We start from the raw sequence: 54,998 nt of genomic DNA, 5'->3' as shown, positions 1-54,998 counted from the left end.
GTACCTGGACGGCGAGCTCGTCAAGGACGAGTCGGACTTCTGGCGGTACAAGCCGGACGACGCCGTGAGCTGCACGGCGCCGAAGGACGACAAGGAGGACGACTGATGCTCGGCCGCACCACCCGCGAGTCGTCGGCCCACGCCGCGCTCGCCGCCCACGAGGCCGGCTGGTCGGGCGTCGCCGTCGGCTCCACCGTGACGTCCGTCGTCCGGGACGAGTCCGGCGAGCTGCTGGACCTGGGCACGACGACCCAGGCTCTCGACACGGTCGCGAGCATCGACGACCTCGCGGCCGTCGTCCACCTGGGACACCCCGAGCAGCCCTCGCCGGAGCTCGAGCAGGCGCTCCTCGCGGGCGACCCGGCCCTGCTGGTCACGGCCGCCACCACGGTCCGCCCGCAGTGGGTCTGGGTGGCCCCGCCCGGCGGCGTGGGCGGGCAGGTCGTGGTCGACGAGTCGGGCATGCGGGACTGCGCCGATGCGCTGCGGGCGATGGGCGTGAGCCCGCGGCTCGTCCCGACGGCCACGCCCGTGGCCGAGCGCGCCGCCCTGGCCGGTGAGCACGGGTCGCTGGTCGTCGAGCGGCCCCGCGTCCCGGCGGGCTGGGTGGAGGTGCCCGGCAGCGAGCGGGTCGCCGCCCAGGGACCGGTCTGGTACGGGCTGCTGCAGGCCTCCCCGACCCGGCCCCGGTTCGACGGCGCCGCCCAGGTGTGGCTCGCGTTCGGGCCGTCGGACGACCACCGCGGCTCCCTGCGCCAGACGCTGGGTGTCCTGGCCGAGGCGGGCGTGGACCTGCAGCACCTGCGCAGCCGTCCCTCCGCCGACGGTCCGCACGTCTTCCTCACCTCGTTCCGCTGCCCGGAGACGGCCGTGCTGGACGCCCTGGTGGCCGAGCTCGACGCCCGGTCGGTCGCGCACCGCACCCTGGCGGTGCTCCCTGGCGAACGGTTCGAGCCGGGACCACGCAGCCTGCGTCCCCGGTGGGCGGGCGAGTGAGGGTCGCCTACCTGGGGCCCGAGGGCACCTTCACGCACCAGGCGGTCCGCACGTGGGCGGGTCGTCTGGGCGTCGAGGCGCTCGACAGCCTGCCGTTGACGACGGTCGGCGACGTGCACGACGCGGTGTCGTCCGGCGCGGCAGAGGTGGGCGTCGTCGCGATCGAGAGCTCCGTCGAGGGCCACGTCATGCCGTCGCTGGACGTGCTGCTCGCCAGCGCGGACGTCGTCGCCGTCGACGAGGTCGTGCTCGACGTGTCGTTCGACGCGTTCGTCCGCCCGGGGCACGGCGAGCTCCGCGAGGCGACCGCGCACCCGCACGGCCTGGCCCAGTGCCGCCGCTTCGTGGCCCGGCACGGGCTGGTCGAGGTGCCGGCCGCGTCCAACGGGGCGGCCTGCCGCGACGTCGGCGAGCACCAGGTGGCGTTCGGCCCGCGGCTCTGCGGCGAGCTGTACGGGCTGGAGACGTTCGCCGAGGCCGTCGAGGACCACCCCGGCGCGCGGACGCGGTTCGCCGTCCTGGACCGCCGCGAGCGAGCCGGCGGACGGTTCGCGTCGGGTCGCGCGCACGACGACGGCACGTGGCGGACCATGGTCGCGATCACGCCCGTGGTCACCGGCCCCGGGGTGCTGGCGCGCATCACGGACGCCTTCGGTGCCCGCGGCGTGAACATGTCGAGCCTGGTCACGCGGCCGTTGAAGGCGCGCGAGGGCCAGTACGTGTTCGTCGTGACGCTCGACGCGGCGCCCTGGGAGCCGGAGGTGCGCGAGCTGTTCGGCGACCTGCTGGCCGCCGGTGACGCCCTGAAGGTGCTGGGGGCGTACCCGGCGGCACCGGGCGAGGGCGGGCTGGACGGCCGGCTCGCCGACCACGCCCCGGCCGGCAGCGTGCGCGCCGACGACCCGGCCGCCGTCGTCGAGGAGGGGTTGCTGTGGTGAGCGCCGTGGGCGTCACGCCCGGACCGGTCGCCGTCGTCGGGCTCGGTCTCATCGGCGGGTCCCTGGCGCGGCTGCTGGCGGCGCGCGACGTCGACGTGGTGGCCACGGACGTCTCGCCCGCCACGCGTGCGGCCGCGCGCCGGGCGGGCCTGGCCGTCGCCGACGACGTCGCCGCGTGCGTGGCCGACGCCGCGCTCGTCGTGCTGGCGACGCCGCTGCGGGCGATGGCCGCGGTGGCGGCCGACGTGGCGGCGCACGCTCCCGCGGCCGCCACCGTCACCGACGTGGGCAGCGTCAAGGGCCCGGTCCGGGCGGAGATGGCCGCCGCGGGCCTGGCCGGACGCTACGTCGGCGCGCACCCCATGTCGGGGACGGAGCACAGCGGGTTCGACGCGTCCGACGCCGGGCTGCTCGACGGTGTGCGGTGGGCCGTGACCGTCGACGACGGGACGGACCCCGGCCGGTTGGCGACGGTCCTCGACCTGGTGACCGGCTCGTGCGCCGGCACGGCCGCGGTGCTCGTCGACGACGTGCACGACGAGGCCGCGGCGCTCGTCAGCCACGTGCCGCACGTGCTCGCGACGCAGCTCCTCAACGCCGTCGCCGGCGCGCCGGTGCGGGACGTGGCGCTCGGGCTGGCGGCGGGGAGCTTCCGCGACGGGACGCGGGTGGCCCTGACGGACCCGGCGCGAACCGAGGCGATGGTCTCCCAGAACGCCGCCTGGGTGGCACCGGCGCTGCGCAAGGTGGTGCGTGACCTCGAGCTGGTCGTGGCCTCGCTGGAGAGCAACGGGTCGGCCCACGCGTTCTTCCACGCGGCCGACGGCGTGCGGCAGGACGGCCGCGTCCCGCGCCGTGACGGTGCCGGAGACGACCAGGCTGTCGAGCGCGTCCCGCTGGCTCCGGGGTGGCCGGCGGTGCTGGTCGAGCGCTGCACGGGCGGCGCCGTCGTCGTCAGGCTGACGTCCACCGACGCCGAGGTCGTGCCCGCGCTCGCGTAGTCCGCGGTCAGCGTGCCCGCGGGGTCCGTCGCTCCGGGCGGGGCGGCAGGGGCCGGGCGGCTGCGACGTCGTCGGCGGCCACCCGGACCTCGGTCCCCGCCCCGGGCGTGTCGCGCCGGGCGGGGTCGCGGCGCAGCGTGACGCCGGCGCCGTCCACCGCGACGACGACGCCGATGACGTCGGTCCAGCGTCGCCCGGTCGCGGCGGCCTCCGTGGGGCTGAGGCGACGGCGGACCACGGCCCGGGTACCGACGGGCCAGTCTCGCCAGTCGGACGATCCAGGGAGCGCATGCCGGTCAGTCACGTGAGCGATACTAGAGTGCCCCCAGTACCACCCCGGAGCTCGCTCCATCCCCGTCACCGAAAGGGAACTGCAGTGACCTACGTGATCGCTCAGCCGTGCGTCGACGTCAAGGACAGGGCGTGCATCGAGGAGTGTCCCGTGGACTGCATCTACGAGGGTTCCCGCTCCCTGTACATCCACCCGGACGAGTGCGTCGACTGCGGCGCCTGCGAGCCGGTGTGCCCCGTCGAGGCGATCTACTACGAGGACGACGTCCCCGAGGAGTGGAAGGACTACTACCGCGCGAACGTCGAGTTCTTCGACGACCTGGGCTCGCCCGGGGGCGCGGCGAAGATGGGGGTCATCGAGAAGGACGACCCGATGATCGCCGGCCTGCCCCCGCAGGCCTGAGCACCCTCGTCGCACGTATGGGACTCGCTGACCTCAGGTCCCTCGCCTACCCGTGGGACACGATGGACGACGTCCGCGCGACGGCGGCCGCCCACCCGGGCGGGATGGTCGACCTCTCGGTCGGCACCCCCGTCGACCCGACCCCGGAGGTCGTCCGCGGTGCCCTCGCCGGCGCCGCGGACGCCCCCGGGTACCCGGCGACGTACGGCACTCCCGCCCTGCGCGAGGCCGTCGCCTCCTGGTTCGCACGGCGCCGGGGCGTGCCGTCGCTGGACCCTGCCGGCGTCATGCCCACCGTCGGCTCCAAGGAGCTGGTGGGCCTCCTGCCGAGCCTGCTGCGGCTCGGCGCGGGCGACGTCGTCGTGCACCCCGCGACCGCGTACCCGACCTACGACGTCGGTGCGCGGCTCGCTGGCGCCACCGCGCTGCCGGCCGACGACGTCGCCACGTGGGCCGGGCGCGGCGACGTGCGCCTGGTGTGGGTCAACTCGCCGTCCAACCCCACCGGCGCGGTGGCCGACGTCGAGCACCTGCGTGCCGTCGTGGACGCCGCTCGCGACATCGGTGCCGTCGTCGTGAGCGACGAGTGCTACGCCGAGCTGCCCTGGGAGCCGCGGTGGGTCGGCGCCGGGGGCACCAGCCGGGTGCCCAGCCTGCTCGACGCGCGGGTGTGCGGCGGCTCCCACGACGGTCTGCTCGTGGCGTACTCGCTGTCGAAGCAGTCGAACGTCGCCGGGTACCGGGCGGCGTTCGTCGCCGGCGACCCGGCGCTGGTGGCCGACCTGGTCGCCACCCGCAAGCACCTCGGCATGATCGTCCCGGCGCCCGTCCAGGCGGCGATGATCGCCGCCCTGGGTGACGATGAGCACGTGGCGGCGCAGCGCGCACGGTACGGCCGCCGCCGTGCGGCCCTCCTCCCGGCGCTGCGGGAGGCAGGGTTCGTCGTCGACGACTCGCAGGCCGGGCTCTACCTCTGGACGCGCTCGGGCGACGACGCCGCAGTTCCGACGGCGTCACGCGAGCTGGCCCGCTGGTTCGCCGGGCGCGGGGTGCTCGTCGGGCCGGGGGAGTTCTACGGAGCGGCGGGCGCCCGGCACGTCCGGGTGGCGCTGACGGCCAGCGACGGCGACGTCTCGACTGCTGTGGCACGCATCACATCACCTTGACGCAGGGATTGGAACCGCATGGGATCGGGAGGGTAGTTTTATCCGCAGGCCGAGGCTGCCCTGCGGAGACGCCCTCAGGTGGTCCCGTGCGGTAGTCCATGACATTGCCATGAGTTCACGTGTCCCGGGCCCCGACGACGGGGTCGCGGTGGCCCGTCAGGGAAGGAAGACATGACGTCCACCCAGCAGACCCCCACGGTCGAGCTCACCGTCGACGGCCAGGCGCGTACCCTGCCCGTGGTGCCGGCCACCGAGGGGAACGACGGCATCGTCGTCTCGTCCCTGCTCAAGGAGACGGGGATGGTCACGGTCGACCCCGGCTTCACGAACACCGCGTCCTGCGAGTCGACGATCACGTACATCGACGGCGACCAGGGCATCCTGCGCTACCGCGGGTACCCGATCGAGCAGCTCGCGGACAGCTCGTCGTTCCTCGAGGTGTCCTACCTGCTCATCCACGGCGAGCTGCCCTCGGCCGAGCAGCTCGAGGCGTTCACCGACCGCATCAACCGGCACACCCTCGTGCCGGAGGCGTTCCGCACCTTCCTCGGCACCTTCCCGCGGGGCGGGCACCCGATGGCGATCATGGCCTCGGCCGTCAACGCGCTCGCCACGTACTACCCCGAGTCGCTGGACCCGCACGACGACGAGGCGGTCGAGCTGGCCACCGTGCTCATCCTCGCCAAGATCCGCACGATCACCTCGTACGTGCACCGTTCGATGCGCGACGAGCCGCTGCTCTACCCGGACGCGGCGCGCGGCTACGTCGACGACTTCCTGCGCATGACGTTCGCACGCCCCTACGAGGAGTGGGAGGCGAACCCGACGGTCGTCTCGGCGATGGACAAGCTGCTCATCCTGCACGCCGACCATGAGCAGAACTGCTCCACGTCGACGGTCCGGATCGTGGGCTCGTCGAACGCGACGCTGTACGCCTCGGTGTCGGCGGGGATCAACGCGCTGTCCGGGCCGTCGCACGGCGGGGCCAACGAGGCCGTGCTGCTCATGCTCGAGAAGATCCGCTCCGGCGACGACTCCGTCGAGACCTTCATGAAGAAGGTCAAGAACAAGGAGGACGGCGTCCGGCTGATGGGCTTCGGCCACCGCGTCTACAAGAGCTACGACCCGCGGGCCGCCATCGTCAAGAAGCACGCCGACGCGGTGCTCGACGAGCTGGGCGCGAAGGACGAGCTGCTGGACATCGCCCGTGGCCTCGAGGAGATCGCGCTGAGCGACGACTACTTCGTCGAGCGCAAGCTCTACCCGAACGTCGACTTCTACACCGGGCTCATCTACCAGGCCATGGGCTTCTCCCCGGCGATGTTCACGCCGCTGTTCACGCTGGGCCGCATGCCCGGCTGGATCGCCCAGTGGCGCGAGATGTCCAAGGACCCGCAGACGAAGATCGGTCGCCCCCGCCAGATCTACACGGGGCCGACGGCGCGCGACTACGTCTCGTTCGAGAACCGCTGACGTAGCGCACGCCGCAGGATCGAAGCCGGGTGTCGGGCCCCGCGCCCGGTCGTCAACCCCGAAGTGGAGGGCGCGCAGCGCCCGTGAACGCGACCGGGCGCGGGGCCCGACACCCGGCGGAGCGCTACCTCACGGGGCCGGTGCGCCCACCGTGACCTGCACCGTGCCGGCCGCCGGTGCGTCGTCGGCACCGCCGTCGAGCGGTGTCCAGGCCGCCGCCTCGCGGGTCCAGACCAGGTCCCCGGCACGGACCTCGACGACGTCGGTGCGGCTCGCCGTCGCCACCGCCCAGTGGGCCACCGCCCAGACCGACCGCTCGGTGTCCTCGTAGCGCAGGACCGTCGCGTCGACGGTCGTCGCCTGCCCTGCGCCGGTCGGCCCGTCGTCGGTCAGGGCGGAGGACGGCACGCCCAGGTCGCGCGCGAGACGCTCGGCGAGGGCGACGGGCTCGTCCTCGGTGACCGCGAACAGCTCGCAGGTCACGGACCCGGGGGAGTGGCCGGTCAGGGAGGACGTCCACGCCCGGGCGAGCGTCTCGTGCTGGGCGTAGGCGTCCGGGAACGCCGAGCGCTGGACGGCCTGCGCGGCCACGGTGACCTCCAGCTGCTCCCAGCCCTCGACGTCCTCGAGCCCTGCGTAGAACGTGTTCGTGGAGTACACGGGGTCCATGATCTCGGCCGGGCTGCCCCATCCCTGGGACGGTCGCTGCTGGAACAGGCCCAACGAGTCGCGGTCGCCGTAGTCGATGTTGACCAGGCTGGACTCCTGCAGCGCGGTCGCCACCCCGATCGTGCCGGCCCGCGCCGGCAGGTCGCGCTGGATCGACGTGCCGACGACGAGGGCCGTGTTCTGCGCCTGGACCGGCGTCAGGTACCACGACGTGCCGTCGAGTGTGGCGGCGCACCGCTGCCGCGACAGCGCAGGCTCTTGTTCCGAGAGGTACCAGACCACGCCGCCCGTGGCGAGCACCCCGACCGCCACGACGGCGGCGACGGCGCCCGCCGCACCGGCGGCGGAGCGCCGTCGCCGGCCCATCAGTTGGCGTGCAGAGCGGCGTTGAGCTCCACGCCCGCGGCGCGGGACAGCACCTCGACCGCGCCCGTGCGCGAGTTGCGGCGGAACAGCAGGTTGCTGCGGCCGGACAGCTCGACGGCCTTGACCACGCGCGGCTCGCCCTCGTCGCCCATGTCGTCGAGCACGGTGACCTTGGTGCCGGCCGTGACGTACAGACCTGCCTCGACGACGCAGTCGTCGCCGAGCGCGATGCCGAGCCCGGCGTTCGCCCCGAGCAGGCACCGTTCGCCGATCGAGATGATCTCCTTGCCGCCGCCGGACAGGGTGCCCATGATCGAGGCGCCGCCGCCGACGTCGGAACCGTCACCGACCACGACCCCGGCCGAGACCCGGCCCTCGATCATCGAGGCGCCGAGCGTGCCCGCGTTGAAGTTCACGAAGCCCTCGTGCATGACGGTGGTGCCCTCGGCGAGGTGCGCGCCGAGCCGTACACGGTCGGCGTCGGCGACGCGGACGCCCGTCGGGACGACGTAGTCGACCATGCGGGGGAACTTGTCGATGCCGTACACCGTCAGCGGCCGGTCCGTCGAGGCGCGCAGGCGGAGCCGTGTCAGCTCGAAGCCCTCGACGCTGCACGGGCCGTGGGACGTCCACACGACGTTGGCGAGCTTGCCGAAGAGCCCGTCGAGGCTCAGGCCGTGCGGCGTCACGAGACGGTGCGACAGCAGGTGCAGGCGCAGGTAGGCGTCCGCGGCGTCCGCCGGCGCGGCGTCGAGGTCGATCTCGGTCCGGACCACGGACACGTCCACGCGCCGGGCGTCGTCGCGCTGGGAGAGGGCGGAGAGCTCGACGGGGACGTCGACGTCGTCGGGCGCCTGCCCGACCCGCGGCGCGGGGTACCAGACGTCGAGCGTCGTGCCGTCGTCGGCCACGGTCGCCAGGCCGAGGCCCCATGCAGGACGGGAGGAGGTGGTGGGCGTCGTCATGGCACCAGCCTATCGGCGCGAGGTGGCAGGATGAACGGGTGACCAGCCAGCAGAACCGCTTCGCTCCCGGCCTGTTCGACCCCGCGACGGTTTCCACGTCCGACCTCGTCGACGTGCTGGCCGCGGTGTGCGACATCGAGTCCGTCTCGGGTGACGAGGGGGCGCTGGCGGACGCCGTCGAGGCACTCCTGCGCGAGCAGCCGCACCTGGAGGTCACGCGCGACGGCGACGCCGTCGTCGCGCGGACCCTGCTCGGTCGGGACCGCCGGGTCGTGCTGGCGGGGCACCTCGACACCGTCCCGCTCACCGACCCGCCCAACCTGCCGACGCGGCTGGAGGGCACGGGCGACGATCGCGTCCTGTGGGGGCGCGGCACCGTGGACATGAAGGCGGGCATCGCCGTCATGCTGGCGCTCGCCGTCGAGCTGGGACGGCAGGGCCACGAGCAGAGCACCGAGCCGGTCGTGGACCTGACGTACGTCTTCTACGACCACGAGGAGGTCGAGGAGTCCAAGAGCGGGCTGGGCCGGCTGGCGCGGAACCGCCCCGAGCTGCTCGCCGGGGACTTCGCCGTCCTGGGCGAACCGACGTCCGCCGACATCGAGGGAGGTTGCCAGGGCACGATCCGGGTGGACGTGCGCACCCGCGGGGTCGCAGCCCACTCGGCGCGATCCTGGCGCGGCGAGAACGCGATCCATGCCGCGGCGCCGGTGCTGGAGCGCCTGGCCGCGTACGAGGCGGCCGAGGTCGAGGTCGACGGGCTCGTCTACCGTGAGGGCATGAACGCCGTCGGGATCCGGGGCGGCATCGCGGGCAACGTCGTGCCGGACTCCTGCACCGTGTCCGTCAACTACCGCTTCGCGCCGTCGCGGGACCTCGCCGAGGCGGAGTCCCACGTCCGGGAGCTGTTCGACGGGTACGACGTGACGGTCACGGACGCCTCGCCGGCCGCGCGCCCGGGGCTCGATGACCCGCTCGCCGCCGAGTTCGCCGCCGCCGTGCTGGCGCTCACCGGCGGGGTGCCGAAGCCCAAGTTCGGGTGGACCGACGTCGCCCGGTTCGCCGAGCTGGGCATCCCGGCGGTGAACTTCGCGCCCGGTGACCCCTCGCTCGCCCACGCCGACGACGAGCGGGTCCCGGTGCGAGAGCTCACCGTCTGCCGCGACGCGCTGCGCACCTGGCTGCGTGGTGCGTAGTGTCTGCCCCATGAGCGAGCGTACCGACGAGGGCGTCCAGCAGACTGGGCGGGGCTACCGCAAGGGACCCGTCCTGCTGCGCGGCACCGAGATCCCCGACACGACCACCGACCAGCGGCTGCTGGCGCCCGGTGACGGGAGCGACTGGGTGCACTCGGACCCGTGGCGGGTCATGCGCATCCAGGCCGAGTTCGTCGAGGGGTTCGGTGCCCTGGCCGAGGTCGGTCCCGCCGTCTCCGTCTTCGGCTCCGCCCGCACGCGCAGCGACCACCCGGACTACGACCTCGCCGTGGAGGTGGGCCGCCGGCTGGTCGACGCGGGCTACGCGGTGATCACCGGTGGCGGACCCGGCATCATGGAGGCCGCCAACAAGGGCGCCTCGGACGCCGGCGGCACGTCGATCGGGCTGGGTATCGAGCTGCCGTTCGAGCAGGGCATGAACGAGTACGTCAACCGCGGCGTGAGCTTCCGGTACTTCTTCGCCCGCAAGACGATGTTCGTCAAGTACGCCCAGGGGTTCATCGTGCTGCCCGGCGGGTTCGGGACGTTCGACGAGCTCTTCGAGGCGATCACTCTCGTCCAGACGCACAAGGTCACCGGCTTCCCCCTGGTCCTCGTCGGGACCGAGTACTGGAGCGGGCTGCTCGAGTGGGTGCGGACCGCCGTCGTCGAACGCGGGATGGTCAGCCCCACCGACCTCGAGCTGCTGCACCTGACCGACTCCGCGGACGACGCGGTGGCGTACGTCGTCGAGCGGGGCCGGGCGCTCGCCGCCGAGTTCCGCGCGTGATCCCGCCCGCCGGGGCGCCGTTGGTGCTCCGCGGCCGGGAGGTCGGGCGTGACGCCGACGGCGCCGTGCGCCCGGTGGTCATGGCCATCGTCAACCGCACCACCGACTCGTTCTACGCGCCCGCCCGGTACGCCGACGACGACGCCGCGCTCGCCGCCGCGCACCGCGCCCAGGAGGACGGGGCGGCCGTGCTCGACGTCGGTGGCGTGCGTGCCGGCGTCGGCCCCGAGGTCGGCGTCGCGGAGGAGATCGACCGGGTCGTGCCGTTCGTGGCCCGGGTGCGTGCGGAGCTGCCGGACCTGCTGATCAGCGTGGACACCTGGCGCGCGGACGTCGCCCGCGCGGCCGTCGAGGCCGGTGCCGATCTGCTCAACGACACGTGGGCCGGCCACGACCCGGAGCTCGTGGAGGTCGCGGGCCGCGCCGAGGTCGGCGTGGTCTGCTCCCACACCGGGGGTGCGGTGCCGCGCACCGACCCGTGGCGCGTGGCGTACCCGACGGCGACGGACGACCCCGGTGATCCTGCGGACGGCTCCGGGGCGCGCGACCCGCGCGACGGCGTCACGGACGACGTCGTGCGGACGTTGCGCCGCGCCGCTGCGCGAGCCGTCGCGTGCGGCGTGCCGCCGTCGTCGGTGCTGGTCGACCCGACGCACGACTTCGGCAAGAACACCTGGCACTCGCTGCACCTGCTGCGCCGCACGGAGGAGCTCGCCCGGCTCGGCCACCCGGTCCTCATGGCGCTGAGCCGCAAGGACTTCGTCGGCGAGACCCTCGGGCTCGCCCCCGACGACCGGCTGCCCGGCACGCTCGCCGCGACGGCGCTCGCGGCGTGGCACGGGGCGCGCGTGTTCCGGACCCACGACGTGGCCGCGACCCGGCAGGCGCTCGACATGGTGGCCGCCGTGCGCGACGAGGCGCCGCCGCGCGCGGCAACGCGCGGAATGGCGTGACGGGACCGCACCACGCCCGCAGTAGAATGGTGAGACACGCCTCAACCTGCGCGGCCGTGCCGGTGGCGTCGATCCGTCGCCGGGGGCGACGGGCGAGGGCTGGGGTGGTTGGGGCTAGTGAACCGGACAACGGAAATGGAGAGCCACACATGGCTGCGATGAAGCCGCGGACGGGCGACGGACCGCTCGAGGTCACCAAGGAGGGACGCGGCATCGTCATGCGGGTCCCGTTGGAGGGCGGCGGTCGCCTGGTCGTCGAGCTGAACGCGACCGAGGCCGGCGAGCTGGGCGAGGCCCTCCAGGCCGTCACCGGCTGAGTCCACCTGGGCTGAAGGCGCACGATCTCACGGGTGCGGAGCGGGATTCCTGCTCCGCACCCGTCGTGCGTGCCGGGCCGCGCGACCGGCACCGCTCGGCGGGCCGAGCGCTACCGGCCGCTACCGGCGCACGGCTAGCAGCGTCCCGGCACCCACCGGCACCATCGCGGTGGTGAGACGGTCGTCCTCGCGCACGGCGTAGGCGAGGCGGCGCACGAGCGTGGTCCCGTCGTCGTGCCGGTCCCCGTCGGTGACGCGACCCGCCGGGAGCGCGTCCACGACGACGAGCACCCCGCCGGGACGCAGGAGCCGTACCGCGGCCTCCACGTACTCCGCGTAGGCCTGGGGGTCGATGGTCACCAGCACCAGGTCGTAGGCGCCGTCCGTCAGGCGGGGCAGCACGTCCAGCGGGGGCCGCACGATCGTGCGGGTGCGGTGCGCGGGGACCCCCTCCTCAGCGTAGGCCAGCTTCGCGGCGCGCTGGTGCTCCGACTCGGGGTCGATCGTCGTGAGCACCCCGTCCGGGGCCATCCCGCGCAGCAGCCACAGCGAGGCGACGCCGCTGCCGGTCCCGATCTCGACGACGGCACGGGCACGCAGGGCCGCGGCCACCACCTGCAGCAGGGCGCCGGTGCCGGGGGAGACGGCGGGGCAGCCCAGCTCCGCGGCCCGTTCCCGGGCGCGCAGGAGCGTCACGTCCTCGGTGAGGTACGTCTCGCTGAAGGCCCAGGCGGCCGTCGGGTCGTCCTGGGCACCGACCCCGGTGGTGATGGCGGCCCCCTCGAATTGCTGCGCCCGATCGTACGTGGGAACCACCCAGGGTGCTCACACGTTCGCATGGGACGATGGCCTTGATGACCGAGAGCACCGCCCGCACCGACCCTTCCGCACCGTCCGCCGCGGAGTGGGTCCCCCCGACGTGGGACCAGATCGTGCGCGAGCACTCGGCACGCGTGTACCGCCTCGCCTACCGTCTCACGGGCGACAAGCAGGACGCGGAGGACCTGACCCAGGAGACGTTCCTGCGGGTCTTCCGGTCGCTGTCGAGCTACACGCCCGGCACGTTCGAGGGCTGGCTGCACCGCATCACCACCAACCTCTTCCTGGACCAGGTCCGGCGCAAGAAGCGCATCCGGTTCGAGGCAATGGGGGAGGACGCCTCCCGGGTCGAGGCGACCGACGACCGCGCCCGCCCGGAGCGCGGGTACGAGCACGCCCACCTCGACCACGACGTCCAGGCGGCGCTCGACGCGCTGCGTCCCGAGTACCGTGCCGCCGTCGTCCTGTGCGACATCGAGGGTCTCAGCTACGAGGAGATCGCGGTCACGCTGGGCATCAAGATCGGCACCGTCCGGTCGCGGATCCACCGGGCACGCGCCCAGCTGCGGGACGCGCTGGAGCACCGCCGCGCCGAGGTGGTGCGATGAGCGGCCACCTCGGAGACCTGGTGAGCGCGCTCGCGGACGGTCAGCTGGGGCCGGCCGAGACCGACCGCGCCCTCTGCCACGTCGCCGCGTGCCGGCTGTGCGCGGCCGAGCTCGAGGCGGCGCGGGCGTCCCGCCGTCGGCTCTCCCAGGCCTGCGACGTGACGCCGACGGCGGAGCTTACCGAACGTCTGCTCGCGCTGTCCGCGTCCATCCCGTCGGCGGAGCAGGACCCGCTGCGCGCGCCGGACCGTGACACCACCTGGCAGACGCCGGAGGCCTGGCGGACCACCCTCACCGGCGACATCGCCGGGTCGGCCCGCCGCCGCCGTCGTCGCCGGATCGCCGCGGCGGGGGTCGGGGGTGTCGGCGTGCTGGGCTGCGCGCTGTTCGTGCTCGGCCAGGCGCCCGTCGTGGCCCCCGAGACGTCGCGTGCCGCGGCGCTCAGCATGCTCGCCGGGACGGACGAGATCGCGGCGAGCGTGTCGAGCGACGTCGTGCCCGACGACTACGTCTCCCCGGGGGCGCTGCCGGACGGGTACCAGCTCACCAGCGTGCGGACCGACGGCGAGGTCGTCGAGATCGAGCTGACGGGCCCCGAGGGCACCGTGGTCGTGCGCGAACGTCCCGGGCAGCTCGGAGACCTCGGCGGGGGCGCGAGCGAGCTGGACGTCCCGGGCCGCGACGGCGTGCACGTGCTCATGCGTGACCCCTGGCACGTCGCCTGGCAGGCGGGTGACACGGTGGTCGAGGCGACCACTGACGCCCCCCAGGACGTGCTGGTCGACGTCGTGTCCGCCTTCCCCGACGCCGACTACGATGCGGGGGTCCTGCCGCGGATCACCCGTGGCTGGTCCACCGTGACAGGAGCACTCACCCGCCCATGACGCACCAGGACCCCTCGGACCTCTTCGCCACGCCCGACCCGCCGGCCCGGCGACCAGATCCTGCTCCGGCGCCCGCTCCGGCGCCACCGGCTGGTGCGCCGTACGGCGCACCGTCGCCCGCGGCGCCCCCCGCACCGTCGCCCGCGGTGCCCGGACCGTACCTTCCGGCGTCTCCGACATCGCCCGGCGCTGCGCCCGGTGCCGTGCCCCTGCCGTCGCCCTCGGCTCCGCCGTCGTCCGCGGACGGGGAGCGGCAGGCCCCTCCGGCGGCCGCCCGGGCGCGTCTGGGTGGCGGCCGCGTCGCCGGCATCCTCGTGCTCGCCCTGCTGGTCGGTCTCGTCGGCGGGTTCGCCGGCGACCGGGTCGCGGACGCGACGTCGGACGACTCGCCCGTCGCGCAGCTCCCCGCCGCCACGGGCGAGACCGATACCTCCGGGTTCGCGCGCGCGGAGGGCACGGTGGCGGCGACGGCGGCCGAGGTGCTCCCCTCCGTGGTGTCGTTCGAGGTGACCGGTGGCGACGGGAGCGCGTCGAGCGGTTCCGGCTTCGTGCTGCGGTCCGACGGCTACATCGTCACGAACGACCACGTCGTGGCCGGCGGGGCGCGCGGTGGTGACGTCGTCGTCGTCCTGTCCGACGGCAGCGAGCACGAGGCGGAGGTCGTGGGCCGGACCTCCGACTACGACCTGGCCGTCGTGCGGATCGACGTCGAGGACCTCACGCCGCTCGTGCTGGGCGACTCCGACGACGTGGTGGTCGGCGACGAGGTGCTCGCCGTCGGGGCGCCGCTCGGGCTCGACTCGACGGTCACGAGCGGGATCGTCAGCGCGCTGCACCGTCCCGTCCAGGCCGGTGACCAGGCGACGACCGCGTTCATCGACGCGATCCAGACGGACGCCGCCATCAACCCCGGCAACTCCGGCGGGCCGCTGGTCAACGCCGCCGGCGAGGTGATCGGCATCAACTCGGCCATCGCGCAGCCCCCGGGCGCTATGCAGGCCACGGGCAGCATCGGCCTCGGGTTCGCGATCCCCGCCAACCAGGTGCGCACCACGGCCGAGCAGCTCATCGCGTCGGGCGAGGCGACGTACCCGGTCATCGGCGTGCTGCTCGACACGAGCTACACCGGCGAGGGGGTCAAGGTCGCCGAGGAGCCCCAGGACGGCAACGCCCCGGTGACGGACGGCGGCCCCGCCGACCTGGCCGGCATCCGTGCGGGCGACGTCATCCTGGCGATCGACGGCCGGCCGGTGTCGCAGAGCGACGAGCTGATCGTCGCGATCCGTGCCGCGCAGCCGGGCGACGCCGTCAACCTGACCGTCCGCACCGGGGAGGACGAGCGTGACGTGCGGGTCGTGCTCCAGGAACGGTCCAGCGAGTGACCCGGTGTCGGACGACGTCCGTCGCGGGCTAGGCTGTCGGCCGTGAACTTCGTCGGGATCAACGGTGGCGAGCTGATCGTCATCGTGGTGCTCGCGCTCGTGCTCATCGGGCCCGAGCGGCTGCCGCACTACGCCGGGCAGCTCGCGGCTCTGGTGCGCCAGGGCAAGGTGGCCCTGCGCAGCGCCAAGGAGCGCATGGACCACGAGTTCGGCGACGAGCTCAGGGACGTCGACTGGCAGAAGCTCGACCCGCGCCAGTACGACCCACGACGCATCGTCAAGGAGGCCCTGCTCGACGACGAGCCGGCTCCGCGGACGACGCGGCGCACCGCGGGCTACGCCGACGCAGCGGCCCCGACAGCCGCCCCGGCAGCGGCCGACGCGTCGCCGGCGCGACCTGTTCCCTTCGACGACGAGGCGACGTGACACCGTCGCCATCGACAGCACGGGCGGTTTCCGGACCGCCCGTCCCTCCTGCCAGAATGAGCCCCATGTCCGACGTCACCCCGGGCGCGCCGACGACGCCCCGGCCCCGCATCCTGTCCGGCATGCAGCCGACCGACACCTCCCTGCACCTGGGCAACTACCTCGGTGCCCTGACCCAGTGGGTCGCGCTGCAGGACGACCACGACGCGCTGTACTGCGTCGTGGACCTGCACGCCCTGACGGTCAACCCCGACCCGGTCGCGCTGCGTGAGCGCACGCGTGCCACGGCCGCCCAGTACCTCGCGGGTGGCGTCGACCCGGAGCGCTCGACGCTCTTCGTGCAGTCGCACGTGCCGGAGCACACCGAGCTCGCCTGGCTGCTGAGCTGCCAGACCGGGTTCGGCGAGGCGAGCCGGATGACGCAGTTCAAGGACAAGTCCGCCAAGCAGGGCACCGAGGGCACGACGGTGGGCCTGTTCACCTATCCGGTGCTCATGGCGGCCGACATCCTCGTCTACGACGCCAACCTCGTCCCGGTCGGGGAGGACCAGCGTCAGCACCTCGAGCTGACGCGCGACCTCGCCGAGCGGCTCAACGGACGGTTCGGCGCCGGGACCGCCGTCGTGCCGGACCCGTACATCGTCACCGCCACGGCGAAGATCCAGGACCTGCAGAACCCGGCCGCCAAGATGTCGAAGTCCAACGCCGGCGGCAAGGGCGTCATCTGGCTGCTGGAGGACCCGAAGAAGGCCGCCAAGGCGATCAAGTCCGCGGTGACCGACGCGGACGACTCCTACGCCGTGTTCTTCGACCGGGAGAAGAAGCCGGGCATCTCCAACCTGCTGACGATCTTCTCCGCCGTCACCGGACGGACGCTCGACGACATCGCGGCCGAGTACGACGGTCGCGGCTACGGCTACCTCAAGGTCGACCTGGCGGACGCCGTCGTCGCCTTCCTCGAGCCGTTCCAGGAGCGCGCGAACACCTACCTGGCCGACCCGGCGCAGCTCGACATGGTGCTCGACGACGGCGCGGCCCGGGCCCGCGAGATCGCCGGTGGGGTCCGCGACCGGTACTTCGACCGCTTCGGCCTGCTGCCGCGAGGCGCCCGGTGAACCTCCCTCCCCGCGGTCCCGACCAGGTGCGGATCGGCATCGCCATCGCGGTGCCCGACCCGTACGCCGCCCGCCTGCAGGGAGCCCGAGCAGACGTCGGCGACCCCCTCGCCGAGGCGATCCCGCCACACATCACCGTGGTCGGTCCGACGGTGGTCGACTCCTCGCTGCTGCCGGCCGTGGGGGAGCACCTCGAGAAGATCGCCGCCGAGACGCCTCCGTTCCGGATCCACCTGCGGGGCACGGCGACCTTCCGGCCGATCTCACCGGTCGTGTTCGTGGCGCTCGCCGAGGGCATCGCCGAGTGCGAGCTCCTGGAGGAGCAGGCGCGCTCCGGTGTGCTCGCCCAGGAGCTGCGCTTCAACTACCACCCGCACGTCACGGTCGCCCACGAGGTGCCGGACGAGGCGCTGGACCGCGCGTTCCGGGACATGAGCGACTTCGAGGCGCTCTTCGACGTGACCTCGGTGTGGATGTACGAGCACGGCGACGACGGCGTGTGGCGGCCGCAGCGGTCGTTCACCCTCCGTGGGAGCCCGGCCGCCGGCCACTCCTGACCGACCCTGCCTGACCGACCTGCCTGACCGACCTGCCGACCGCGGGACGGCTCGGTAGGGTCGGGGCGTGCCCGACAGACTCGCCCGCCTCCGTGACCTGGTGGTCGGGATCGTCCAGTGGGCGTTCGACCTGCGTTCCGTCCGTGCCGTCAAGTGGTACCTGGCCCGCCGCGGGAACCTGCTCTGCGGCGGGATCGCCTACTCGGCCCTGTTCTCCCTGGGTGCGGCCCTCACGATCGGGGTCAGCGTCTTCTCGGCCACCCTCGGGAGCCGTCCGGAGCTGAAGGACCAGGTCTTCAAGGAGATCGACGCGTGGGTGCCGGGGCTGCTCAAGGAGGACCCGAGCGACCCGGACGATCCCGGCCTCGTCGATCCCGCGTCGCTCGTGCTGGACTCGGCGTGGAGCTGGACCACGGCCGTCGCCGCGGTGGTCTTCCTGTGGACGGCGATCAGCGTGATGGGTGCGCTCCGGCACTCGGTGCGCTCGATGTTCGACGCCCCGGTGGTCGGGGTGAACTTCGTCCTGTCCAAGGTGTGGCAGCTCGTCGGGTTCCTGCTCCTCGGCGTCATGCTGGTGACCACCGCCGCGGCGAGCATCGTCTCCCAGACGGTCAGGGGGCAGATCACCCGCTGGTTCGGTGACTCGATCGTGCTGGGCTGGACGCTCAGCCTGGGCTCCTATGCCGTGAGTCTTGTGCTGGACGCGGTGCTGGTCTACCTGATCGTCCGCATCGTCGCGCAGGTGCGCCCGCGCCGCACGAGGGACCTCGTCCTGGGATGTCTCGTCGCGGGCCTGGCCACGAGCGCTCTGCGCCTGGTCGGGACGTCATTGGTGTCCGCCACCGCGTCGCGGAACGCCATCCTGGCGTCGTTCGTGACGCTCGCCGCGGTGCTGGTGCTCGTCAACTTCGTCGCCCGCGTCCTGTTGCTGGTGTGCGCGTGGGTGTACGACCCTCCGCGGCTGGACGAGATCGAGCGGGCAGAGCAGGCGGTCGCCGCGATGCAGCGGGAGGCCGAGATCGAACGGCAGGTGCACCGGGGCCGCGGGAGCGGGCGCCCCTACAGCGCCGTCGTCCGCGGCGTCCGCCGTGGACTCTACGACTACTGAGGGCCGCTACCTGGCGGCGTCGTGCGCTACCTCGCGCGGTCGTGCGCTACCTGGCGCCTTCGCCGGGGCGGACGACGAAGCCCGGTGTCGAGACGATGTGCACGGTCGTCATCCCCGAAGTGGAGGGCGCGCAGCGCCCGTGAACGCGACCGTGCACATCGTCTCGACACCGGGCGTGCCGAGCGGACGAAAGATTCAGAAGGCGCGGGTGATCATCGCCCGCTTGACCTCCTGGATCGCCTTGGTGACCTCGATGCCGCGCGGGCACGCCTCGGTGCAGTTGAAGGTCGTGCGGCAGCGCCACACGCCCTCCTTGTCGTTGAGGATCTCCAGGCGCTGGGTGGCGCCCTCGTCGCGGGAGTCGAAGATGAACCGGTGCGCGTTGACGATCGCCGCCGGGCCGAAGTACTGCCCGTCGGTCCAGAACACCGGGCACGAGGACGTGCACGCGGCGCACAGGATGCACTTGGTGGTGTCGTCGAACCGCTCGCGGTCGGCCTGGGACTGGATGTTCTCGCGGCTCGGCTCGTTCCCGGAGGTGATGAGGAACGGCATGATCTCGCGGTAGGAGGCGAAGAACGGCTCCATGTCGACCACGAGGTCCTTGATCACGGGCAGACCCTTGATGGGTTCGACCGTGATCGGCTTGTCCGGGTTGACGTCCTTGAGCAGCGTCTTGCACGCGAGCCGGTTGCGGCCGTTGATCCGCACAGCGTCCGAACCGCAGACGCCGTGGGCGCAGGAGCGCCGGAACGTCAGCGAGCCGTCCAGCTCCCACTTGATCTTGTGCAGCGCGTCCAGGACCCGGTCGGTGCCGTGGGCGGTGACCGTGTGCTCCTCCCAGTACGCCTCCGCCGAGACCTCCGGGTTGAACCGACGGATCCTCAGGGTGACGTCGAAGGAGACCACGGCACCGGACTGGCCTTCCGGAGCGGTGCTGGCAGTGTCTTCAAGAACAGCAGTCATCAGTACTTCCGCTCCATCGGCTCGTAGCGCGTCTGGGTCACGGGCTTGGACCCGAGGACCACCTTGTAGTCCCCGAAGTCCTCGACGTGGTCGAAGTAGCCCTCGACGTGCCCGTCGGCGGCGTCGGGGGCCGACGTCGGACGGCGGTACGCCATCGTGTGCAACATGTAGTTCGTGTCGTCGCGGTCCGGGAAGTCCTCGCGGTAGTGGCCGCCGCGCGACTCGCGGCGGTTGAGCGCCGCCACGACCGTCACCTCGGCGATGTCCAGCAGGAAGCCCAGCTCGATCGCCTCGAGGAGGTCCGTGTTGAACAGCGTGCCCTTGTCCTGCACGGACACGTTGCGGTACCGCTTCTGCAGGTCACGGATGTCGGCGGCGGCCTGCTCCAGCGACTCCCGGGTGCGGAACACCTGGGCGTTCGCGTCCATGGTCTCCTGCAGCGCCTGGCGCACCTCGGCGACCCGTTCGCCCTCCGGGCGGTCCCGCATCTCGGCGAGCTGCGCCTCGACACGGGCGGTGGGGGCCTCGGGGACCGGCAGGTGCTGCTCGACCGTCTGGGCGTACGCCGCCGCGGACCGGCCGGAGCGCTTGCCGAAGACGTTGATGTCGAGCAACGAGTTGGTGCCCAGGCGGTTCGACCCGTGGACCGAGACGCAGGCGACCTCGCCGGCGGCGTAGAGGCCCTTGACGACGTTGTGGCCGTCGCGCAGCACCTCGCCCTTGATGTTCGTGGGCACCCCGCCCATGGCGTAGTGCGCCGTCGGGTAGACCGGGACGGGCTCCGTGTACGGCTCGATGCCGAGGTACGTCCGCGCGAACTCGGTGATGTCCGGCAGCTTGGCGTCGATGTGCGCCGGCTCCAGGTGGGTCAGGTCGAGGAGCACGTAGTCCTTGTTCGGCCCGGCGCCACGCCCTTCGCGCACCTCGTTGGCCATCGACCGGGCGACGATGTCACGCGGTGCGAGGTCCTTGATGGTGGGGGCGTAGCGCTCCATGAAGCGCTCGCCGTCGGCGTTGCGCAGGATGCCGCCCTCACCGCGAGCCGCCTCGGACAGGAGGATGCCGAGCCCCGCGAGGCCTGTGGGGTGGAACTGGAAGAACTCCATGTCCTCCAGCGGCAGCCCGCGGCGGTAGGCCAGGGCCATGCCGTCACCGGTGAGGGTGTGGGCGTTCGACGTGGTCTTGAAGATCTTGCCCGCCCCACCGGTCGCGAAGATGATCGCCTTCGCCTGGAAGACGTGGATCTCGCCGGAGGCCAGGTCGTAGGCGACCACGCCGGTCGCGTTGACCTCGGCGCCGTCCTCGATCTGCTCGCTCGTCAGGTCGTGGTCGGTGAGCAGGTCCAGCACGTAGAACTCGTTGAAGAACTCGACGTCCTGCTTCACGCAGTTCTGGTACAGCGTCTGGAGGATCATGTGCCCGGTGCGGTCCGCGGCGTAGCAGGCGCGGCGCACCGCGGCCTCGCCGTGGTTGCGGGTGTGCCCGCCGAACCGGCGCTGGTCGATCCGCCCCTCGGGCGTGCGGTTGAAGGGCAGCCCCATCCGCTCCAGGTCGAGCACCGCGTCGATGGCCTCCTTGGCCATGATCTCGGCGGCGTCCTGGTCGACGAGGTAGTCGCCGCCTTTGATGGTGTCGAAGGTGTGCCACTCCCAGTTGTCCTCCTCGACGTTCGCCAGGGCGGCGCACATGCCGCCCTGTGCGGCGCCGGTGTGGGAGCGCGTCGGGTACAGCTTGGAGATGACCGCGGTGCGGGCCCCCTTCGAGGCCTCGAGCGCCGCGCGCATGCCGGCGCCGCCTGCGCCGACGATGACGACGTCGTACTGGTGGGTCTGCATCGGTTCCGATGCCTCCTGCGGCGAGTGGTGGATCAGCGGGCTGGGGGGATGCCTGGGCTCAGGCCGAGCAGAACGACGCGAGCAGCTCGGCCGGGGCGTCCGCCGGGCACGGGTCGAACGTGAAGATCACGAGCGTGCCGAGCACGACGGTGAACGTGAAGGACACCAGGAGCAGGCTCTTGAGGATCCCGCGCGTGACGTCCCGCTCGGCGTAGTCGTTGATGATGGTGCGCACACCGTTGGTGCCGTGGATCAGGGCGAGCCACAGCATGGCCAGGTCCCACATCTGCCAGAACGGGCTGGCCCACTTGCCGCCCACGAAGGCGAAGTCGATCGCCTTGACGCCGTCGCCGACCATGAGGTTGACGAACAGGTGGCCGAAGACGAGGACGACCAGCAGCACGCCAGAGGCCCGCATGAAGACCCACGAGTACAGCTCGTAGTTGCCGCGGGTGGTCTTGCGCCGCGCGTAGGGGGACCGGGGCGTCGGGATCGAGGTCTGGGTGCTCATCAGTGGCCTCCGAAGACGTTCATCAGGTGGCGGGGCAGGAAGCCGGCCATCGTGACCACGCAGAGACCGAGGACGACCCACAGCATGACCCGCTGGTACCGGGGGCCCTTGGCCCAGAAATCGACCAGCGCCACGCGGATGCCGTTGAAGGCGTGGAAGACGATGGCGGCCACCAGGCCGGCCTCGCCCAGCCCCATGATCGGCGTCTGGTACGTGCCGATGACGGCGTTGTACGCCTCGGGGGAGACCCGCACGAGTGCCGTGTCCAGCACGTGCACGAGCAGGAAGAAGAAGATGAGCACGCCGGTCACGCGGTGCGCGACCCAGGACCACATGCCTTCTCGGCCGCGGTAGAGCGTGCCAGCGGGAGCAGTCGGCACGGGGGGAGCCTCCATTGGCGGATGCGGGCGGGTTACGTGAAGACACTGTAGTGACACCGGGTCGCGAACGGGTCACGGAGTGTCCGAAAACGGCGTCTCTGTGCGGTTTCTGTGACACATTCCACAGGCTTCGTGTCGGTCGGCGGGAGCGCGTCACTATGCTGCGGACATGCCCTCCTCTGCCATCCCCGGATTCCACGCCGTCGTCCCGGCGGGAGGTTCCGGCACCCGGCTGTGGCCCGTCTCGCGCGCCGACCACCCGAAGTTCCTGCACGATCTCACGGGTTCGGGGCGCACGCTGCTGCAGGGGACGGCCGACCGGCTGGCCCCGCTCACCGGCGAGGACGGCATCGTCGTGGTCACCGGCCGGCGGCACGTCGACGCCGTCCGCGAGCAGCTCCCCGGCCTGGGCGCCGACCAGGTGCTGCCCGAGCCGTCCCCGCGGGACTCGATGGCCGCGATCGGGCTCGCCGCCGCCGTGCTGGAGCACCGCGTCGGCGACGTCGTCCTCGGCTCCTTCGCCGCCGACCAGATGGTCACGGGCCGCCCGGAGTTCGAGCGGTCGGTGCGCGAGGCGGTGGAGGCGGCCCGCGCCGGGTACGTGACCACGATCGGCATCGCCGCGTCGCGCCCGTCGACGGCCTTCGGGTACGTCCGCGGCGGGGCGCCGCTCGGGGTCGATGGCGCACCGAGCGCCGTCCACGTGCGGGGCTTCACCGAGAAGCCCGACGCGGGCACGGCGCGCGAGTACCTGACGTCGGGGGAGTACCGCTGGAACGCGGGGATCTTCGTCGCGAGCACCGGGGTGCTGCTCGGCCACCTGGCGGAGCAGCGGCCTGCGCTGCACGACGGCCTGCGCCGTGTCGCGGAGGTCTGGGACACCTCGCGACGGGACGAGGTGCTGGCCGAGGTGTGGCCGGGCCTGGAGAAGATCGCCATCGACCACGCCGTCGCGGAGCCGGTGGCGGCGGCCGGTGGGGTCGCGATGGTGCCGGGGTCGTTCGGCTGGGACGACGTCGGGGACTTCAACTCGCTCGCGGCCCTGCTGCCGGCGGACGACGACGCGGGCTCCAAGGTGCTCGGCGACAGCGCGGACGTCGTGCGTGTGCAGAGCGCGGGGTCGGTGGTCGTCCCGGCCGGCGGGCGCACGGTGACGCTGCTCGGGATCGACGACGTCGTCGTCGTCGACACCCCGGACGCCCTTCTGGTCACGACTCGCGCGCGCGCCCAGCAGGTGCGGCGGATGGTGGACGCCGTGCGCGACCACGGCCGTGAGGACCTGCTGTGAGCGGCGCACCCGGCCGAGCGGCCGCCGCCCGGCTCGACGCGGTCGTCGCCGGCCTGGAGGACGAGCTGGTCGCGGTGCGGCGCGACCTGCACGCCCACCCGGAGATCGCGCGCGAGGAGGTCCGGACCACGGCGGTGCTCGCCGACCGACTGCGGGCGGCTGGTCTGCGTCCCCGGCTGCTCGAGGGCACGGGGCTCGTGTGCGACGTCGGCCCCGACGTCCCGGGCCGCGGCCGGGTGGCCCTGCGCGCCGACATCGACGCGCTGCCGCTGGACGACCTGTGCGGCTGCGACTTCGCCTCCACGGTGCCGGGCGTCGCCCACGCGTGCGGCCACGACGTGCACGCCGCCGTGGTGCTCGGCGCGGGGCTCGCGCTGGCCCGCCTGGACGCCGAGGGCCTCCTCGAGGTCGGCGCGCGCCTGATCTTCCAGCCCGCCGAGGAGACCATGCCGGGCGGTGCGCACGACGTCATCGCCCAGGGCGTGCTCGACGGCGTCGAGCGGATCGCGGCGGTGCACGCCGAGCCGAAGCTCGACGTCGGGCGCGTCGGCACGCGCATCGGCCCCATCACCTCGGCGTCCGACCTCGTCACCGTGACCCTCTCCTCGGGAGGCGGGCACACGTCGCGCCCACACCTGACCGGTGACGTGGTCTACGCGCTCGGCCAGGTGATCACCCAGGTGCCCGCCGTGCTGGGCCGGCGGCTGGACCCGCGCTCGGGGGTGAACCTCACGTGGGGCGCCGTCGAGGCGGGGCACGCGCACAACGCCATCCCGATGTCGGGCGTCGCCAGGGGCACCCTGCGCTGCCTGGACGTGCGTGCGTGGGAGAAGGCGGGTCAGGTCCTGCACGACGCCGTCGAGCAGGTCGTGGCCCCCTACGACGTCGACGTGAGCGTGCACCACGTCCGCGGCGTGCCGCCGGTCGACAACGACGCCGAGGTGACGGCGCGGCTCGAGGAGGCCGGCGCCGCCGTCCTGGGCGACGACGGCGTGGTCCTGACCGAGCAGTCGCTCGGCGGCGAGGACTTCGCGTGGTACCTGACGAAGGTGCCGGGTGCGATGGCTCGCCTCGGCACGGCGACCCCCGGCGGGCGCCGCTACGACATCCACCAGGGTGACCTGGTCGTCGACGAGCGGGCGATCGGTGTCGGCGCCAGGTTGCTGGCTCGTTTCGTCCTCGGGCCGCAGCCGTCGCCGCACGTACCGCTTCGGTAACGACTCGGCCACGGGAGGTCCTGACAGCATCGGGAACGCCGAGCGGTGGTTACGCTTGCCGTCTCTGATCGTGAGACGGGCGTGCGCCCGCCCTCACCCACCCTCATCGACAGGAGTGACAGGTGAAGAGAGCCATCCAGCTCACCGCCCTCGCCGGTGCCGCCGCGCTGACCCTCGCGGCGTGCGGCTCGGCCCCCGAGGAGACCACCGGGGAATCGACCGAGACCGCTGCGGCGGAGTCCGACTTCACGACCTGCATCGTCTCGGACGAGGGCGGGTTCGACGACAAGAGCTTCAACCAGCTCAGCTACGAGGGCGCCAAGAAGGCCGCCGACGAGCTGGGCGCGGCGTTCCGCGAGGTCCAGTCGCAGTCGGAGACCGACTACGAGCCCAACGTGCAGTCGCTCGTGGACCAGGGCTGCAACGCCATCGTCGCCGTCGGGTTCGCGCTGTCGCCGGCCACGGTCGAGTCCGCGAACTCCAACCCGGAGACCGACTACATCCTGGTCGACGACGCCGCGGACAACGACTTCGACGGCGAGAAGGACGCGGAGAACGTCAAGCCGCTGCTCTACAACACGGCCGAGGCGGCGTTCCTCGCCGGCTACCTCTCGGCGGGATATTCGGAGGCGGGCAAGGTCGGCACGTTCGGCGGCCAGCCGTTCCCGACCGTCACGATCTTCATGGACGGCTTCAAGCAGGGCGTGGAGCACTACAACGAGGTCAACGGCGCCGACGTCGAGGTCATCGGCTACGAGGGCGGCGAGGACGGTGCCTTCACGGGCGGGTTCGCGGCCAACGAGACCGCGAAGACCACGGCCAAGAACATCCTGGACCAGGGTGTCGACGTGATCCTGCCCGTCGGTGGCCCGATCTACCAGTCCGCCATCGCCGCGATCGAGGACTCCGGCCGCGACGTCGCGCTCGTCGGCGTGGACGCCGACTTCTACGAGACGGACCCGACCACGCAGCCGTACGTGCTCACGTCGATCCTCAAGAAGATGGACGTCTCCACCTACGAGGCCGTGCTCTCGTCCGGCGAGGGCTCCTTCGACCCGGAGGCCTACGTCGGCACCTTGGAGAACGAGGGCGTGGGCCTGGCCCCGCTGCACGACTTCGAGGACAAGGTCGACCCGGAGCTCGTGACCGAGGTCGACGATCTGCGGCAGCAGATTATCGACGGCGAGCTCGAGGTCACGTCCTACCTGGACCAGTGACCGCGGACTGAGTTCGACCGCCGTGGCGGCGGGACACGGGGTCCCCCCGTGTCCCGCCGCCACGTCCGGCCTAGGCTGACCAGGGGATCGTGAGGAAGGGTGGACGCACCGCGATGAGGCTCGAGCTGCGAGGCATCACCAAGCGCTTCGGTGCGCTGGTGGCCAACGACCACATCGACCTGGTGGTCGAGCCCGGGGAGATCCATTGCCTCCTCGGTGAGAACGGGGCGGGCAAGTCCACCCTGATGAACGTGCTCTACGGGCTCTACTCGGCCGACGAGGGCGAGATCGTCCTCGACGGCGAGGTCCAGGACTTCGCCGGTCCCGGGGACGCGATGGCAGCCGGCATCGGCATGGTCCACCAGCACTTCATGCTGGTGCCGGTGTTCACGGTCGCCGAGAACGTCATGCTCGGGCACGAGGAGACCCGGGGCGCGGGGGTGCTCGACCTGGAGTCCGCGCGTGCCGCCGTGCGCGACACCGCAGCCCGCTTCGGCTTCCACGTCGACCCCGACCAGCTCGTCGAGGACCTGCCCGTCGGCGTCCAGCAGCGCGTGGAGATCATCAAGGCGCTGAGCAGGGACGCGCGCGTCCTCGTCTTCGACGAGCCGACGGCGGTGCTCACCCCGCAGGAGACCGACGAGCTCATGATGATCATGCGTCAGCTCCGCGACGAGGGCACCGCGATCGTCTTCATCACCCACAAGCTCCGCGAGGTCCGCGAGGTCGCCGACCGCATCACCGTCGTCCGGCACGGCAAGGTCGTCGGCGAGGCGGAGCCCACGGCGTCCGACAACGAGCTCGCCGCCCTCATGGTCGGGCGCGCCGTCGAGCTGACGGTCCACAAGGAGCCCGCCCGCCCGCGCGACAACGCGCTGGACGTGTCGGACCTCGTCGTCGCCCAGCCCGACGGCCAGGTGGTCGTCGACGGCGTCAGCTTCACCGTGCGCGGTGGTGAGGTGCTGGTGGTCGCCGGCGTCCAGGGCAACGGCCAGACCGAGCTCACCGAGGCGATCCTCGGCCTCCAGGAGAACGTGACCGGTTCCGTGAGGCTGGACGGTGCGGAGCTGGTCGGACGGTCCGTGCGCCAGGTGCTGGACGCCGGGGTCGGGTTCGTGCCCGAGGACCGCAGCACCGACGGGCTGGTCGGCGAGTTCACCATCGCCGAGAACCTGGTGCTGGACCGGACCGACGGGCCGCCGTTCGTGCGCGCCGGGTCGCTGCAGCTCGCTGCCCGCGACGAGTTCGCCCGTGAGAAGGTGCGGCAGTACGACGTGCGCACGACGGGTATCGACCTCCCGGTGGGCCGGCTCTCCGGTGGCAACCAGCAGAAGGTCGTCCTGGCGCGTGAGCTCTCGCGAGACCTGCGCCTGTTCGTCGCTGCGCAGCCCACGCGTGGCGTCGACGTCGGCTCCATCGAGTTCATCCACCAGCAGGTCGTGGCGACCCGGGACGCGGGCATCCCCGTGGTCGTGGTCTCCACGGAGCTGGACGAGGCCGTGGCGCTCGCCGACCGGATCATGGTCATGTACCGCGGCAAGGTGGTCGGCATCGTCCCGGCGGGCACCCCCCGCGACGTGCTCGGCCTGATGATGGCCGGCATCGCGCCCGAGACCAGCGAAGGAGACGCCGCGTGAGCGACACGCCGAAGCGCTCGCCAGAGTCGTCCGAGGACCCCCTCGACGAGCAGCTCGAGCAGGTCGACCCGGCCGCCGAGCCGGGGCTGGCCGAGGAGCTCCAGCAGGAGCGCGCCCGGGAGGTCGGGACGGTCGACCAGGAGTTGGACGACCGGTGGCAGGACGCGCTGCGCCGGATCGCCTCGGGAGGCTGGGCGGTCTCGCTCGGCGCCGTGCTCCTCGCGGTCCTCGCCGGGTCGCTGATGATCGTGGTCACCGACGAGGCCGTCCAGGACGCGGCCGGGTACTTCTTCTCCCGGCCGGCCGACACCTTCGCCGCGGTCGGGCAGGCTGTCAGCGGTGCGTACTCCGCCCTGTTCCAGGGCGCCGTCTACAACTTCCGGGCGGACACCTTCGCCGCCGGGATCAGGCCCCTGACCCAGACGCTCACCAACGCCACGCCGCTCATCGCGGCGGGGCTGGGCGTGGCCATCGCGTTCAAGGCGGGGCTGCTCAACATCGGTGGTCAGGGCCAGATGCTCATGGCAGCCAGCGCGGCCGGCTGGATCGGCTTCGGCGTGACCGGCGTTCCCTTCCCCCTGCACCTGATCCTGGCCGTCGTGGCGGGCATGCTCGCCGGTGCGCTCTGGGCGGGCATCGCCGGTCTGCTCAAGGCGCGCACCGGTGCCCACGAGGTCATCGTGACGATCATGCTCAACTACGTCGCGTACTACCTCTTGTCGTACTTCCTCGCGACACCCGGGCTCATGCAGGCGCCGGGCTCCGGGAACCCGCGGACGCCCCCGATGCAGGAGTCGGCCATCCTGCCGCCGCTCCTGGGCGAGCGTTACCCGCTGCACTGGGGCTTCGTCCTCGCGCTGGTGGCCGTCGCGGTCGTGTGGTGGATCCTGAACCGTTCGGCCGTGGGCTTCTCCTACCGCGCCGTCGGAGAGAACGCGCGAGCCGCCCGGGTGGCGGGCATCGACGTCTCCCGCGCAACCGTGTCGGTGATGCTGGTGGCGGGTGCGCTCGTCGGCCTGGCCGGCGTCTCGCAGGTGCTCGGCACCTCGACCACCGGCTTCGGCGCCGACATCGACGCCGGGATCGGCTTCGACGCCATCACCGTCGCACTCCTCGGGAACTCCAACCCGATCGGCGTGCTGGGTGCCGGCATCCTCTTCGGTGCCTTCAAGGCCGGCGGTTCGGCAATGCAGGCCGCCGAGGGCATCCCGATCGAGATCGTGCTCGTCGTCCAGTCGCTGATCGTGCTGTTCATCGCCGCGCCACCGCTGGTGCGGGCCATCTTCCGCCTGCCGCAGCCGGGCAAGGCCTCGAAGAAGAAGCGGCCGACGACGGCCGCGAAGGAGGTGTCGGCATGACCGCACCCACCGTCGGTTCCGCACCCGCCGAGGCGCAGGACGCTCCGCGCCGGGTCAGCACGGTCTCCCGGAAAACGACCGTCGCCCTGGGCGTGGTCCTGGCCCTCTACGCCGTGCTCCTGCTCCTCGTGCCGCACGAGGGCAGCGCGCGCTTCGCGCTGTCGACGCCCAGCGACTTCTTCCAGATCCCGGTCTACGTCGTCCCGGGGATGCTGACGGCCTGGCTGTGCGGGGCGCTCGCCGCCGTCCTCGTGGTCGTCTCCGCGATGGCCACCGGTGCCCGCCGGAGGACGCCGCCCTGGGTGGTCGGCCTGTACTCCGCGGCGCTGCTGATCGGTTTCCTCGCCTGGGCCGCGGCGGGTAGTCCGCGGGACCTGTCGGTCGTCGGGCTGCTGGGTGGTGCGCTGGTGCTGTCGGTGCCGCTGGTCTACGGCGCCATGACCGGTGTCATCGGCGAGCGCTCGGGCGTGATCAACATCGCCATCGAGTCCAACCTCCTGGCCGGGGCGTTCACCGCCGCGGTCGCCGGTTCCCTGACCAACAGTCCGTGGGTCGGACTGATCGCCGCGATGGCCGCCTCGGCCCTCGTGTCCCTGGTCCTGGCGCTGTTCTCGATCACCTACCGCGTCAACCAGATCATCGTCGGTGTGGTGCTCAACGTGCTGGTCATCGGCCTGACGAGCTTCTTCTACTCGCTCGTGCTCGTGCCGAACACCGAGGCCCTCAACGCCACGACGCGGTTCGAGCGCATCCCCATCCCGCTGCTGGACCGCATCCCCGTCATCGGTCCGGTCCTGTTCGACCAGACGATCGTCGTCTACCTGATGTACCTCATGGTCCCGGGCGTGTGGTTCGCGCTCTTCCGCACGCGGTGGGGTCTGCGCCTGCGGGCCGTCGGGGAGCACCCCCGCGCGGCGGACACCGTCGGCATCGGGGTGCTCCGCACCCGCTACCGGGCCCTGCTGGTCGCCGGCGCGATCGGCGGCATGGGCGGGGCCTTCTACACCGTGGTGTCCATCAACCAGTTCAACCGCGAGATGACGGCAGGAGCGGGCTTCATCGCGCTGGCTGCGATGATCTTCGGCAAGTGGAACCCGATCCGTGCGGCGCTGGCCGGCCTGCTCTTCGGGTTCGCGACCAACTTGCAGAACGTGCTCTCCGTGGTGGGCTCCCCGGTGCCGAGCCAGTTCATGCTGATGCTGCCGTACATCGTCACGCTGTTCGCGGTGGCGGGTCTGGTGGGCCGGTCCCGGCCGCCGGCGGCGCTGGCGACCCCGTATACCAAGGAGTAGCGGTGGCCCCGCACGAGCTCGTCGTGGACTGGGACGCGCTGCGTTCCGCCGCCCGTGACGTCTCCCGGCGTGCCTACGTCCCGTACTCGGGCTTCCCGGTCGGGGCGGCGGCCTACGCCGACGACGGCCGGCTGCTGGTCGGGTGCAACGTGGAGAACGCGGGCTACGGCGTGACGCTCTGCGCCGAGTGCTCGCTGGTCTCCGCGCTCGTCACCGGCGGCGGAGGCCGCCTGACGGCGTTCACCTGCGTGGCCGGGGACGGCGAGCTCCTGACCCCCTGCGGCCGGTGCCGCCAGCTCCTGTGGGAGCACGGCGGAGCCGAGCTGCTCGTCGAGACGCCACGCGGCGTCGTCACCATGGCCGAGATGCTGCCCCAGGCGTTCGGCGCGGAGGACCTGAACCGATGAACGAAGCCTTCGACGTCGTGGACGTCATCCGGACCAAGCGCGACCGGTCCCCCTTGACCGCCGCGCAGATCGACTGGGTCGTGGACGCCTACACGCGCGGCGCCGTCGCTGAGGAGCAGATGTCGTCCCTGGCGATGGCGATCCTGCTCAACGGGATGAGCCGCGACGAGGTCGCCGGGTGGACGCGGGCCATGATCGACTCCGGCGAGCGGATGGACTTCTCCGGGCTGTCGCGCCCGACGGCGGACAAGCACTCCACCGGTGGGGTGGGCGACAAGATCACCCTGCCGCTGGCCCCGCTCGTCGCGGCGTTCGGGGTGGCGGTCCCGCAGCTCTCGGGCCGCGGCCTGGGGCACACCGGGGGCACCCTGGACAAGCTGGAGTCGATCCCGGGCTGGCGTGCCGCCCTGAGCAACGACGAGATGCTCGCCCAGCTCGAGGACGTCGGCGCCGTGATCTGTGCGGCGGGTGCCGGACTGGCGCCGGCGGACAAGAAGCTCTACGCGCTACGGGACGTCACGGGGACGGTCGAGTCGATACCCCTCATCGCGAGCTCCATCATGTCCAAGAAGATCGCCGAGGGCACGGGCGCGCTGGTGCTGGACGTCAAGGTCGGTTCCGGGGCCTTCATGAAGGACGCGGATCAGGCGCGGGAGCTGGCCCGCACGATGGTCGCGCTGGGCACCGACGCCGGGGTGCGCACGGTCGCGCTGCTGACGGACATGTCCGTGCCGCTGGGCCGCACGGCGGGCAACGCCCTGGAGGTCCGTGAGTCCGTCGAGGTGCTCGCCGGCGGCGGCCCGGCCGACGTCGTCGACCTCACCGTGGCGCTGGCCGTGGAGATGCTGGACGCCGCGGGCCGGCCCACCGGCGAGGACGAGGTCCGCGCCGCGCTCGGCGACGGCCGGGCGATGGACGCCTGGCGTCGGATGATCAGCGCCCAGGGCGGCGACCCGGACGCGGAGCTGCCGGTGGCCGAGCACACCGAGACGGTGCGCGCCGACCGCGACGGCGTGCTGGCCGAGCTCGACGCCTACGCCGTGGGCGTGGCGGCGTGGCGTCTCGGCGCGGGGCGCTCGCGCAAGGAGGACCCCGTGCAGGCGGGCGCCGGTGTGGAGATCCATGTCCGTCCCGGCGAGCAGGTCGTCGCCGGCCAGGCCGTCATGACGCTGCACACCGACACCCCGGAACGGTTCGACCGAGCCCGGGCAGCGCTCGAGGACGGTTGGCGGGTCGCGCCGTCGGGCACGTCGGTGCCGCGGCGACCGGTCGTCCTCGACCGGATCCACTGACACGGCGCACACGGTGCGGGGGCGGCACGACGCGCAGCGGCTGACCGACGTGCTGGAGGCCGTGGGGCTGTTCTGCGGCCCCGTGCCGCGGCTGCCCGCGGGCGCGCGCACCGCGCCGCACGTCCCGTACCCCGTGGAGACCGCGCTGCGGGGCATCGACCCGGTGGTCCGCGCGCGTGTGCTCGACCCGCTCGGACGGGCCCAGGCGGCCCCGCGCCCCGGTCGGCCGGTGCCCGTGCTCCTGCCTGAGCTGGTCGGTGCCGCCCGGCCGGGCGCGCGGCCCACGCTGCTCGCCCCCGAGGCGCGCCAGGTCGACGAGACCACGTGCGGGGCGGCGGTGCTCGCGATGCTCCGCCTGGCGGGCGACCCGGCGGCAACGCTCGCCCTCGCCCGGGACCCCCGTGGTGCGGGGCACGGGTTCGCCGCGCTGCAGCGCGCCACCCAGGCCCGCACCCGGCGGGTCTGGCCCCGGCGCCTGGGCACCCCGCCGTGGGGTGCGGCGCGCGCCGCGCGGTACGGACCGGTGCGCTACACGCACCGGGTGGTGGGGAGCCAGGAGCCGTCCACGGGGCCGCGGGCCGTGCTGCGCGCGGCCGTCGACGCGGCGTCGGCAGGGATCCCGGTGCCGCTGTACACCGGTGGAGACCTCGGTCACGGCGCGACGACGGCGGTCCCGCGGCACGTGGTCCTCCTCACGGCGGTGCGGACCGGCGCGACTGGCCCGACGGCGACGCTGTACGAGCCGTCGTCGGGCGCGCTGCACGCCCTGCCGGTCGGCGCGCTGCGGAGCGTCGACGGGGCACCGGGGATGCGGGCGAGCCGCCGACGGGCGCTCGGTGGCTGGCCGCACGTCGTGTGGGCGGTCCTGCCTCGCGAGGAGCGGTGATCGGCGCCAGCATGGATGCATGAGTACGACACCGTCCGACGCCTGGCGTGACGCCGGCCTGGAAGCGCCCGACGAGACCACGAGCCTCGTGGAGGAGGCGAGGGCGACCGACCCCGTCCCCGAGCACGAGGCAGAGACCGACGAGTACCGGCCCGACACGCCGCGCCCCGACCTGGACGGGGAGGCCGCGGAGGCCGACGTCGCCGAGCAGGCGAGCATCGTCCCCACCCCCGACGAGGACCCGGACACGGCCTGAACCGGTAGGTTGGGGCCCATGACGCAAGCCCTCCTCGACGCGATCCCCGACCTTCCCAAGGTCCTCCTCCACGACCACCTCGACGGCGGTCTGCGCCCGCAGACGGTGCTCGAGCTGGCCGCCGAGGTGGGCCACGAGCTCCCGGCCGACGACGCCGAGTCGCTGGGCACCTGGTTCCGTGACGCCGCTGACTCCGGGTCGCTGCCGCGCTACCTCGAGACGTTCGACCACACCCTTGCGGTGATGCAGACGCCCGAGGCGCTCGCGCGGGTCGCGAAGGAGGCCGTGCTGGACCTGGCCGCCGACGGCGTCGTGTACGCCGAGCAGCGGTGGGCGCCCGAGCAGCACCTGGGGCGGGGGATGAGCCTGCCGGAGACGGTCGAGGCCGTGCAGGCGGGGATCGACGAAGGGGTGCGCGAGGCGGCGGCCACGGGACGGACCATCCGCGTCGGCCAGCTCGTCACCGCCATGCGGCACACGGACCGGTGGATCGAGATCGCCGAGCTGGCGGTGGCCTACCGCGGCGCCGGGGCCGTCGGCTTCGACATCGCCGGACCGGAGGACGGGTTCCCGCCGGACCGGCACGCCGAGGTGTGGCGCTTCCTGGCCGAGCACAACTTCCCGACGACGATCCACGCCGGCGAGGCCGCCGGGCTGGAGTCGATCGCCCAGGCCGTGCACCTGGGGCAGGCCGACCGCATCGGTCACGGTGTGCGCATCGCCGACGACATCACGGTGGACCACGAGGCCGGCACCGCCGAGCTCGGTGAGCTGGCCCACTGGGTCCGCGACCACCAGATCGCCCTCGAGGTCTGCCCGGTGTCGAACCTGCAGACGGGCGCCGCGACGTCGATCGCCGAGCACCCCATCACCCGGCTCAAGGAGCTGGAGTTCGCGGTGACCCTCAACACCGACAACCGGCTGATGTCCCGCACGTCGATGTCGCACGAGATGCGACGGCTCGTCTCGGAGGCGGGCTGGACCATCGACGACCTCGCGGACGTGACCCTCACGGCGGCGTGGAGCGCGTTCATGCACCACGACGAGCGCCGTGACCTCGTCGACGAGCTGATCCTGCCCGGCTACCAGAAGATCGAGGGGGCTGTCCGATGAACGCCGAGGACGTGACACCGACGGTGCCGACGACGCCCGACGAGCTGGCCCGCTACGTCGACCACACCCTGCTCAAGCCCGAGGCGACGTCGGCCGACGTGACGGCGCTCGTCGAGGAGGGCGCCGGGCTCGGCGTCTTCTCCGTCTGCGTCTCGCCGACGTTCGTGGCGCACGCCGCCGAGACGGCGGCCGGGCGCCTCGCCGTCGCGACCGTGTGCGGGTTCCCGTCGGGCAAGCACGCGAGCGACGTCAAGGCGGCCGAGGCCGCCCGTGCCGTGCTCGACGGCGCCGACGAGGTCGACATGGTCATCGACGTCGGGGCCGCCAAGGCCGGCGGGTTCGACCTGGTGCAGGCCGACGTCGCGGCCGTGCGGGCCGCGGTGCCCGCCGACAAGGTTCTCAAGGTGATCATCGAGTCCGCCGCGCTGGACGACGAGGAGATCGTCGCGGTGTGCCGGGCCGCGGAGACCGCGGGTGCGGACTTCGTCAAGACCTCCACGGGGTTCCACCCGGCCGGGGGTGCCACCGTGCACGCCGTGGGGCTGATGGCACGGACGGTGGGTGGCCGGCTCGGGATCAAGGCGTCCGGCGGCGTGCGCACGCTCGACAGCGCCCTGGAGATGATCGCGGCGGGTGCCACGCGGCTCGGGCTGTCCGGTACGGCGGCCGTCCTGGCGGGCTTCGACGACGACGGTGGCGCGGTGCGCGACGCGGCGCCCCGGGGCGTCGGCGGGTACTGACCGGCTGCTAGCGTCGGCGCCATGACCAGCGCCGACCCGGAGGACCTGCTCGTCGACGTGCACGAGGCCACGCGCACGCACGGCAGCGTGCAGGTCCTCGACCCGACGTCCCTGCTTCTCCGCGCGGGCGAGGCCGCCGCCGTCGTGGGCGCGAACGGCAGCGGCAAGTCCACGCTCCTGCGGCTCGTGGCGGGCACCGACGAGCCGACGTCGGGCCGGGTGCGCACGCTGGGTCTGCCGGCCGGGCGAGCCCGGTTGCGCCGCCGCGAGGACATCACGCTCCTGCTCGGCGGGTTGCCCACCTACCGCGACCTGACCGTGGCAGAGCACCTGCGCCTCGTCGGCTCGGCCTGGGCCGGTCGGCACACGCTGCCCGACGTGGACGACGTCCTCGCCGAGGCGGAGCTGGACCGCGTGCGCGACCAGTTTCCCTCCGAGCTGTCCTCGGGGGAGGGGCAGCTGTTCGCGCTGGCGACCACGCTGTATCGGCCCGCCCGGCTCGTCCTGCTCGACGAGCCCGAGCAGCGCCTCGACGCCCGGTGGCGCGCCGTCGCCCGCCGCCTGGTGGGGCGGGCGCTCGACGAGGGGCGCACCCTGCTCGTCGCCACCCACGACGGTGACCTGCGTGACGACGTCGCGGCCCGCGGCGCGGTGGTCGAGCTGTCGGCACCGGGTCGGCGATGAGCGGCATCGCCGACGCCGAGGCCGACGACACGCAGGCCGACGGCGGCGAGGCCGCGGAAGTGCTGCGGGTGGCCTACCCGCCGTGGCGGCGGTGGATGACCCGGGTGCGCCGGCGTTCCGCGCTCGCCCGCGCGACGGCCGACGGCGGTGACGCCGGTGAGCGGGTCTACCTCGTCTACGGCGTCGTCCTGCTCGCGCTCGTCTACGGGCCGATCCTGTGGTCGGCGCTGGCCCGGACGGGGCTGCCCCTGGGGCAGCGCGAGACCGTGGCGGCGGTGGGCCGGTGGAGCTCGGGCGCCTTCGACGCCCTCGTCGTGGTGGGGCTTTGCCTCGGGGGTCTGGTGTGCCTGCTGGCGGTCGCGGCGGCCCGGGCCGGCGGACCGCTGTGGACCAGCCCGCCCGAGGCGACGTTCGTGCTCGCTGGTCAGTTCCCGCCGGTCGTGGTGCTCCGGCGGCGGGCCGTGCTGCTCGTCGCGGGTGCGGCGGTGGTCGCCGGCTTCGTGGCGTCGGCCGTCGTGGCCGGGGCGCTCGGTGTGGTCCGGGGTGCCGAGCCGGTGCACGGGGCGACCCCGCTCGACGTCGCCGGCTGGGTGCTGGTCGCGGCAGTCGCGGTCCAGGTGCCGTTGATGCTCGGCGTGGCGGCACAGTGTCCGCGGTGGCGCCCGCGGGCCCTGCAGGCCGCCGGGGTGCTGGTCGGGCTCGGCGTGCTGGCGCCCGTGCTCGAGGTCGTCTCTCCCCGGCTGCGCGCCGTCGTCGGCAGCGCGTGCCTCGACGTGGCCGGCGGGACGGCGTGCTCCTTGGCGACCGGACCTGGGGCGGGCCTGCTGGGGATCGCCGGCGCGGCGGCGGTGGTCAGCGTGTGGGTCGTGCTGCGCGTGCTGCCGGCCGAGATCGACGTCGACGCGACCGCGTCGGCCCAGCGCAGCACGGTGGCGACCTCCCAGGCGTTGGAGGCGGGGGAGGCCTCCGGGATGGCGGAGCTGCTCGGTCCGCGCCGCCTGCGCGCCCGCCGCCGGACCCTCTGGGCGCCGCTGCTGCGCCGGGCGCCGCTCGTGGCGCGCGACCTGCTGGGTGTGCGACGTCGGCTCGGGGCCGTCCTGGGCTCCGTGCTCGCCGGGGCCGGGGGCACGCTGCTCGTGCTCCTGGGTGTCCCCACCGGCGGCCCGGGCTCCTCGTTCGCCGTCGTCCTGGGGACCGTGGTGCTGTACGCCGCGTCGGCGGCCTGGGCGGGCGGGCTGCGCGACATGGCGTCCCAGCCCCGGCCCGGCGGCCTCCTGCCGGGGGGCGTCGGGCGTGTCGTGGGCGGGCACCTCGTGGTGCCCACGCTGCTCGGGGCCGTGTCCGTCGCGGCGGGCCTGGGGCTCGCCGTACTCGGCGGTGTCGCGGGGCTGCCCGGCGACGGGGCGACCGCACTGGTGGCGGCCGGGTGCGCGGGGGTGACCGCCCTCGCGGTGCGCTGCTGGGTCGCCGGGGCGACGACCGTCCCGGCCGAGCTCTTCACGCCGGTGAGCGCTCCGGGGGGCGGGGACGCCTCCACCCTGCTGGTGGTGGCCTGGTTCGTACGCGGGTGGCTGACGGTGGCCGCCTTCGCGTGGACCCTGCACGCCGCAGCGGGTGCGGGCCTGGTGGTGCTGCTGGGCGCCGGGGCGCTGGTCCTGCTGGCGGCCGTGTGGTGCGTGCGTTCCACCGTCCGGCGGCTCGGACGGGCCTGACGGCGGAGGGCGTGGCCAGCGACCCGGGAGGAGGTTAGGCTTACCTACGATGACTGGCCCCACCGAGCGTCGCGACAGGTCTCCCCGTCGCCAGCGCACCCCGCACCACGCCACCGTCTCCGCCGTCCGGTGGCTGACCCCGCACATGGTCCGGCTGACCCTCGCCGGCGAGGACCTGGACGCGATCGAGCGCCCCGCCGCGACGGACCTGTACCTCAAGCTGGTGGTCGGTCCGCCGCCGGCCCCGGACGCTCGCCCGGTCGTGCGCAGCTACACGGTCCGTGCCGTCCGCGACGGCGAGTGGGACGTCGACTTCGTCGTCCACGGCGACGAAGGCCTCGCGGGGCCCTGGGCCGCGCAGGTCCGCCCCGGTGCGGACGTGACGTTCCTCGGCCCCGGCGGCACCTACGCCCCCGACCTCACCGCCCCCTGGCACCTGTTCGTCGGGGACGACGCGGCGCTGCCCGCCATCGCCGCGTCGATCGAGTCGTTGCCCGCCGGGACGACGGCGCACGCCGTCGTCGAGGTGCCCGGCCCGGCCGACGAGCAGCCGATCGACACGGCGGCGGACCTGCGCCTGACGTGGGTCCACCGCGGCTCCGCCGACCTGGTCGAGACCGTACGGGCCGCGCACGCCGCGGGGGAGCTGCCCGCCGGCGCCCCCCACGCGTTCCTGCACGGCGAGGCGTCGTGCGTCCGGGAGCTGCGCCGGTGGGTCCGTGCCGAGCTGGGCGTGGGCACGGACCGGCTGTCGGCGTCCGGCTACTGGCGCCGCGGGCACGACGACGAGGCGTGGCGCGCCGTCAAGGGCGAGTGGAACGCGGCCGTCGCCCAGGACGACGCCGCCCTCTGACGCCGGCCCGGGCTCACGAGAGCCCGAGGGCGCCCGCCAGCTCGGTCTTGAGCGCGTCGAGACGCTCGTGCGCGGCGACCCGGGCCTTGCCGACCTGGAGCGGGGGCGCGTCGGACGGGACGGGCGAGACCACCTCGAGGTAGCACTTGACCTTGGGTTCCGTACCGGACGGCCGCACGATGACGCGCGTGTCGTCGTCGGCCAGCAGGAGCATCCCGTCCGTGGGCGGCAGGCCGTCGTAGCCGTCCGACAGGTCGGCGACCGTCCGCACCGGTGACCCGCCCAGCGACGTCGGCGGCGCCGAGCGCAGGCGGGCCATCGTGGCCGGGATCTGCGCGAGGTCGTCGAACCGGGCGGACAGCTGGTCGGTCACGCACAGGCCGTGCGCGCGCGCGACGTCGTCGAGCGCGTCGACCAGGGTCCGGCCCTCCGCCTTGAGCCGGGCCGCCAGCGACGCGACCACGACGGCGGCACTGATGCCGTCCTTGTCGCGCACGTGCCCCGGGTCGACGCAGTATCCGAGAGCCTCCTCGTAGCCGAACACGAGGCCCGGTGTGCGCGAGATCCACTTGAAGCCCGTGAGCGTCGTCGCGTGGGCGACGCCGGCCGCTGCCGCGAGGCGTCCCAGCAGCCGGGAGGAGACCACCGAGGAAGCGACCGTGGCGCCGTCGGGAGCCACGCCGCCGGCGCCCTCGGCGACCGCACGCCGCACGGCCTCCGCCCCGAGGAGCGCCCCGACCTCGTCGCCGTGCAGCATGCGCCACCCGCTCGACCGCGCGGTCTCGACCCCCAGGTGCGTGCCCTGGGTGACGTCCAGCACCGCGACGGCGCACCGGTCGGCGTCGGGGTCGTTGGCGATCACCAGGTCCGCACCGGTGTCCACGGCGAGGCCGAGCGCCATGTCGAGCGCGCCGGGCTCCTCCGGGTTGGGGAACGACACCGACGGGAAGTCCGGGTCGGGGTATCCCTGCTCCTCCACAGGGACCACCTGCGAGAACCCGGCGTCCGCGAGGGCGCGGGCGAGCGTGCGGCCGCCGACGCCGTGCAACGACGTCGTGACCACCCGGAGCCGGTCGGCGATCTCCGGGGCCGTCGCCGTGCTCGCGCCGACGCCGCGCACGGAGGCGAGGTAAGCGTCCACCACGTCGTGCCCGAGCACCGTCCAGCCGTCCTGCGCACGCGGGACCTCGTCGGCGGGACCGGCCGCGGCGATCCGCTCGGCGATCAACGCGTCGTGGGGAGGGACGATCTGGGCGCCCTGACCGGCGTCCGTGACGACCCGTCCGCCGAGGTAGACCTTGTAGCCGTTGTCGGCGGCCGGGTTGTGGCTCGCGGTCACCATGACGCCGGCGTCGGCCGCCAGGTGCCGCACCGCGAACGCGAGCACCGGCGTCGGCAGGGGACCGGGCAGCAGCATCACCTCGGCGCCCCCGGCCACCAGCACCGCCGCGGTGTCCCGGGCGAAGGTGGCCGACCGGTGCCGCGCGTCGTACCCGACGACGACCCGCGGCGACGTGCCGTCGGTCACGCCACCCAGCGCGTCGCCCAGGTAGGCCCCCAGGCCCGCGGCCGCGGCGATCACGACCGCGCGGTTCATCCGGTTCGGCCCCGACGCCATCGCCCCGCGCAGCCCGGCGGTGCCGAACTGCAGGGTTCCCGCGAAGCGGTCGCGCAGCTCGGCCAGCGCCGTGGGGTGCCGGGCGCCGTCGTCGGCGGTCGCGTAGCCGACCAGGCGCGTGAGCTCGTCGACGTCGTCGTCGTCCACGTCGTGCCGCATCCAGGCCTCGACCCGGTCCAGCAGCGCGTCCAGGGGTTCGTCCAGGGGGGCGTCCGCCGGCGCGGCCTTCGGCTGTTCGCTCATCACGCCCTCCTCAGAGCGACTTGACGATGTTGGCGAGCAGGGCGCTGATCCGTGGGCCGGCCGCCTGCCCCGCCGCGAGGACCTCCTCGTGCGACAGCGGCTGCGGCGAGATCCCGGCCGCCAGGTTCGTCACGAGGGAGACGCCGAGCACCTCCATGCCGGCGTGCCGCGCCGCGATCGCCTCGAGCGTGGTCGACATGCCGACCAGGTCGGCGCCGAGGATCCCGGCCATCCGGACCTCGGCCGGCGTCTCGTAGTGCGGCCCGGGGAACTGGGCGTACACGCCCTCCGGCAGCTCGGGGTCGACGGAGCGCGCGAGCTCGCGCAGCCGGGGCGAGTACAGGTCGGTGAGGTCGACGAACGTCGCGCCCTCGAGCGGGGAGGTCGCCGTGAGGTTGAGGTGGTCGCGGATCAGCACGGGCTGGCCGGGCCGCCACGCCATGTGCAGGCCGCCGCAGCCGTTGGTGAGCACCACCGACTCGCAGCCGGTCGCTGCCGCGGTGCGTACCCCGTGCACCACGCGTCGCACCCCCCGCCCCTCGTACAGGTGCGTCCGGCCCCCGATGACGAGGGCCTGACGCGTCGAACCGTCGGGACGCTCGACCCGGATCGACCGGGTCGTCGAGGCATGACCGATGACGGCCGCCTTCGCGAACCCGGGGATCTCGTGGGTGGGCAGCTCGGCGACCACGTCGCCCACCAGCTCGGCCGCACCGCCCCAGCCGGAGCCGAGGACGAGCGCGACGTCGTGCCCGGCCACCCCCGTCGCCTCGGCGATGTGGTCGGCGGCGGCGCGCGCGACGTCGAACGGGTCGGTCCTCGGGTCGTCGAGGTCCGGCGTCGTAGCAGGTGTGGTGCTCATGGACCCGAGACTATCCCTGCCCGCGAGGACCTGCCGGTGCTGCCACAATGGCACCGTGCCTGCCGAGAACACCATCCCCGCCGGTCCCAACCGCTCTGTCGTCGTCGTCGGCGGCGGCCCCGGAGGCTACGAGGCCGCCCTGGTGGCGCGTCGTACCGGTGCCGACGTCACCATCGTCGAGCGCTCCGGGCTGGGCGGCGCCGCCGTCCTGACCGACGTCGTCCCCTCCAAGACGCTCATCGCCACGGCCGAGTGGCTGACCATCGCCGAGTCGGCGCCCGAGCTGGGCATCCGCACCGGGGGCACCGTCACGCCGGGCGACGACCCGGACGCCCGACGCTCGCTGGTCGACCTCCAGGCCGTCAACAAGCGTGTGCTGGCGCTCGCCGCCGCGCAGTCCGACGACATCCGCGCCCGCATGGACCGCGAAGGGGTGCGCGTCGTCGACGGCAGCGGTCGCCTGGACGGTCCGAGCCGGGTCGTCGTGTCCCCGTCCGACGGCGGCGCGGAGGTCACGCTCGAGGCGGACATCGTCCTGCTGGCCACCGGGGCGACGCCGCGCACCCTGCCCACGGCGGAGCCGGACGGCGAGCGGATCCTCACCTGGACCCAGCTCTACAACCTGGCCGAGCTGCCGGAGAAGCTCATCGTGGTCGGTTCCGGCGTCACGGGTGCGGAGTTCGCCGGCGCCTACCTCGCGCTCGGTTCCGAGGTCGTGCTGGTCTCCTCGCGCGACCGGGTGCTGCCCGGGGAGGACGAGGACGCCGCCGAGCTGCTCGAGGGTGTCTTCCGCAGCCGCGGGATGACCGTCATGTCGCGGTCACGGGCCGCGTCGGCCGCCCGCACGGACACGGGGGTGACGGTGACGCTCGAGGACGGGCGCGTCGTCGAGGGGTCGCACGTGCTCGTCGCCGTCGGCGGGGTGCCGAACACGGAGGGGCTCGGGCTGGCCGAGGCGGGCATCGACGTCACGCGCTCGGGGCACATCGAGGTGGACAAGGTCTCGCGCACGTCGGTGCGCGGCGTCTACGCCGCCGGCGACTGCACCGGGGTGCTGCCCCTCGCGTCGGTCGCGGCGATGCAGGGCCGGGTCGCCATGGCCCACGCCCTCGGTGACGCGGTCGCGCCCCTGCACCTCGGCAACGTCGCGGCGAACATCTTCACGGCTCCGGAGATCGCCACGGTCGGCTACTCCGAGGAGGCGCTGCGCTCCCAGGGATCGCGCTACGTGACCACCACGCTGCCCCTGGCCCGCAACCCGCGCGCGAAGATGCACGGCGTGCACGACGGGTTCGTCAAGCTGTTCGCGCACCCGGAGGCGGGGATCGTCCTCGGGGGCGTCGTCGTCGGGCCCCGGGCCAGCGAGCTGATCTTCCCCGTGACCCTGGCGGTGTCGCACCGCCTGACCGTGGACGACGTCGCCGAGACCTTCACGATCTACCCGTCGCTGTCCGGGACGATCGGGGAGGCGGCGCGGGTGCTGCACGGCCAGCTCACCCCGCGCTGACCGCAGGCGGCGCCCGCTCTGTGCGGGTGCCGCTCCTTCCGGGCGGACACGCCGAGGGCCCTACCCGCGGTCCTCCAGCAGGCCCACGAGGTGGGGCAGGGCCGCCGCGAAGGCCGGGTGCAGGTCCAGGCCCGCGACCGCGGCGAGCGGCACCCAGCGCACCTCGATGCTCTCCGGGTCGGTCGCGGCCACCTCGGTGCGGGCACCGTCGACCGCCTCGGCGAGCACCGTGGTGTACGACCACACGTCGTGGTCGAGGACGTGCTCCGCGACGACCCGGACCGCCGCGGGGTCGATGCCGGCCTCCTCGGCGGCCTCGCGCAGCGCGCCCTGCGTGGGCGTCTCGCCGGGGGAGACGGCGCCGCCCGGGATGCCCCACGTGCCGCCGTGGTGCGACCACGTCGCCCGGTGCTGCAGGACGACGTCGGTCACCGGCCCCGGCGTGCCGTCCGGCGCGGCCGGGGCGCGGCGGACCAGGAACAGCCCGGCCGCGCCGTGCAGCCCCCAGTGCCGGTGGTCACCGCACGCGACCCAGCCGTCACCGGGGTGGCGGTGGTGCACGGTGCCCGACACGTCGATCAGGCGATCTCGCAGATGGCGGTGCCGGCGGACACCCCGGCGCCCGCGTCGAGGTCGAGGCCCTTGATCGTCCCGTCCCGGTGCGCCGTGATCGGCTGCTCCATCTTCATCGCTTCGAGCACGACCACCAGGTCGCCCTCGGCCACCTCGTCGCCCTCGGCCACCGCGACCTTGACGATGGTGCCCTGCATGGGGGAGGCCAGGGTGGTGCCGGCGGCTCCCGTCCCGGTGCCGCGGGTCGCGCGGCGGACCGGGCGCCGCGTCGGCCGGGCGCCGCCCCCCGCACGGCCCATCCCGAGCCCGGCGGGCAGGACCACCTCGAGGCGGCGGCCGCCGACCTCGACGACGACGCGCTCCGGCGGCTCCTCCGGCCCCTCGGCGGCGTCGGGGACCGGCGGGGCGCTCGGGCCGAGCGCCGCGACCGTCTCGGCGAAGTCGGTCTCGATCCAGCGGGTGTGCACGCCGAACTCGTCGGCGGTGGCGTCCTCGCCGGACGTCGGCACGAAGTCCGGCGAGTCGAGCACGGCCCGGTGGAACGGGACGACGGTGGGGATGCCGGCGACCTCGAGCTCGCGCAGGGCGCGGCGGGCGCGCTCCACCGCCTGGGTGCGGGTGGCCCCGGTGACGACCAGCTTGGCGATCATCGAGTCGAACAGGCCCGAGACCGTGTCGCCCTCGACCACGCCCGTGTCGACGCGGACGCCCGGGCCGGACGGCCACCGCAGCGTGGACACGGTGCCCGGCGCGGGCAGAAACCCGGCGGCGGGGTCCTCGCCGTTGATGCGGAACTCGAGCGAGTGCCCCCGCACGGTCGTGGCGTCGTACCCGAGCGGCTCGCCCGCGGCGATGCGCAGCTGCTCGCGCACGAGGTCGATCCCGGTGACCTCCTCCGTCACGGGGTGCTCGACCTGCAGCCGGGTGTTGACCTCGAGGAAGGACAGGGTGCCGTCCGTCCCCACGAGGAACTCGCACGTGCCGGCACCGACGTACCCGGCCTCCGCGAGGATCGCCTTCGAGGCGCGGTCCAGCTCGGCCTCCTGCTCGGGGCTGAGGAACGGTGCCGGCGCCTCCTCGACCAGCTTCTGGTGGCGGCGCTGCAGCGAGCAGTCGCGGGTCGAGACCACCACGACGTCGCCGTGGGAGTCCGCCAGGCACTGGGTCTCGACGTGCCGCGGCTTGTCGAGGTAGCGCTCCACGAAGCACTCGCCCCGACCGAACGCCGCGACGGCCTCGCGCACCGCGGAGTCGTAGAGCTCGTCGATCTCGTCGTGGGTGCGGGCCACCTTCAGACCCCGACCGCCTCCGCCGTACGCCGCCTTGATGGCGATCGGCAGCCCGTGCTCCGCGGCGAACGCGCGCACCTCCGAGGAGTCCGCGACGGGGTCCTTGGTGCCGGGGACGAGCGGGGCGCCGGCGCGCTGGGCGATGTGCCGCGCGCTCACCTTGTCGCCGAGCGCCTCGATGGCGGCCGGCGGCGGGCCGATCCACACCAGCCCCGCGTCGAGGACCGCCTGGGCGAAGCCGGCGTTCTCCGAGAGGAACCCGTAGCCCGGGTGGACGGCGTCGGCGCCGGACCGGCGGGCGACGTCGAGCAGCTTGTCCACGTCGAGGTAGGTGTCCGCGGCGCGTGCGCCGTCGAGGGCGAACGCCTCGTCCGCGAGCTGGACGTGCAGGGCCTGCCGGTCGGAGTCGGCGTACACCGCGACGGAGGCGATGCCTGCGTCGGCGCAGGCGCGGGCGATGCGGACGGCGATCTCACCGCGGTTGGCGACGAGGACCTTCGTGATGGTGGGCACGGCTCACGGTAACGTGCCGCGGACCCCCCTCCGCCACTTCGTGCACCCCGTCCGGGAAGTCTGTGCCGGGTGCCAACGCGCATCGAGGCCGTTTGTGCGGATCCCACATGGACCGGGGGTCCTCGCCCGCCGTGGCGGGTGGTGCGTTGGCGGTTTCGTCAGGCGACCCTGTCAGGCAGGCTCGCCGGGGAGGTCGTCCTGCGGGGTGCGCAGGTCCCGGAACGGGACGTCGACCTCGGCCAGCAGCGCGCGCAGCAGCGGCAGGCTGACCCCCACCACGCCGTGGGGGTCGCCCTCGATCCGATCGACGTACGGCCCGCCCAGCCCGTCGATCGTGAAGGCTCCGGCGACCTCCAGGGGTTCGCCGGTCGCCACGTAGGCCTCGATCTCGGCGTCGTCGAGGTCGGCGAAGTGCACCGTGGTCGAGGACGTCGCGCCGAGCGTGGCCGTGGTGCCGCCGTCGTCGTCGGTGCGACGGTCCACCACCCAGTGCCCGCTGTGCAGCACGCCCGAACGGCCGCGCATCCGGCGCCAGCGCTCGCGGGCGACGTCGGGGGTGCCGGGCTTGCCGACGACCTCGCCGTCGATCTCGAGCATCGAGTCGCAGCCGAGCACCAGCGCGCCGGCCGTGCGCGTGGCGACCTCCTCGGCCTTGGCCTGCGCGAGGACCAGGACGGCATCGACCGGGCCGAGGTCGTCGAAGCGTTCGCGCGCGGCGGCCAGGACGGCGTCCTCGTCGACCCGGGAGACGACGACCTCCGGCTCGACCCCGGCGGAACGCAGGGTGGCGAGACGGGCGGGGGACTTCGAGGCGAGGACCAGGCGAGGCACGTCAGGGAGCCTAGTCGACAGGGCCCAGGGGCTCCCGAACCGTTTCACCACCTGCCCCCTCTCTGTCGACGTATGTCACGTTCGACCCGCGCGGACCTGGTCCGCGGACGGTGACCCGGCAGTGCCGCCGAGGACCACCACGGAGGAGCACCATGCAACGACCGAACCCGACCCGAGGCCGACGGGCGCTGCTGTCGTCGGCCGCTGCCGCGCTGCTCGCCCTCGGCGGGCTGTCCGCACCCGTGGCGGCGTCAGCGCCCAGCGCATCAGTACCGGCCGGTGTCATCACCCAGGCCACCACGGACGGCTGCGGTCAGCCTGCGGGCCTGTCCACCGGCAACCACACCATCACCAGCGGCGGGCAGGCCCGGTCGTTCCGCCTCGACGTGCCGGGCGGGTACGACCCGAACCAGCCGTACCGCCTCGTGGTGGGACTGCACTGGTGGCACGGCACCTCGGCGGACGTGGAGAACCAGGGCTACTACGGCCTCGAGCCGCTGTCGGGCGACAGCACCGTGTTCGTCGCGCCGCAGGGCATCGACAACGCGTGGCCCAACTCGGGCGGCCAGGACGTCGCGTTCATCGACGACGTGCTGAGCGCCGTCGAGTCGGCGCTGTGCATCGACACCTCTCAGCGGTTCGCCACCGGCTTCAGCTACGGCGGGGGCATGAGCAACGCGCTGGCGTGCGCGCGCGCCGACGAGTTCCGCGCCGTGGCGGTGCTGAACGGCGCCCGGCTGTCCGGCTGCGACGGCGGGTCCGAGCCGATCGCCTACCTGGGCTCGCACGGAGTCGTCGACGACGTGCTCGACATCTCCCAGGGCCGGCAGCTGCGGGACCGCGTCCTGCAGACCAACGGGTGCCAGGCGCAGAACGCGCCCGAGCCGGCTCCTGGCAGTGGTACCCACCTCAAGACGACCTACTCGTGCGAGGACGGCTACCCGGTGGTGTGGATCGCCTCGGACAGCGGGCACGTGTGGGACCCGCGCGACCAGGGGCAGAACCAGTCCTGGGTACCGGCCGAGATCTGGGAGTTCTTCACCGCCCTGGCGTCCGACACGCCGGACCCGGACCCCACGCCGGACCCGGATCCCACGGACCCGGCGCCGGGCGAGGACTGCACGGCGACCTACAGCACCGTGAACTCGTGGTCGGGCGGCTTCCAGGGTGAGGTCGCGGTCCGAGCCGACTCGCCGACGTCGTCCTGGACCGTCACCTGGGATCAGACCGGCGGGAGCGTCGACCAGGTGTGGAACGGTGAGGTCACCACGCAGGGTGGGACCGTCGTCGTCCGCAGCTCGTCCTGGAACGGCCAGCTTCCGGCCGGCGGCACGGCGACGTTCGGATTCCTCGCCAGCGGTCAGCCGACGACGCCGGACATGACCTGCTCGAGCACCTGACCGGCGGGGGGCCGGGTTCAGTAGCCCATGTACCGGCCGGGGCGGTGGTTCAGGGCCAGCACGAGGTTGAGCAGCGCGGCGCCGACCGCCGAGACCAGCACGGTGAGCGGCGCGACGACGACCAGGGCGAGCAGCACCACGGCCGTGTCCAGCGCCATCTGGACGTAGCCGGCACGCCAGCCGAGCCGTTCCTGGGCCAGGAGCGCGACGATGTTGAACCCGCCGATGCTCGAGCGGTGCCGGAACACGATGAGCAGCCCGACGCCGGCCAGCACGTTGCCGCCGAGCACGCCGTACAGGGTCGGGACGTCGACCACCCCGAACATCGCGGACTGCAGGACGCTGAACGACGAGACCAGGGCGATCGAGAGGCCGGTGCGCAGGGTGAAGTCCCATCCCTTCTTCCAGATCGCCAGGAGGAAGAACGGTGCGTTGACCAGGGCGAAGAGCCACCCGAACGGGATCTCGACGGCGTAGCTGATGAGTAGCGCGAGGCCAGCGGTGCCACCGGTGACTGCCTGCACGGACTGCAGCAGGTACAGGCCCAGCGACACCACGAACGTCCCGGTGAGCAGGCCGAGGGCGTCCTCCAGGAGGCTGTGCCTGACATTCTCCGGCTTGAGGTCGGACTGGCGGGGTGCGCTGCTCATGGGGTCCCTCCGGGGTCGGGGCGGGTGACGCCGTCGGCCGGGGGTGGTGGCGCGACGGCGAGCCCATGGTCACACGCCGAGCGTCACGAGAGCAGCGCGGCGGCGACGAGCAGGACGACGGGAGAGGCGAGCGTCGTCATGAGGATCGTGTCCCTCGCCAGCACCTCGCCGCGGCGGAACCGCGCCGCGTAGTTGTAGATGTTCTGCGCCGTGGGGAGCGCGGCGAGGGTCACCGCGGAGACGACCGCGGCGTCGTCGAGCCCGAACCCGTAGCGGGCGACGACGAACGCGACGGCCGGCATGAGGACCGCCTTGAGCACGGCGGCCACCACGACGGGACCGCGCCCCTCCGCACCCCGCAGCGGTCGCGAGCCGCGCAGCGACATGCCGAAGGCGAGCAGGATCATCGGGATCGCGGCGCCACCGAGGATCTCCAGCGGAGCGAGGACGACGTCGGGGACCGTCACCCCGGTCAGGGACACCGCCGCGCCGGCCAGCGCGCCCAGGATGATCGGGTTGCGCACCGGCTGGCTGAGGACGAACCCGACGGAGACGCGGCGCGCAGACGTGGTCGAGTCGAGCAGGAGCAGCACCAGCGGGGAGACGACGAGCAGCTGCATCCCGATCACCGGGACCACGGCCGTGGCGTCGTCGAGCACGTAGACCGCCACGGGCAGGCCGATGTTGCCGGCGTTGACGTAGCCGGCGCCGAGGGATCCGATCGTGGCCTCCGGCGCGCGCAGCCGGAACCACAGCAGGTTCACGACGACGAAGCACGCGGCGGTGCTCGCCGCGGCGACCGCCTGCACCAGCAGCGGGGCGACGAGCAGCTCGCCGAGGTCGGCGTCCGCCACGACGGTGAACAGCAGCGCCGGGCTGGCGACGAAGAAGCCGACGCGGTTGAGCACCTCCCGGGCGTCCGGGCCACCGACGCGCAGCCGCGCCGCGAGGTACCCGGCGGCGATGACGACGCCGATGATGGCGAAGCCGGTGAGGATCCCCTGCACGTCAGCCCGGCGCCGCGTCAGCTCAGGGCGTCGCGCAGCACGTCGAGACCGACCGATCCCAGGCCGAGCGCACGGGCGTGGAACGCCCGCAGGTCGAAGTCCTCGCCGCGGGCGGTGGCGGCCTCGCGGGCGTCGTCCCGCGCCTGCTCCCACAGGCGTTGGCCGACCTTGTACGACGGCGCCTGGCCGGGCCAGCCGAGGTAGCGGTCCAGCTCGAACCGCAGGAAGGACTCCTCCACGTTGGCGTTGGCCCGCAGGAAGTCCCAGGCCTTGTCGGCGTCCCAGGTGCCGCCGCCCCACTGCTCGGGGCACTCCTTGCGCAGGTGCACGCCGAGGTCGAGCACCACGCGGGCGGCACGCAGCCGCTGCGCGTCGAGCATGCCGAACCGGTCGCCGGGGTCGTCGAGGTGGCCGAGGTCCGCCATCAGCCGCTCCGCGTAGAGTGCCCAGCCCTCGCCGTGCCCGGAGACCCAGCAGGCCAGCCGACGCCAGGAGTTGAGGGTGTCGCGGGCGGCGACGGCGGCCGCGCACTGCAGGTGGTGCCCCGGGACGCCCTCGTGGTAGACGGTGGTGGTCTCGCGCCAGGTCGTGAACTCCGTGACGCCCGCCGGGACGGACCACCACATCCGGCCCGGTCGCGAGAAGTCGTCGCTCGGCGGCGTGTAGTAGATCCCGCCGGTCTGCGACGGGGCGATGAGGCACTCGATGGTCCGCACGGGCCCGTCGATGTCGAAGTGCGTGCCGGCGAGGTCCTCGACGGCGCGGTCGGCCGTCTGCTGCATCCATGAGCGCAGCGCGTCGGTGCCGTGGAGCGTGCGGGCCGGGTCGGCGTCGAGCGCCGCGACGGCGTCCGCGACCGTCGCGTCCGGACCGGCGATCTCCCGGGCGACCGCCTCCTGCTCGGCGACGATCCGTGCGAGCTCGGCCAGGCCCCACGCGTAGGTCTCGTCGAGGTCGACGGCCGCGCCCAGGAACTCCCGCGAGTAGCGCGCGTACGCCTCGCGACCGCAGGCGTCGTCCTGCGGTGCCAGGGGCGCGAGCTCGCGCTCGAGGAAGTCGGCGAGCTCGGCATAGGCGCGACGGGCCGCCGCGGCACCGCGTTCCAGCTCCGCACGGACCAGGGAGCACGCGGAGGAGCCGTCGAGCACGCGGTCGACCTGCTCGCCCGTGACGAGGGCCGCGAACGCCGAGCCGTCGCCGGCCAGGTCCCGGGACTGCTCGACGACGGCGCGCACCTGGCGGATCGCGGCCACGCGCCCGCGCTCGGCGCTCCACGTCAGGGACTCGCGGTAGCCGTCGAGGGCCTGCGGGACGCTGTTCAGCCGGGCCGCGACGTTCTCCCACGCCTCGACCGTGTCCGTGGGCATCACGTCGAACAGGTCGCGGAGCTGCTGCACCGGGGACTCGATGTTGTTGAGCGCGCACTGCGGGTCGCCCGCGTCGTGCTGCTCGACGGCGAGGCCGACGCGCTCGCGCATCGCGGCCAGGGTGACCCGGTCGACCTCGTCGGCGGGGGCCTCGCCGGCGCCCTCCAGCTCGTCGAGGCGGCGCAGGAGCGCGCGGTCGAGCTCGGCGCGCGCCTCGTGCCCGGCGGGGGAGAGGTCCGGCAGCTCGTGGTCGTGGCCGGGCAGGCCCATCATCGTCGCGTCGATCGGCTGGAGGGCCGCGGCGTCGCGGACGTACGCGTCGGCGACGTCGTCGAGCGGGGTGCTGGAGCGGCCGGCGGCCATGTCGTGGGTCACGCGCCCGAGGTTAACGCGTCATCACGCACGAGCGTCTCTGTTCGTCAGGAATCGAGGCTCGATTCCTGACGAACAGAGACGCTCGCGGTTGAGGTGTGGGTCAGGCCGGCGGGGGTGTGCGGTCGTCGTACCGCTCGACCCGGTGGCTCGTGTGCGAGCGCTGCCTGTTGTAGACCAGACCCAGGATCAGTGCCAGCACACCCGCTGCGATGCAGATGTAGCCGACGATGTTGAGGTTGACGACCTCCCACGTGTCCGGTGCGATCGCGAAGGCGAGGATCGCGCCCACCACGATGAGGAAGATGCCGCTTCCGATACCCATCAGCGTGCCTCCCGTCCCGGGCGCGCGTGCGCCCGTCCCCTCGATCATCACCAGAAGGGCCTGATCACGCACGTGCGGAGGGCGACGCCGTCGGGTCGCGTCGCGGGGACTCACGCACGAGCCCCGGATGCCAGATCCCCGCTACGTCGGTCGCTGCGAGCGGCGGACGTCGTCCGCCCAGCCGCGGTGGTAGCGGACGACGACGGTGTCCGAGCCGGGCGCCCACCACACGGCGACCGGGTCGCCGGGGCGCGGACCGGGCTCGTCACCGTCCGCGACCAGCAACGACCAGGTGTCCTCCGCGGTCTCGGCGTCCCGCGGGTAGGTGAGCAGCCCGCGCAGCATCGTGCCGCCCTTGAGCTCGCGCTCCGAGACGGTGACCGACCCGGTCACGGACCGGGCGTCGGTCCGCAGCGCCGCGGCGGCCTTCGTCGCGGCGGCGAGGCGCTGGTCGTCGCGGTACCGCACCAGCGTCGCGACCGCCGTCACGGCCAGTCCGGCCATCAGCGCCAGCATCAGCCACATCTCCAGCTCGCCGGACGGGTCCTCCACGAGCCGCTGGGCCGCGTACACCCCGGCCGTCACCAGCACCGCCGGCAGCCACAGCCACCGGCGCAACCAGCCGGGGCGGTCCGGCGCCGGCACGTCGCCGAGCGGCGCCTCGACGTCGGCCGCGGTGGGGACCTGCCGCCAGACGACGCTCACGAGCGCAGGCTCCAGCGCCATGCGTCGGCGTTGTGCCGTCCCGCGCGGCCGCCGAAGCTCCGGGCGGTGGCCGCGCCGTTGCCGCGCAGCGACCGGGCGCGGTTCGTCCACTCCTCGACCGGGGCGACGTCGGCCGGCTCGTCGCCCGAGGCCGACACGGCGGCGAGGCCGGCCACCAGGGCGGCCACCTCCACGTCGTCGGGCTCGCCGCGCACCACGCGGAACTGTGCGCTCACAGGTCGTCCTCCTCGTCGTCAGGGTCGTCCCCGAAGCCTGGTGCCATGCCACGGGACGCCGCCCACTCCAGCACCTGGTAGCCGCCGTCCACGAGCCGTGCGGCGGCCTGCTCACCCGCCTCGTCGAGCTCCTCGATGACGCCGTCGAGCGTCATCGACGCCCCGGCCGGCGGGTCCGCCACGACGAAGCCCAGGTAGAAGACCTCGGCCGGGACGGTGCCCTCGGGCAGGTCGGCGTCGTCGTCGGTGTGCTCCGCCTGCGGTCCCGGCCCCCACACGGACGTGGTGAGGTCCGGGTGCATCCCCAGTGCGTCGTGCAGCCGGTCGAACACGGTGGCGTTGAGCGTGCCGACGCGGTTCTCCAGCGCGAGGATGCGCGGGTCGTCGTCCGCCTCCGAGGCGCCGAACTCCGCCCGCACCCCGACCGCCACGTCGACGTACTCGTGCAGGGCGGCCGTCAGCGCGTCGACGGCGCGGTGCATCGGCTCCGGGTCCACGTCACCCAGCGGTGCCGGGCCGTGGGTGGCGTCCTCGTGGCTCATCGGTCGATCTTCTCAGACGTTCACAGCGGGATGTTGCCGTGCTTCTTCGGAGGCAGGCTGGCGCGCTTGGTGCGCAGCGCCCGCAGCGCCCGCACCACCTGGACGCGGGTCTCCGAGGGCCGGATCACCGCGTCGACGTACCCGCGCTGGGCGGCGTCCCACGGGTTCACGATCGCCTCGGTGTACTCGCCGGTCAGCCGGGCGCGCTCCGCCTCGACGTCCTGCCCACCGTCGGCCGCCGCCTTCAGCGCCCGCCGGTGCAGGATGTTCACCGCGCCGGACGCGCCCATGACCGCCACCTGCGCCGTCGGCCACGCGAGGTTGACGTCCGCGCCCAGCTGCTTGGAGCCCATGACGATGTACGCCCCGCCGTAGGCCTTGCGGGTGATGACGGTGACCAGCGGGACGGTCGCCTCGGCGTAGGCGTAGATGAGCTTGGCGCCGCGGCGGATGATGCCGTCGTGCTCCTGGCCGACGCCGGGCAGGAACCCGGGCACGTCCACGAAGGTCAGCACGGGGATGTTGAACGCGTCGCAGGTCCGGACGAACCGGGCCGCCTTCTCCGAGGCGTTGATGTCCAGGGTGCCGGCCATCGACTGGGGCTGGTTGGCGACGATGCCGACGCTCTGCCCCTCCACGTGCCCGAACCCGACGAGCACGTTCGGTGCGAACAGCGGCTGCACCTCGAGGAACGAGTCCGGGTCGAGCACCGTCGCGATGACGGCGCGCATGTCGTACGGCTGGTTGTCGCCGTCGGGGACGATCTCGTCGAGGGCCTCGTCGTCGGCCGTGACCTCGAGCTCCGGCTGGTCCTCGGGCGGGAAGGCGGGTGCGTCCGACAGGTTGTTCTGCGGCAGGTAGCCGACCAGGTGGCGCACGTAGTCGATCGCGTCGTCCTCGTCCTCGCCGAGGTAGTGCGCGACGCCCGAGGTCGCGTTGTGGGTGCGGCCGCCGCCGAGGGTCTCGAAGTCGACGTCCTCGCCGGTGACGGTCTTGATGACGTCCGGGCCGGTGATGAACATGTTGGACGTCTTGTCGGCCATGACGATGAAGTCGGTCAGCGCGGGGGAGTACACGGCGCCGCCGGCGCTGGGGCCGAGGATGAGGGAGATCTGGGGGATGACGCCCGACGCGGCCACGTTGCGCCGGAACATCTCGGCGAACTGGGTGAGCGCGGCGACGCCCTCCTGGATACGTGCGCCCCCGCCGTCGGAGATGCCGATGATCGGGACGCCGGTACGCAGCGCGAGGTCCTGGACCTTGGCGATCTTCTCGCCGTGCACCTCCCCGAGCGACCCGCCGAACACGGTGAAGTCCTGGGAGAACACGCACACCTGACGACCGTCGATCGTGCCGTGCCCGACGACGACGCCGTCGCCCGGCAGGAGCTTGGCGTCCATGCCGAAGTTGCGGCTGCGGTGGGTCGCCAGCGCGTCGAGCTCGGTAAAGCTGCCCTCGTCGAGGAGGGCGTCGATGCGCTCGCGGGCGGTCTTCTTGCCGCGCGCGTGCTGCTTGGTCCGGGCGGTCTCCTCGGGCTCCGCGACGGCGGCGGCGCGACGGCGTTCGAGCTCGGCGAGCTTGGCGGCAGTGGTGTTCACCCCAGCGACCCTAGATGGTGGGAAGCGACGAATCGATGCGCGACAGGCCGTGAGCACCCGTGGTTCTTTGTGGGGACCGTACAACGCGAGGCTCGGCGCTCCCGTCGGACCGTCGTCGGGGCCCCGTCGGTGGTTCCATGGTCCGATGGACCGTCAACCGCTCGACGTCGAGGCGCTGCGTCGCTCCCTGTGCCACACCGACGGGCCGCTCGCCCGCCTGGACGTGGTCACCACCACCGAGTCGACCAGCTCGGAGCTGGCCGCCCGCGTGCGCTCCGGCGACGTCCGGGGGCCGGCGGCGCTCGTGGCCGAGCACCAGACCGCGGGCCGGGGTCGCGCGGGTCGCTCCTGGCAGACGCCGCCGCGCGCCGCGCTGACCGTCTCCTTCGCGCTGCGCCCCGAGGTGCCGTCCGCCGCGCTCGGCTGGATTCCCCTCGTGACCGGCCTGGCGGTGGTGCGCACCCTCGCCGTCCTGGGCTGCGGTGCCCGGCTCAAGTGGCCGAACGACGTGCTCCTCCCGGCGGCGACGCCGGTCGAGGGGCTGGGCAGCCATCGCAAGGTCGGCGGCGTCCTCGCCGAGGTGGTGCCCGACGTCGGCGCACCGGCGGCCCGGACGCCCGCCGTCGTCGTGGGCGCCGGGATCAACGTCTCGCAGACGGCGGACGAGCTGCCCGTGCCGACGGCGACGTCTCTCGCCCTGGCGGGCGCCGCCGCCGACCGGGAGGCGCTGCTGGTCGGCCTCGCACGAGAGCTGGCGGACGTCGTCGGCCGGCTCGAGGCGGCGGCCGGGGACGCCGTCGCCGCCGGGCTCGCCGCCGAGTACGCCGCGGTCTCCGCGACGCTGGGCGCCCGGGTGCGGGCCGAGCTCGCGGGCGGCGACGACGTCGTCGTGGGGCGGGCGGACCGGGTCGCCGACGACGGTGCGCTCGTCCTGGCCACCGCCGGCGGCGAGCGGGTGGTCACCGCGGGCGACGTGCACCACTTGCGGGCGCTCCCGTAGCGCGGACACCCAGGTGCCGCCCAGGTGCCGCTGGCTACAGTGGCCCCGTGACCAGCGACACCCCCCACGACCACGACGTCCCGGCGTCCGACGACACGGCCGGCCGGGTCGACGAGGCGATCCTCGGCGGCCCCCGCACCTACACCCTCGACGACCTCGTCGCGGGGACCGGGTTGTCGCGAGGCTTCGTGGAGTCCTACTGGCGGTGGCTGGGGCTGCCCATCACCCGCGACGACGAGGCGCGCTTCACCGCCGCGGACCTGGAGTCGTTGCGGGAGATCGGTGCGCTGATC

The 54,998-nt window shown here is 73.5% G+C and carries 58 protein-coding genes (2 of these 58 cut by a window edge); 37 read left to right on the top strand and 21 right to left on the bottom strand.

Translation table 11 applies throughout. From position 1 onward, the window contains the following. The 4 genes in view from AC3RJ8_RS12320 to AC3RJ8_RS12305 are tightly spaced (each overlapping or abutting the next) and all read left to right on the top strand, a layout consistent with a single transcriptional unit that may run on beyond the window. On the top strand, positions 1–106 hold the end of the coding sequence (locus AC3RJ8_RS12320) for a VanW family protein (RefSeq protein ID WP_489712899.1). It extends 1,904 nt beyond the left edge of the window; only the last 106 of its 2,010 coding nucleotides appear in the window; its start codon lies off the left edge, out of view; it ends in the stop codon at positions 104–106. Continuing rightward, positions 106–996: a hypothetical protein gene (locus tag AC3RJ8_RS12315; RefSeq protein ID WP_489712898.1), complete on the top strand. Its 891-nt coding sequence runs from the start codon at positions 106–108 to the stop codon at positions 994–996. The genes AC3RJ8_RS12320 and AC3RJ8_RS12315 overlap by 1 nt, the downstream gene beginning before the upstream one ends. Beyond that, the gene (locus tag AC3RJ8_RS12310; protein WP_489712897.1) at positions 993–1,934 is read left to right on the top strand and encodes a prephenate dehydratase; all 942 of its coding nucleotides are present in this window, start codon (positions 993–995) and stop codon (positions 1,932–1,934) included. Before AC3RJ8_RS12315 ends, AC3RJ8_RS12310 begins: the two co-directional genes overlap by 4 nt. After that, positions 1,931–2,935: a prephenate dehydrogenase gene (locus tag AC3RJ8_RS12305; RefSeq protein WP_489712896.1), complete on the top strand. Its 1,005-nt coding sequence runs from the start codon at positions 1,931–1,933 to the stop codon at positions 2,933–2,935. The genes AC3RJ8_RS12310 and AC3RJ8_RS12305 overlap by 4 nt, the downstream gene beginning before the upstream one ends. 7 nt (positions 2,936–2,942) lie before the next feature. Here AC3RJ8_RS12305 and AC3RJ8_RS12300 read toward each other — a convergent pair whose 3' ends face one another. Next, positions 2,943–3,239 (bottom strand): DUF6725 family protein, encoded by a 297-nt coding sequence (locus tag AC3RJ8_RS12300; RefSeq protein WP_489712895.1) that lies wholly within the window; start codon positions 3,237–3,239, stop codon positions 2,943–2,945. Between the two features lie 72 nt (positions 3,240–3,311). On the opposite strand from AC3RJ8_RS12300, the gene fdxA reads away from it, so the two are divergent. The 3 genes from fdxA to AC3RJ8_RS12285 all read left to right on the top strand — a co-directional run bounded on the left by fdxA (position 3,312) and on the right by AC3RJ8_RS12285 (position 6,268). Continuing rightward, positions 3,312–3,629 carry a ferredoxin gene (gene fdxA / locus AC3RJ8_RS12295; protein WP_402464266.1) on the top strand — a complete coding sequence of 106 codons (318 nt, stop codon included), beginning with the start codon at positions 3,312–3,314 and terminating at the stop codon, positions 3,627–3,629. Between the two features lie 17 nt (positions 3,630–3,646). Further along, complete coding sequence (gene dapC / locus AC3RJ8_RS12290; protein WP_489712894.1) at positions 3,647–4,795, top strand: succinyldiaminopimelate transaminase; 1,149 nt, start codon at positions 3,647–3,649, stop codon at positions 4,793–4,795. A 171-nt stretch (positions 4,796–4,966) separates the two neighbouring features. Then, on the top strand, positions 4,967–6,268 hold the full coding sequence (locus AC3RJ8_RS12285) for a citrate synthase (protein ID WP_489712893.1): 1,302 nt from the start codon (positions 4,967–4,969) through the stop codon (positions 6,266–6,268). A 129-nt stretch (positions 6,269–6,397) separates the two neighbouring features. On the opposite strand, the gene AC3RJ8_RS12280 is transcribed toward AC3RJ8_RS12285, so the two are convergent. Together AC3RJ8_RS12280 and dapD are read right to left on the bottom strand one after the other, a co-directional pair. Then, the gene (locus tag AC3RJ8_RS12280) at positions 6,398–7,303 is read right to left on the bottom strand and encodes a hypothetical protein (protein WP_489712892.1); all 906 of its coding nucleotides are present in this window, start codon (positions 7,301–7,303) and stop codon (positions 6,398–6,400) included. Then, a complete protein-coding gene (gene dapD / locus AC3RJ8_RS12275; RefSeq protein ID WP_489712891.1) occupies positions 7,303–8,268 on the bottom strand; it encodes a 2,3,4,5-tetrahydropyridine-2,6-dicarboxylate N-succinyltransferase in 966 nt (321 codons plus the stop codon). The genes AC3RJ8_RS12280 and dapD overlap by 1 nt, the downstream gene beginning before the upstream one ends. A 71-nt stretch (positions 8,269–8,339) precedes the next feature. Between dapD and dapE the strand changes: the two genes are divergently transcribed. From dapE to AC3RJ8_RS12255, 4 genes are all read left to right on the top strand, one after another. Further along, on the top strand, positions 8,340–9,464 hold the full coding sequence (dapE, locus tag AC3RJ8_RS12270; protein WP_489715633.1) for a succinyl-diaminopimelate desuccinylase: 1,125 nt from the start codon (positions 8,340–8,342) through the stop codon (positions 9,462–9,464). Positions 9,465–9,474: 10 nt separating this feature from the next. Then, complete coding sequence (locus AC3RJ8_RS12265) at positions 9,475–10,254, top strand: LOG family protein (RefSeq protein WP_489712890.1); 780 nt, start codon at positions 9,475–9,477, stop codon at positions 10,252–10,254. Then, positions 10,254–11,207: a dihydropteroate synthase gene (gene folP, locus AC3RJ8_RS12260; RefSeq protein ID WP_489715632.1), complete on the top strand. Its 954-nt coding sequence runs from the start codon at positions 10,254–10,256 to the stop codon at positions 11,205–11,207. The genes AC3RJ8_RS12265 and folP overlap by 1 nt, the downstream gene beginning before the upstream one ends. Positions 11,208–11,356: 149 nt before the next feature. Further along, positions 11,357–11,524 carry a DUF3117 domain-containing protein gene (locus AC3RJ8_RS12255; RefSeq protein ID WP_106266794.1) on the top strand — a complete coding sequence of 56 codons (168 nt, stop codon included), beginning with the start codon at positions 11,357–11,359 and terminating at the stop codon, positions 11,522–11,524. Between the two features lie 120 nt (positions 11,525–11,644). On the opposite strand, the gene AC3RJ8_RS12250 is transcribed toward AC3RJ8_RS12255, so the two are convergent. Further along, complete coding sequence (locus AC3RJ8_RS12250) at positions 11,645–12,295, bottom strand: O-methyltransferase (protein ID WP_489715631.1); 651 nt, start codon at positions 12,293–12,295, stop codon at positions 11,645–11,647. Between the two features lie 83 nt (positions 12,296–12,378). Between AC3RJ8_RS12250 and sigE the strand changes: the two genes are divergently transcribed. From sigE to AC3RJ8_RS12215, 7 genes are all read left to right on the top strand, one after another. After that, on the top strand, positions 12,379–12,951 hold the full coding sequence (gene sigE / locus AC3RJ8_RS12245) for an RNA polymerase sigma factor SigE (protein WP_489712889.1): 573 nt from the start codon (positions 12,379–12,381) through the stop codon (positions 12,949–12,951). Beyond that, on the top strand, positions 12,948–13,835 hold the full coding sequence (locus tag AC3RJ8_RS12240) for an anti-sigma factor family protein (protein WP_489712888.1): 888 nt from the start codon (positions 12,948–12,950) through the stop codon (positions 13,833–13,835). Before sigE ends, AC3RJ8_RS12240 begins: the two co-directional genes overlap by 4 nt. 203 nt (positions 13,836–14,038) lie before the next feature. After that, the gene (locus AC3RJ8_RS12235; protein ID WP_489712887.1) at positions 14,039–15,217 is read left to right on the top strand and encodes a S1C family serine protease; all 1,179 of its coding nucleotides are present in this window, start codon (positions 14,039–14,041) and stop codon (positions 15,215–15,217) included. 42 nt (positions 15,218–15,259) lie between these two features. After that, positions 15,260–15,643, top strand: coding sequence for a twin-arginine translocase TatA/TatE family subunit (locus AC3RJ8_RS12230; protein ID WP_489712886.1), 384 nt, complete (start codon positions 15,260–15,262; stop codon positions 15,641–15,643). 65 nt (positions 15,644–15,708) lie between these two features. After that, positions 15,709–16,758 carry a tryptophan--tRNA ligase gene (gene trpS / locus AC3RJ8_RS12225; protein ID WP_489712885.1) on the top strand — a complete coding sequence of 350 codons (1,050 nt, stop codon included), beginning with the start codon at positions 15,709–15,711 and terminating at the stop codon, positions 16,756–16,758. Continuing rightward, on the top strand, positions 16,755–17,315 hold the full coding sequence (locus AC3RJ8_RS12220; protein WP_489712884.1) for a 2'-5' RNA ligase family protein: 561 nt from the start codon (positions 16,755–16,757) through the stop codon (positions 17,313–17,315). The genes trpS and AC3RJ8_RS12220 overlap by 4 nt, the downstream gene beginning before the upstream one ends. A gap of 67 nt (positions 17,316–17,382) precedes the next feature. Next, positions 17,383–18,423, top strand: coding sequence for a YihY/virulence factor BrkB family protein (locus AC3RJ8_RS12215; protein ID WP_489712883.1), 1,041 nt, complete (start codon positions 17,383–17,385; stop codon positions 18,421–18,423). A gap of 195 nt (positions 18,424–18,618) precedes the next feature. On the opposite strand, the gene AC3RJ8_RS12210 is transcribed toward AC3RJ8_RS12215, so the two are convergent. The 4 genes from AC3RJ8_RS12210 to sdhC are packed head-to-tail and all read right to left on the bottom strand — an operon-like array spanning position 18,619 to position 22,130. Beyond that, entirely contained in the window at positions 18,619–19,389 is a 771-nt protein-coding gene (locus AC3RJ8_RS12210; protein WP_489712882.1) for a succinate dehydrogenase iron-sulfur subunit, read from the bottom strand. Continuing rightward, positions 19,389–21,224 carry a succinate dehydrogenase flavoprotein subunit gene (gene sdhA, locus AC3RJ8_RS12205; protein ID WP_489712881.1) on the bottom strand — a complete coding sequence of 612 codons (1,836 nt, stop codon included), beginning with the start codon at positions 21,222–21,224 and terminating at the stop codon, positions 19,389–19,391. The genes AC3RJ8_RS12210 and sdhA overlap by 1 nt, the downstream gene beginning before the upstream one ends. 58 nt (positions 21,225–21,282) lie before the next feature. Continuing rightward, positions 21,283–21,735 (bottom strand): succinate dehydrogenase hydrophobic membrane anchor subunit, encoded by a 453-nt coding sequence (locus AC3RJ8_RS12200; RefSeq protein ID WP_489712880.1) that lies wholly within the window; start codon positions 21,733–21,735, stop codon positions 21,283–21,285. Next, entirely contained in the window at positions 21,735–22,130 is a 396-nt protein-coding gene (gene sdhC, locus AC3RJ8_RS12195; RefSeq protein WP_407318598.1) for a succinate dehydrogenase, cytochrome b556 subunit, read from the bottom strand. Before sdhC ends, AC3RJ8_RS12200 begins: the two co-directional genes overlap by 1 nt. Before the next feature lie 154 nt (positions 22,131–22,284). Here sdhC and AC3RJ8_RS12190 point away from each other — a divergent pair, with 154 nt between their 5' ends. The 15 genes from AC3RJ8_RS12190 to AC3RJ8_RS12120 all read left to right on the top strand — a co-directional run bounded on the left by AC3RJ8_RS12190 (position 22,285) and on the right by AC3RJ8_RS12120 (position 38,067). Further along, positions 22,285–23,403 (top strand): mannose-1-phosphate guanylyltransferase, encoded by a 1,119-nt coding sequence (locus AC3RJ8_RS12190; RefSeq protein ID WP_489712879.1) that lies wholly within the window; start codon positions 22,285–22,287, stop codon positions 23,401–23,403. Continuing rightward, entirely contained in the window at positions 23,400–24,620 is a 1,221-nt protein-coding gene (locus AC3RJ8_RS12185; protein WP_489712878.1) for an amidohydrolase, read from the top strand. Before AC3RJ8_RS12190 ends, AC3RJ8_RS12185 begins: the two co-directional genes overlap by 4 nt. Positions 24,621–24,742: 122 nt before the next feature. Beyond that, positions 24,743–25,837 (top strand): BMP family lipoprotein, encoded by a 1,095-nt coding sequence (locus AC3RJ8_RS12180; RefSeq protein ID WP_489712877.1) that lies wholly within the window; start codon positions 24,743–24,745, stop codon positions 25,835–25,837. A gap of 113 nt (positions 25,838–25,950) precedes the next feature. After that, positions 25,951–27,474: an ABC transporter ATP-binding protein gene (locus AC3RJ8_RS12175; RefSeq protein WP_489712876.1), complete on the top strand. Its 1,524-nt coding sequence runs from the start codon at positions 25,951–25,953 to the stop codon at positions 27,472–27,474. Next, positions 27,471–28,832 carry an ABC transporter permease gene (locus tag AC3RJ8_RS12170; protein ID WP_489712875.1) on the top strand — a complete coding sequence of 454 codons (1,362 nt, stop codon included), beginning with the start codon at positions 27,471–27,473 and terminating at the stop codon, positions 28,830–28,832. Before AC3RJ8_RS12175 ends, AC3RJ8_RS12170 begins: the two co-directional genes overlap by 4 nt. Beyond that, positions 28,829–30,124, top strand: coding sequence for an ABC transporter permease (locus AC3RJ8_RS12165; RefSeq protein WP_489712874.1), 1,296 nt, complete (start codon positions 28,829–28,831; stop codon positions 30,122–30,124). The genes AC3RJ8_RS12170 and AC3RJ8_RS12165 overlap by 4 nt, the downstream gene beginning before the upstream one ends. Positions 30,125–30,126: 2 nt before the next feature. Next, positions 30,127–30,531 carry a cytidine deaminase gene (locus AC3RJ8_RS12160; RefSeq protein WP_489712873.1) on the top strand — a complete coding sequence of 135 codons (405 nt, stop codon included), beginning with the start codon at positions 30,127–30,129 and terminating at the stop codon, positions 30,529–30,531. Then, entirely contained in the window at positions 30,528–31,823 is a 1,296-nt protein-coding gene (locus AC3RJ8_RS12155) for a thymidine phosphorylase (protein WP_489712872.1), read from the top strand. The genes AC3RJ8_RS12160 and AC3RJ8_RS12155 overlap by 4 nt, the downstream gene beginning before the upstream one ends. Before the next feature lie 13 nt (positions 31,824–31,836). Beyond that, a complete protein-coding gene (locus AC3RJ8_RS12150) occupies positions 31,837–32,709 on the top strand; it encodes a hypothetical protein (RefSeq protein WP_489712871.1) in 873 nt (290 codons plus the stop codon). 19 nt (positions 32,710–32,728) lie between these two features. After that, on the top strand, positions 32,729–32,965 hold the full coding sequence (locus AC3RJ8_RS12145) for a hypothetical protein (protein WP_489712870.1): 237 nt from the start codon (positions 32,729–32,731) through the stop codon (positions 32,963–32,965). 18 nt (positions 32,966–32,983) lie between these two features. After that, positions 32,984–34,078: an adenosine deaminase gene (locus AC3RJ8_RS12140; RefSeq protein WP_489712869.1), complete on the top strand. Its 1,095-nt coding sequence runs from the start codon at positions 32,984–32,986 to the stop codon at positions 34,076–34,078. Further along, on the top strand, positions 34,075–34,818 hold the full coding sequence (gene deoC / locus AC3RJ8_RS12135) for a deoxyribose-phosphate aldolase (RefSeq protein ID WP_489712868.1): 744 nt from the start codon (positions 34,075–34,077) through the stop codon (positions 34,816–34,818). The genes AC3RJ8_RS12140 and deoC overlap by 4 nt, the downstream gene beginning before the upstream one ends. Positions 34,819–34,839: 21 nt before the next feature. Then, positions 34,840–35,502 (top strand): ABC transporter ATP-binding protein, encoded by a 663-nt coding sequence (locus AC3RJ8_RS12130; protein WP_489712867.1) that lies wholly within the window; start codon positions 34,840–34,842, stop codon positions 35,500–35,502. Next, entirely contained in the window at positions 35,499–37,214 is a 1,716-nt protein-coding gene (locus AC3RJ8_RS12125; RefSeq protein ID WP_489712866.1) for a hypothetical protein, read from the top strand. Before AC3RJ8_RS12130 ends, AC3RJ8_RS12125 begins: the two co-directional genes overlap by 4 nt. Positions 37,215–37,263: 49 nt before the next feature. Next, positions 37,264–38,067: a siderophore-interacting protein gene (locus AC3RJ8_RS12120; protein ID WP_489712865.1), complete on the top strand. Its 804-nt coding sequence runs from the start codon at positions 37,264–37,266 to the stop codon at positions 38,065–38,067. A 13-nt stretch (positions 38,068–38,080) separates the two neighbouring features. On the opposite strand, the gene AC3RJ8_RS12115 is transcribed toward AC3RJ8_RS12120, so the two are convergent. Beyond that, positions 38,081–39,928, bottom strand: coding sequence for a phospho-sugar mutase (locus tag AC3RJ8_RS12115; RefSeq protein WP_489712864.1), 1,848 nt, complete (start codon positions 39,926–39,928; stop codon positions 38,081–38,083). 10 nt (positions 39,929–39,938) lie between these two features. Continuing rightward, positions 39,939–40,790 (bottom strand): purine-nucleoside phosphorylase, encoded by an 852-nt coding sequence (locus tag AC3RJ8_RS12110; RefSeq protein ID WP_489712863.1) that lies wholly within the window; start codon positions 40,788–40,790, stop codon positions 39,939–39,941. Between AC3RJ8_RS12110 and AC3RJ8_RS12105 the strand changes: the two genes are divergently transcribed. Further along, complete coding sequence (locus AC3RJ8_RS12105; protein WP_489712862.1) at positions 40,789–42,297, top strand: NAD(P)H-quinone dehydrogenase; 1,509 nt, start codon at positions 40,789–40,791, stop codon at positions 42,295–42,297. The two genes, AC3RJ8_RS12110 and AC3RJ8_RS12105, sit on opposite strands and share 2 nt — an antisense overlap. A 60-nt stretch (positions 42,298–42,357) precedes the next feature. Here AC3RJ8_RS12105 and AC3RJ8_RS12100 read toward each other — a convergent pair whose 3' ends face one another. The 3 genes from AC3RJ8_RS12100 to AC3RJ8_RS12090 form a co-directional block, all read right to left on the bottom strand. After that, the gene (locus tag AC3RJ8_RS12100) at positions 42,358–42,870 is read right to left on the bottom strand and encodes an NUDIX domain-containing protein (RefSeq protein ID WP_489712861.1); all 513 of its coding nucleotides are present in this window, start codon (positions 42,868–42,870) and stop codon (positions 42,358–42,360) included. Positions 42,871–42,875: 5 nt separating this feature from the next. Then, positions 42,876–44,672: an acetyl/propionyl/methylcrotonyl-CoA carboxylase subunit alpha gene (locus AC3RJ8_RS12095; RefSeq protein ID WP_489712860.1), complete on the bottom strand. Its 1,797-nt coding sequence runs from the start codon at positions 44,670–44,672 to the stop codon at positions 42,876–42,878. Between the two features lie 171 nt (positions 44,673–44,843). Next, on the bottom strand, positions 44,844–45,503 hold the full coding sequence (locus AC3RJ8_RS12090) for a Maf family protein (protein ID WP_489712859.1): 660 nt from the start codon (positions 45,501–45,503) through the stop codon (positions 44,844–44,846). Between the two features lie 152 nt (positions 45,504–45,655). On the opposite strand from AC3RJ8_RS12090, the gene AC3RJ8_RS12085 reads away from it, so the two are divergent. Beyond that, entirely contained in the window at positions 45,656–46,903 is a 1,248-nt protein-coding gene (locus tag AC3RJ8_RS12085) for a CE1 family esterase (RefSeq protein ID WP_489712858.1), read from the top strand. A 17-nt stretch (positions 46,904–46,920) separates the two neighbouring features. Here the strand turns inward: AC3RJ8_RS12085 and AC3RJ8_RS12080 are convergent, their stop codons facing one another. From AC3RJ8_RS12080 to AC3RJ8_RS12045, 8 genes are all read right to left on the bottom strand, one after another. After that, positions 46,921–47,553 carry a YitT family protein gene (locus tag AC3RJ8_RS12080; protein WP_489712857.1) on the bottom strand — a complete coding sequence of 211 codons (633 nt, stop codon included), beginning with the start codon at positions 47,551–47,553 and terminating at the stop codon, positions 46,921–46,923. A gap of 83 nt (positions 47,554–47,636) precedes the next feature. Beyond that, complete coding sequence (locus AC3RJ8_RS12075) at positions 47,637–48,560, bottom strand: AEC family transporter (protein ID WP_489712856.1); 924 nt, start codon at positions 48,558–48,560, stop codon at positions 47,637–47,639. 17 nt (positions 48,561–48,577) lie between these two features. Further along, positions 48,578–50,290 carry a DUF885 domain-containing protein gene (locus tag AC3RJ8_RS12070; RefSeq protein WP_489715630.1) on the bottom strand — a complete coding sequence of 571 codons (1,713 nt, stop codon included), beginning with the start codon at positions 50,288–50,290 and terminating at the stop codon, positions 48,578–48,580. Positions 50,291–50,402: 112 nt separating this feature from the next. Next, positions 50,403–50,624, bottom strand: a complete 222-nt coding sequence (locus tag AC3RJ8_RS12065) for a DUF6458 family protein (RefSeq protein WP_489712855.1) — start codon at positions 50,622–50,624, stop codon at positions 50,403–50,405. 141 nt (positions 50,625–50,765) lie between these two features. Then, positions 50,766–51,329: a hypothetical protein gene (locus AC3RJ8_RS12060; RefSeq protein ID WP_489712854.1), complete on the bottom strand. Its 564-nt coding sequence runs from the start codon at positions 51,327–51,329 to the stop codon at positions 50,766–50,768. After that, positions 51,326–51,565 carry an acyl-CoA carboxylase epsilon subunit gene (locus AC3RJ8_RS12055; RefSeq protein ID WP_489712853.1) on the bottom strand — a complete coding sequence of 80 codons (240 nt, stop codon included), beginning with the start codon at positions 51,563–51,565 and terminating at the stop codon, positions 51,326–51,328. The genes AC3RJ8_RS12060 and AC3RJ8_RS12055 overlap by 4 nt, the downstream gene beginning before the upstream one ends. Then, the gene (locus AC3RJ8_RS12050; RefSeq protein WP_489712852.1) at positions 51,562–52,107 is read right to left on the bottom strand and encodes a hypothetical protein; all 546 of its coding nucleotides are present in this window, start codon (positions 52,105–52,107) and stop codon (positions 51,562–51,564) included. The genes AC3RJ8_RS12055 and AC3RJ8_RS12050 overlap by 4 nt, the downstream gene beginning before the upstream one ends. Positions 52,108–52,127: 20 nt before the next feature. After that, positions 52,128–53,705, bottom strand: coding sequence for an acyl-CoA carboxylase subunit beta (locus tag AC3RJ8_RS12045; protein ID WP_489712851.1), 1,578 nt, complete (start codon positions 53,703–53,705; stop codon positions 52,128–52,130). A gap of 145 nt (positions 53,706–53,850) precedes the next feature. Between AC3RJ8_RS12045 and AC3RJ8_RS12040 the strand changes: the two genes are divergently transcribed. Continuing rightward, the gene (locus AC3RJ8_RS12040; protein WP_489712850.1) at positions 53,851–54,705 is read left to right on the top strand and encodes a biotin--[acetyl-CoA-carboxylase] ligase; all 855 of its coding nucleotides are present in this window, start codon (positions 53,851–53,853) and stop codon (positions 54,703–54,705) included. Positions 54,706–54,752: 47 nt separating this feature from the next. Beyond that, positions 54,753–54,998 carry the 5' end (the start) of an adenylate/guanylate cyclase domain-containing protein gene (locus AC3RJ8_RS12035; protein ID WP_489712849.1) on the top strand. It continues 792 nt past the right edge of the window, so only the first 246 of its 1,038 coding nucleotides appear in the window; it begins with the start codon at positions 54,753–54,755; its stop codon lies off the right edge, out of view.

Source organism: Isoptericola sp. MSGPD8_1_ISO-PGPR-S23-394, from assembly GCF_058072785.1.
Note: the sequence above shows the minus strand (reverse complement) of the source record. Positions and strands in the feature narration are given on the sequence as shown.

What these genes read in the sequence shown, in the direction of transcription:
- AC3RJ8_RS12265 (WP_489712890.1), top strand. Translation starts at nt 9,475, where the DNA reads ATGAGCGAGCGTACCGACGAGGGCGTCCAGCAGACTGGGCGGGGCTAC.
- AC3RJ8_RS12165 (WP_489712874.1), top strand. Translation starts at nt 28,829, where the DNA reads ATGACCGCACCCACCGTCGGTTCCGCACCCGCCGAGGCGCAGGACGCT.
- AC3RJ8_RS12155 (WP_489712872.1), top strand. Translation starts at nt 30,528, where the DNA reads ATGAACGAAGCCTTCGACGTCGTGGACGTCATCCGGACCAAGCGCGAC.
- AC3RJ8_RS12050 (WP_489712852.1), bottom strand. Translation starts at nt 52,107, where the DNA reads ATGAGCCACGAGGACGCCACCCACGGCCCGGCACCGCTGGGTGACGTG.
- AC3RJ8_RS12210 (WP_489712882.1), bottom strand. Translation starts at nt 19,389, where the DNA reads ATGACTGCTGTTCTTGAAGACACTGCCAGCACCGCTCCGGAAGGCCAG.
- AC3RJ8_RS12285 (WP_489712893.1), top strand. Translation starts at nt 4,967, where the DNA reads ATGACGTCCACCCAGCAGACCCCCACGGTCGAGCTCACCGTCGACGGC.
- sdhA (WP_489712881.1), bottom strand. Translation starts at nt 21,224, where the DNA reads ATGCAGACCCACCAGTACGACGTCGTCATCGTCGGCGCAGGCGGCGCC.
- AC3RJ8_RS12190 (WP_489712879.1), top strand. Translation starts at nt 22,285, where the DNA reads ATGCCCTCCTCTGCCATCCCCGGATTCCACGCCGTCGTCCCGGCGGGA.
- AC3RJ8_RS12080 (WP_489712857.1), bottom strand. Translation starts at nt 47,553, where the DNA reads ATGAGCAGCGCACCCCGCCAGTCCGACCTCAAGCCGGAGAATGTCAGG.
- sdhC (WP_407318598.1), bottom strand. Translation starts at nt 22,130, where the DNA reads ATGGAGGCTCCCCCCGTGCCGACTGCTCCCGCTGGCACGCTCTACCGC.
- AC3RJ8_RS12110 (WP_489712863.1), bottom strand. Translation starts at nt 40,790, where the DNA reads ATGAGCACCACACCTGCTACGACGCCGGACCTCGACGACCCGAGGACC.
- trpS (WP_489712885.1), top strand. Translation starts at nt 15,709, where the DNA reads ATGTCCGACGTCACCCCGGGCGCGCCGACGACGCCCCGGCCCCGCATC.
- sigE (WP_489712889.1), top strand. Translation starts at nt 12,379, where the DNA reads ATGACCGAGAGCACCGCCCGCACCGACCCTTCCGCACCGTCCGCCGCG.
- AC3RJ8_RS12125 (WP_489712866.1), top strand. Translation starts at nt 35,499, where the DNA reads ATGAGCGGCATCGCCGACGCCGAGGCCGACGACACGCAGGCCGACGGC.
- AC3RJ8_RS12240 (WP_489712888.1), top strand. Translation starts at nt 12,948, where the DNA reads ATGAGCGGCCACCTCGGAGACCTGGTGAGCGCGCTCGCGGACGGTCAG.
- deoC (WP_489712868.1), top strand. Translation starts at nt 34,075, where the DNA reads ATGAACGCCGAGGACGTGACACCGACGGTGCCGACGACGCCCGACGAG.
- AC3RJ8_RS12280 (WP_489712892.1), bottom strand. Translation starts at nt 7,303, where the DNA reads ATGGGCCGGCGACGGCGCTCCGCCGCCGGTGCGGCGGGCGCCGTCGCC.
- AC3RJ8_RS12065 (WP_489712855.1), bottom strand. Translation starts at nt 50,624, where the DNA reads ATGGGTATCGGAAGCGGCATCTTCCTCATCGTGGTGGGCGCGATCCTC.
- AC3RJ8_RS12315 (WP_489712898.1), top strand. Translation starts at nt 106, where the DNA reads ATGCTCGGCCGCACCACCCGCGAGTCGTCGGCCCACGCCGCGCTCGCC.
- AC3RJ8_RS12255 (WP_106266794.1), top strand. Translation starts at nt 11,357, where the DNA reads ATGGCTGCGATGAAGCCGCGGACGGGCGACGGACCGCTCGAGGTCACC.
- AC3RJ8_RS12140 (WP_489712869.1), top strand. Translation starts at nt 32,984, where the DNA reads ATGACGCAAGCCCTCCTCGACGCGATCCCCGACCTTCCCAAGGTCCTC.
- AC3RJ8_RS12070 (WP_489715630.1), bottom strand. Translation starts at nt 50,290, where the DNA reads ATGGCCGCCGGCCGCTCCAGCACCCCGCTCGACGACGTCGCCGACGCG.
- AC3RJ8_RS12105 (WP_489712862.1), top strand. Translation starts at nt 40,789, where the DNA reads ATGGACCCGAGACTATCCCTGCCCGCGAGGACCTGCCGGTGCTGCCAC.
- AC3RJ8_RS12175 (WP_489712876.1), top strand. Translation starts at nt 25,951, where the DNA reads ATGAGGCTCGAGCTGCGAGGCATCACCAAGCGCTTCGGTGCGCTGGTG.
- AC3RJ8_RS12145 (WP_489712870.1), top strand. Translation starts at nt 32,729, where the DNA reads ATGAGTACGACACCGTCCGACGCCTGGCGTGACGCCGGCCTGGAAGCG.
- dapD (WP_489712891.1), bottom strand. Translation starts at nt 8,268, where the DNA reads ATGACGACGCCCACCACCTCCTCCCGTCCTGCATGGGGCCTCGGCCTG.
- AC3RJ8_RS12200 (WP_489712880.1), bottom strand. Translation starts at nt 21,735, where the DNA reads ATGAGCACCCAGACCTCGATCCCGACGCCCCGGTCCCCCTACGCGCGG.
- AC3RJ8_RS12085 (WP_489712858.1), top strand. Translation starts at nt 45,656, where the DNA reads ATGCAACGACCGAACCCGACCCGAGGCCGACGGGCGCTGCTGTCGTCG.
- AC3RJ8_RS12120 (WP_489712865.1), top strand. Translation starts at nt 37,264, where the DNA reads ATGACTGGCCCCACCGAGCGTCGCGACAGGTCTCCCCGTCGCCAGCGC.
- dapC (WP_489712894.1), top strand. Translation starts at nt 3,647, where the DNA reads ATGGGACTCGCTGACCTCAGGTCCCTCGCCTACCCGTGGGACACGATG.
- AC3RJ8_RS12130 (WP_489712867.1), top strand. Translation starts at nt 34,840, where the DNA reads ATGACCAGCGCCGACCCGGAGGACCTGCTCGTCGACGTGCACGAGGCC.
- AC3RJ8_RS12040 (WP_489712850.1), top strand. Translation starts at nt 53,851, where the DNA reads ATGGACCGTCAACCGCTCGACGTCGAGGCGCTGCGTCGCTCCCTGTGC.
- AC3RJ8_RS12115 (WP_489712864.1), bottom strand. Translation starts at nt 39,928, where the DNA reads ATGAGCGAACAGCCGAAGGCCGCGCCGGCGGACGCCCCCCTGGACGAA.